General features: G+C 41.0%; 42 protein-coding genes and 2 pseudogenes. 22 read left to right on the top strand and 22 right to left on the bottom strand.

What is annotated here, in order from left to right:
• The first annotated feature begins 346 nt into the window (after positions 1-346).
• Positions 347-1,597, top strand: a complete 1,251-nt coding sequence (locus TOL9009_RS0106125) for an HhoA/HhoB/HtrA family serine endopeptidase (RefSeq protein ID WP_029631874.1) — start codon at positions 347-349, stop codon at positions 1,595-1,597.
• Positions 1,598-3,533: 1,936 nt separating this feature from the next.
• Here the strand turns inward: TOL9009_RS0106125 and TOL9009_RS0106115 are convergent.
• Positions 3,534-4,220 carry a LabA-like NYN domain-containing protein gene (locus tag TOL9009_RS0106115; RefSeq protein ID WP_029631871.1) on the bottom strand — a complete coding sequence of 229 codons (687 nt, stop codon included), beginning with the start codon at positions 4,218-4,220 and terminating at the stop codon, positions 3,534-3,536.
• A 1,090-nt stretch (positions 4,221-5,310) separates the two neighbouring features.
• Here TOL9009_RS0106115 and TOL9009_RS43145 point away from each other — a divergent pair.
• Positions 5,311-5,529, top strand: coding sequence for a hypothetical protein (locus TOL9009_RS43145; RefSeq protein ID WP_072022103.1), 219 nt, complete (start codon positions 5,311-5,313; stop codon positions 5,527-5,529).
• Between the two features lie 342 nt (positions 5,530-5,871).
• Here the strand turns inward: TOL9009_RS43145 and TOL9009_RS0106110 are convergent, their stop codons facing one another.
• Positions 5,872-6,399, bottom strand: coding sequence for an SH3 domain-containing protein (locus tag TOL9009_RS0106110; RefSeq protein WP_029631870.1), 528 nt, complete (start codon positions 6,397-6,399; stop codon positions 5,872-5,874).
• 517 nt (positions 6,400-6,916) lie between these two features.
• Here TOL9009_RS0106110 and TOL9009_RS43140 point away from each other — a divergent pair.
• From TOL9009_RS43140 to TOL9009_RS46945, 3 genes and pseudogenes are all read left to right on the top strand, one after another.
• Positions 6,917-7,099 (top strand): annotated as a pseudogene (locus TOL9009_RS43140) (pentapeptide repeat-containing protein); the annotation flags it as partial.
• 70 nt (positions 7,100-7,169) lie between these two features.
• Positions 7,170-7,532 (top strand): ArsR/SmtB family transcription factor, encoded by a 363-nt coding sequence (locus TOL9009_RS0106100; RefSeq protein ID WP_029631868.1) that lies wholly within the window; start codon positions 7,170-7,172, stop codon positions 7,530-7,532.
• A gap of 12 nt (positions 7,533-7,544) precedes the next feature.
• The gene (locus tag TOL9009_RS46945; RefSeq protein ID WP_186227494.1) at positions 7,545-7,718 is read left to right on the top strand and encodes a hypothetical protein; all 174 of its coding nucleotides are present in this window, start codon (positions 7,545-7,547) and stop codon (positions 7,716-7,718) included.
• A gap of 68 nt (positions 7,719-7,786) precedes the next feature.
• On the opposite strand, the gene acsF is transcribed toward TOL9009_RS46945, so the two are convergent.
• From acsF to TOL9009_RS38335, 3 genes and pseudogenes are all read right to left on the bottom strand, one after another.
• Positions 7,787-8,842, bottom strand: coding sequence for a magnesium-protoporphyrin IX monomethyl ester (oxidative) cyclase (acsF, locus tag TOL9009_RS0106095; RefSeq protein WP_029631866.1), 1,056 nt, complete (start codon positions 8,840-8,842; stop codon positions 7,787-7,789).
• 243 nt (positions 8,843-9,085) lie between these two features.
• Positions 9,086-9,550 (bottom strand): annotated as a pseudogene (locus TOL9009_RS38340) (DUF4058 family protein); the annotation flags it as partial.
• 140 nt (positions 9,551-9,690) lie between these two features.
• The gene (locus TOL9009_RS38335) at positions 9,691-10,062 is read right to left on the bottom strand and encodes a DUF4058 family protein (protein WP_084763137.1); all 372 of its coding nucleotides are present in this window, start codon (positions 10,060-10,062) and stop codon (positions 9,691-9,693) included.
• A 52-nt stretch (positions 10,063-10,114) separates the two neighbouring features.
• Between TOL9009_RS38335 and TOL9009_RS0106085 the strand changes: the two genes are divergently transcribed.
• Together TOL9009_RS0106085 and TOL9009_RS0106080 are read left to right on the top strand one after the other, a co-directional pair.
• On the top strand, positions 10,115-10,672 hold the full coding sequence (locus TOL9009_RS0106085; RefSeq protein WP_260675852.1) for an endonuclease domain-containing protein: 558 nt from the start codon (positions 10,115-10,117) through the stop codon (positions 10,670-10,672).
• A 246-nt stretch (positions 10,673-10,918) separates the two neighbouring features.
• Entirely contained in the window at positions 10,919-11,146 is a 228-nt protein-coding gene (locus tag TOL9009_RS0106080) for a hypothetical protein (protein ID WP_029631861.1), read from the top strand.
• Between the two features lie 286 nt (positions 11,147-11,432).
• Here the strand turns inward: TOL9009_RS0106080 and TOL9009_RS0106075 are convergent, their stop codons facing one another.
• The 3 genes from TOL9009_RS0106075 to TOL9009_RS0106065 form a co-directional block, all read right to left on the bottom strand.
• Entirely contained in the window at positions 11,433-11,849 is a 417-nt protein-coding gene (locus TOL9009_RS0106075; RefSeq protein WP_144238169.1) for a hypothetical protein, read from the bottom strand.
• Positions 11,850-11,966: 117 nt separating this feature from the next.
• On the bottom strand, positions 11,967-12,344 hold the full coding sequence (locus TOL9009_RS0106070; RefSeq protein WP_029631858.1) for a transposase: 378 nt from the start codon (positions 12,342-12,344) through the stop codon (positions 11,967-11,969).
• A 189-nt stretch (positions 12,345-12,533) separates the two neighbouring features.
• Positions 12,534-14,042, bottom strand: coding sequence for a UbiD family decarboxylase (locus tag TOL9009_RS0106065; RefSeq protein WP_029631856.1), 1,509 nt, complete (start codon positions 14,040-14,042; stop codon positions 12,534-12,536).
• Positions 14,043-14,304: 262 nt separating this feature from the next.
• Here TOL9009_RS0106065 and TOL9009_RS0106060 point away from each other — a divergent pair, with 262 nt between their 5' ends.
• Positions 14,305-15,000, top strand: coding sequence for a MotA/TolQ/ExbB proton channel family protein (locus tag TOL9009_RS0106060; protein ID WP_029631854.1), 696 nt, complete (start codon positions 14,305-14,307; stop codon positions 14,998-15,000).
• Positions 15,001-15,113: 113 nt separating this feature from the next.
• Here TOL9009_RS0106060 and TOL9009_RS38330 read toward each other — a convergent pair whose 3' ends face one another.
• Entirely contained in the window at positions 15,114-17,141 is a 2,028-nt protein-coding gene (locus tag TOL9009_RS38330; RefSeq protein ID WP_051502817.1) for an esterase-like activity of phytase family protein, read from the bottom strand.
• 438 nt (positions 17,142-17,579) lie between these two features.
• On the opposite strand from TOL9009_RS38330, the gene pstS reads away from it, so the two are divergent.
• The 6 genes from pstS (at position 17,580) to TOL9009_RS0106025 (ending at position 23,505) form a co-directional block, all read left to right on the top strand.
• The gene (gene pstS / locus TOL9009_RS0106050) at positions 17,580-18,617 is read left to right on the top strand and encodes a phosphate ABC transporter substrate-binding protein PstS (protein ID WP_029631852.1); all 1,038 of its coding nucleotides are present in this window, start codon (positions 17,580-17,582) and stop codon (positions 18,615-18,617) included.
• 85 nt (positions 18,618-18,702) lie between these two features.
• Complete coding sequence (gene pstC, locus TOL9009_RS0106045; protein WP_029631850.1) at positions 18,703-19,680, top strand: phosphate ABC transporter permease subunit PstC; 978 nt, start codon at positions 18,703-18,705, stop codon at positions 19,678-19,680.
• Between the two features lie 136 nt (positions 19,681-19,816).
• Positions 19,817-20,692: a phosphate ABC transporter permease PstA gene (gene pstA / locus TOL9009_RS0106040; RefSeq protein WP_029631849.1), complete on the top strand. Its 876-nt coding sequence runs from the start codon at positions 19,817-19,819 to the stop codon at positions 20,690-20,692.
• An 82-nt stretch (positions 20,693-20,774) separates the two neighbouring features.
• Positions 20,775-21,554, top strand: coding sequence for a phosphate ABC transporter ATP-binding protein PstB (gene pstB, locus TOL9009_RS0106035; protein WP_029631848.1), 780 nt, complete (start codon positions 20,775-20,777; stop codon positions 21,552-21,554).
• A gap of 249 nt (positions 21,555-21,803) precedes the next feature.
• Positions 21,804-22,196 carry a hypothetical protein gene (locus TOL9009_RS0106030; protein WP_029631846.1) on the top strand — a complete coding sequence of 131 codons (393 nt, stop codon included), beginning with the start codon at positions 21,804-21,806 and terminating at the stop codon, positions 22,194-22,196.
• A gap of 139 nt (positions 22,197-22,335) precedes the next feature.
• Entirely contained in the window at positions 22,336-23,505 is a 1,170-nt protein-coding gene (locus TOL9009_RS0106025) for a tetratricopeptide repeat protein (RefSeq protein WP_029631844.1), read from the top strand.
• Between the two features lie 337 nt (positions 23,506-23,842).
• On the opposite strand, the gene TOL9009_RS0106020 is transcribed toward TOL9009_RS0106025, so the two are convergent.
• Positions 23,843-25,981: a hybrid sensor histidine kinase/response regulator gene (locus tag TOL9009_RS0106020; RefSeq protein WP_029631842.1), complete on the bottom strand. Its 2,139-nt coding sequence runs from the start codon at positions 25,979-25,981 to the stop codon at positions 23,843-23,845.
• Between the two features lie 514 nt (positions 25,982-26,495).
• Positions 26,496-27,662: a pyridoxal phosphate-dependent aminotransferase gene (locus TOL9009_RS0106015; RefSeq protein ID WP_029631840.1), complete on the bottom strand. Its 1,167-nt coding sequence runs from the start codon at positions 27,660-27,662 to the stop codon at positions 26,496-26,498.
• A 443-nt stretch (positions 27,663-28,105) separates the two neighbouring features.
• Here TOL9009_RS0106015 and TOL9009_RS0106010 point away from each other — a divergent pair, with 443 nt between their 5' ends.
• The 3 genes from TOL9009_RS0106010 to TOL9009_RS38325 all read left to right on the top strand — a co-directional run bounded on the left by TOL9009_RS0106010 (position 28,106) and on the right by TOL9009_RS38325 (position 31,830).
• Positions 28,106-30,253, top strand: a complete 2,148-nt coding sequence (locus TOL9009_RS0106010) for a CHAT domain-containing protein (RefSeq protein ID WP_084763136.1) — start codon at positions 28,106-28,108, stop codon at positions 30,251-30,253.
• A gap of 325 nt (positions 30,254-30,578) precedes the next feature.
• Entirely contained in the window at positions 30,579-30,833 is a 255-nt protein-coding gene (locus TOL9009_RS49060) for a helix-turn-helix domain-containing protein (protein ID WP_242055419.1), read from the top strand.
• Complete coding sequence (locus TOL9009_RS38325) at positions 30,826-31,830, top strand: RNA-guided endonuclease InsQ/TnpB family protein (protein WP_242055417.1); 1,005 nt, start codon at positions 30,826-30,828, stop codon at positions 31,828-31,830. The genes TOL9009_RS49060 and TOL9009_RS38325 overlap by 8 nt, the downstream gene beginning before the upstream one ends.
• Before the next feature lie 20 nt (positions 31,831-31,850).
• Here the strand turns inward: TOL9009_RS38325 and TOL9009_RS0106000 are convergent, their stop codons facing one another.
• Together TOL9009_RS0106000 and TOL9009_RS0105995 are read right to left on the bottom strand one after the other, a co-directional pair.
• Positions 31,851-32,630 carry an RDD family protein gene (locus TOL9009_RS0106000; RefSeq protein ID WP_029631836.1) on the bottom strand — a complete coding sequence of 260 codons (780 nt, stop codon included), beginning with the start codon at positions 32,628-32,630 and terminating at the stop codon, positions 31,851-31,853.
• A gap of 20 nt (positions 32,631-32,650) precedes the next feature.
• Complete coding sequence (locus TOL9009_RS0105995) at positions 32,651-33,499, bottom strand: DUF975 family protein (RefSeq protein WP_029631834.1); 849 nt, start codon at positions 33,497-33,499, stop codon at positions 32,651-32,653.
• 79 nt (positions 33,500-33,578) lie between these two features.
• On the opposite strand from TOL9009_RS0105995, the gene TOL9009_RS0105990 reads away from it, so the two are divergent.
• Entirely contained in the window at positions 33,579-34,529 is a 951-nt protein-coding gene (locus TOL9009_RS0105990; protein WP_029631833.1) for a stage II sporulation protein M, read from the top strand.
• 19 nt (positions 34,530-34,548) lie between these two features.
• Here TOL9009_RS0105990 and TOL9009_RS0105985 read toward each other — a convergent pair whose 3' ends face one another.
• From TOL9009_RS0105985 to TOL9009_RS0105975, 3 genes are all read right to left on the bottom strand, one after another.
• Positions 34,549-34,734, bottom strand: a complete 186-nt coding sequence (locus TOL9009_RS0105985) for a hypothetical protein (RefSeq protein WP_029631831.1) — start codon at positions 34,732-34,734, stop codon at positions 34,549-34,551.
• Positions 34,735-34,872: 138 nt separating this feature from the next.
• On the bottom strand, positions 34,873-35,388 hold the full coding sequence (locus TOL9009_RS0105980) for a response regulator (RefSeq protein ID WP_029631829.1): 516 nt from the start codon (positions 35,386-35,388) through the stop codon (positions 34,873-34,875).
• A 258-nt stretch (positions 35,389-35,646) separates the two neighbouring features.
• Positions 35,647-36,450 carry a response regulator transcription factor gene (locus TOL9009_RS0105975; protein ID WP_029631827.1) on the bottom strand — a complete coding sequence of 268 codons (804 nt, stop codon included), beginning with the start codon at positions 36,448-36,450 and terminating at the stop codon, positions 35,647-35,649.
• A gap of 640 nt (positions 36,451-37,090) precedes the next feature.
• Between TOL9009_RS0105975 and TOL9009_RS0105970 the strand changes: the two genes are divergently transcribed.
• The 3 genes from TOL9009_RS0105970 (at position 37,091) to TOL9009_RS43135 (ending at position 39,874) form a co-directional block, all read left to right on the top strand.
• On the top strand, positions 37,091-39,403 hold the full coding sequence (locus TOL9009_RS0105970) for an NACHT domain-containing protein (protein ID WP_029631825.1): 2,313 nt from the start codon (positions 37,091-37,093) through the stop codon (positions 39,401-39,403).
• A 120-nt stretch (positions 39,404-39,523) separates the two neighbouring features.
• Positions 39,524-39,652, top strand: coding sequence for a hypothetical protein (locus TOL9009_RS49055; RefSeq protein ID WP_260675851.1), 129 nt, complete (start codon positions 39,524-39,526; stop codon positions 39,650-39,652).
• A gap of 15 nt (positions 39,653-39,667) precedes the next feature.
• Positions 39,668-39,874, top strand: a complete 207-nt coding sequence (locus TOL9009_RS43135) for a hypothetical protein (protein WP_072022102.1) — start codon at positions 39,668-39,670, stop codon at positions 39,872-39,874.
• A 110-nt stretch (positions 39,875-39,984) separates the two neighbouring features.
• Here TOL9009_RS43135 and TOL9009_RS0105965 read toward each other — a convergent pair whose 3' ends face one another.
• From TOL9009_RS0105965 to TOL9009_RS46940, 5 genes are all read right to left on the bottom strand, one after another.
• A complete protein-coding gene (locus tag TOL9009_RS0105965; protein ID WP_029631823.1) occupies positions 39,985-40,719 on the bottom strand; it encodes a DUF4079 domain-containing protein in 735 nt (244 codons plus the stop codon).
• Between the two features lie 237 nt (positions 40,720-40,956).
• The gene (locus TOL9009_RS0105960; protein ID WP_221928639.1) at positions 40,957-43,242 is read right to left on the bottom strand and encodes a glycosyltransferase family 2 protein; all 2,286 of its coding nucleotides are present in this window, start codon (positions 43,240-43,242) and stop codon (positions 40,957-40,959) included.
• Positions 43,243-43,673: 431 nt separating this feature from the next.
• Positions 43,674-44,051, bottom strand: coding sequence for a hypothetical protein (locus TOL9009_RS0105955; RefSeq protein WP_029631820.1), 378 nt, complete (start codon positions 44,049-44,051; stop codon positions 43,674-43,676).
• A 236-nt stretch (positions 44,052-44,287) separates the two neighbouring features.
• Positions 44,288-45,940 (bottom strand): Ppx/GppA phosphatase family protein, encoded by a 1,653-nt coding sequence (locus tag TOL9009_RS0105950; protein ID WP_038296196.1) that lies wholly within the window; start codon positions 45,938-45,940, stop codon positions 44,288-44,290.
• Positions 45,941-46,480: 540 nt separating this feature from the next.
• Positions 46,481-46,627: a hypothetical protein gene (locus TOL9009_RS46940; RefSeq protein ID WP_186227492.1), complete on the bottom strand. Its 147-nt coding sequence runs from the start codon at positions 46,625-46,627 to the stop codon at positions 46,481-46,483.
• 346 nt (positions 46,628-46,973) lie between these two features.
• On the opposite strand from TOL9009_RS46940, the gene TOL9009_RS0105940 reads away from it, so the two are divergent.
• A complete protein-coding gene (locus TOL9009_RS0105940; RefSeq protein WP_029631818.1) occupies positions 46,974-47,855 on the top strand; it encodes a 4-hydroxybenzoate solanesyltransferase in 882 nt (293 codons plus the stop codon).
• On the opposite strand, the gene TOL9009_RS46935 is transcribed toward TOL9009_RS0105940, so the two are convergent.
• Complete coding sequence (locus TOL9009_RS46935) at positions 47,852-47,995, bottom strand: hypothetical protein (protein WP_186227491.1); 144 nt, start codon at positions 47,993-47,995, stop codon at positions 47,852-47,854. The two genes, TOL9009_RS0105940 and TOL9009_RS46935, sit on opposite strands and share 4 nt — an antisense overlap.
• Between the last annotated feature and the right edge of the window lie 111 nt (positions 47,996-48,106).

Raw genomic sequence — 48,106 nt, 5'->3', positions numbered from 1 at the left:
GCGGGGAGGGTTGGGGAGGGGTTCTTTTATTATGGCTGTTTGACCGGACATGACATCACCCACAATCATTTTCATAATCTAGTACACCACGGCGTAAATAAACCACCCATTCTCAATCGCTAAAAAGCTTACTCCATATTACTTTTGACTTTTGACTTTTGACTTTTGACTTTTGACTTGCGGTACTAGTCAGCAACGCCCTTTTTAAAGTCTATGCACTTTAACGGAACTGTATTAAACTATTAATAAACCTTTTCACAATGACGCCACAATCCTGACACAGGAACGTCATAATGTATATCTAGATTAAGAGTATATCTAGATATCTTTATATCTTTCCAGACAAATGCAAAACCAACCACAAGACAAAGATAATATTAACGTTTATTCTCAAAAAAACCCTGACGCTGCACCTTGGAAGAAAACAGCTTTTAATTTATCGTTGGTGCTGCTGGGATCGGGTATGACATTTGCCGGGGGTTATTTGGCATCACACCAGCAAGATATATCTCAAAACGCATCTAAGTTGGCAGTGAGTCCGGTAAATGCTGCCCCTCCCTTAGCTGCCAACGCCGATCCTAATTTTATCACTGGGGTTGTGCAGAACGTCGGTACAGCGGTAGTAAGGATTGAGGCTTCCCGAACAGTAAAAACTAAGTTACCAGAAGAATTTAACGATCCAGCCTTTCGACGCTTCTTTGGTTCTCAACTACCAACGTCACCAGAAAATCGGGTACAACGAGGTACAGGTTCTGGTTTCATTATCGGTGCTGATGGTCGCATTTTGACTAATGCCCATGTGGTGGATGGTGCAGACAAGGTAAAGGTTATACTCAAAGATGGACGCAGTTTCCAAGGTAAAGTGCTGGGTAAAGATGAGTTAACAGATGTTGCTGTTGTGAAGATTCAAGCCGAAAATCTGCCAACATTAAAATTGGGTAACTCAGACCAGCTACAAGCAGGACAATGGGCGATCGCGATCGGTAATCCTCTTGGTCTTGACAATACCGTAACTACCGGCATCATCAGCGCTACCGGACGCACTAGCAATCAAATTGGCGCACCCGACCGTCGAGTACAGTATATTCAAACAGATGCCGCAATTAATCCTGGGAACTCTGGCGGACCTCTTTTGAATGCCCGTGGTGAAGTAATTGGCATGAATACTGCTATAATTCAAGGAGCGCAAGGGTTAGGTTTTGCAATTCCCATCAATACAGCGCAACGCATTTCTCAGCAACTGATATCTACAGGTAAAGTACAACATCCTTATCTGGGAATTCAAATGCAGGCTTTGACACCTGAGTTAAAGCAAACCATCAACTCAGATCCCAATAGCGGTTTAACCGTGAATGAAGATAAAGGTGTGTTAGTCGTCAAAGTTGTGCCTAACTCACCAGCCGCAGCGTCCGGAATACGTGCTGGTGACGTGATCCAAAAGCTAAATGGTAAATCAGTTGCCGATTCTGCCAGCATACAACAGGCAGTAGAAAATAGTCAAATCGGAACTGATGTGCGCCTAGAACTGCGTCGCAATGGACAAAAAATCAACTTATCTGTGCGTCCTGGTGCTTTTCCTGTGCAACAAATGCAATAAATTCTTCAAGCAGGGGAGACAAGGGAGACAAGCAAAATAATTCTTTCCCCCCATCCCCTTCTTTTCGCTTAACAACACTCCATAAATTTTCTGGGATGGGCAACATTAACCCATCCCTATTTAGTTGACGCATAAATGAGGCTGGTAGATGCCTAGACTGTCTCGTTACAGTTTCAGTAGTGACTTGACACTCCCCACGCATAAATGCGGGGGATTCTTGGTTCTTCCAAACAGCCGTAAATACTCACTGTCAAATGACGAAAAGCAAGTTGGTCTAATTTTCTGCTAAAGATGAGGCGAGGGGGAAAGTAAAATAAGTAGATGTAATAGCCACTTCCTAGACTGAATTTTGGCTTCATCGTATTATCACTATTCTCTGCATCTGTACCCATTTAATGACGCAGTTATCACGCAATGATATTGTGTAAAACGCAGAAATTTATACCACAACACAAACGAAGAATGCATCTAACTCAAATAGAACGAAACACTAAACGCAAAGGCTGCTAATATCACAGGAAACACAGCGCTCAACTCTAATTCCCGTGTCTTAATCACTTGTATACAAGAAACGGGAAGAAGTAAGGGCCATAATGCAGTCGAGATAAAAAACATTACCAAAGATAAAAACTTATCTTCTGGCGAATAATTGGGATGGCGGAATGTAAATCTGAGCCAATTGGTAAAAAAATAGCAGGTCATCAACAAGTAACTAATAACTAAAGCTAATTGAATATTATGCACTGTGAGCACTCCTTAAGCTATTTAATATTTACCAAAAATGACTTAGAACAAATTATTGCATGGTTTTGTCGGGGGACATTCATATGTTTGAACAGGGGTAGTTAATTTTTGAGTTTGATCTCAATAATACATTTTTCAATGAGATAAATTTAGTAGAAAACTGAAGATATATCAAACAGTAGTTCCACCTAATTTTGTTTATAACTCAAGAGACTAGCAAATACACTGATAAATTAAACTAGCTCAATCTTGTTATTATCAAAAATTTAAAGTTTTTCTGGCATAAAATTTATTTACTCTTAGTACAATTTAAACAAAGTATTGCTACATATTTTGTTAAATTACTGCAAGTATAATTTTTTACGGTTAGCAAATTAACTTAAGTGTAAATTACTTTTACTTAATTACCCTTGTCAGTAATCGCCAATCAGGGTTTGATTTTCACACACTGCACTTTGCTCATCAGTAAACAAATATATGGTTTTGTTTATTGCTCTCAGTTTTCGTAGTATTACCAGAAAAGTAGTTAGATACAATTGATGAAACAATTGGATAAACAGGGTATGTAGCTTCTAAAGCAGTGTATGACATTTTTATTTTTTAGTATAAAATACTCCTAAATTCGCTTTTGTTGATAAGTTTCCAGCATAACTAACAAATAAAATCCATGTTGCCATTTTGGCAAATTTTCAATAGTATAAATTTTGACATTTTTATAAATAAAAACGCTGATTACAAGTTGAATACTGCTTGTAGCACCAAAAATGATTATTAAATGTGTATATAAATATTCGCAAAAATATTAAAAACGAGAATTATTTTTGAGAAGGGACTTACAAGTAATAAAATATCATCCCGGCATAACAAGCGATCCGCGATACCCAACCAATTATTTCAATACACGGCTGGATATTTTATTTTTTGGATCTCCCTAAGAAAGCAAAAATGCGTCATACATGATGACGCAGAGCGATGTAATTTATCAGATATGGTGGGAGTAATAGAAAAAAGGTATTATCAGTTACTTACCTGGGGAATGATCTTGCGGAAACAGGTAAGCGATCGCTACACGACCAACTAAAGAAAACGGGAAAGCTGCAATTTTGGTAAACAGGCGATCGCCTCCATTGGTGCGATAAATTTTTGAGGAAGAGTGATTTTATTGCCGACGGTGGCAATCAAAAATTGCTTGTTAAAGGCTAGAGTTTGAGAGCGATCGGTAATTATAGCCAGAATGAGGATCTTTTTGGATATATTGTTTAATGCTATCAAGGTCAATGAAGCAGTCAGCAACATCAATCAAGCTGTCGCTACTCATTCCTCGCAAGCTGACGACTTCAACCCGAACTCCTTTGTAGCTCAAAGCATTAAGCGCGTAAGCCAAATCTCCATGCCCACCGACTAAGACCGCAGTATCGTAGTAGGGTGATAAAGTTATCATATCTACAGCAATTTCTACATCCAGATTTGATTTTTTAGAACCATCCGGTAGCGAAATTAGCTCTTTGGTGACTACACGATAACCATTGTGACGCATCCAGAAGAGAAAACCCTGTTGCTTGTCATTGCCGCGCTCCATTCCACTGTAAAAGAAAGCACGCAATAATCTTGCATCTTTCGTTAAATGGCAGAGTAATTTAGCATAGTCAATTTCAATGCCGAGTTGCAAAGCTGTATGAAATAAGTTTGAGCCATCAATAAAAATCGCCACTCGACCGCGATTTGAGCTATTGCAAATCAATTGGTCAGTTGAAGTATTTGGTCTATTGGTGTTTTTACTTTCGACACCAGTGTTCATAAGGCGTTGCCCTTGCCTACGTGGTTTCTCCTTGAGTATTTTATCTTGATTTGTTTCTTTGTTAAAAGTAGTAATAGTCATTGATACCTCTATATTTTAAATCAAGGATGTTTTTTAGGCAAATTGGCATTCTTATAATCTATGCCTTTATTCTCACTTTAATAGCAAATAGTGAACTGAAACTAAGAAATAACTTAAAATTCACATTTAATAAAAAATAACATTAATTCTTAACTTGTCTCACCATTTTAGCAACTTATCTGCTTCTAATTTTATTTTACCTCAGTTATTATTTGTTGCTTGAATGCATAAGTTCTATTAATAAACAGTTAATAAATAACTAATGTATTCTGCATGAAAGTTAAATGTGCAACAGATTATTAGAGAAAAAATCTTAATTTTTTTCATGTTGATTTATCAGGTAATTTCCAACTTGGGAACAAAGTATGAAGAATCATTTGCAAAAAATAGTTAGTTAATAAAGTTAGGAAATGTCCCATTTATGTCTCCAAAAATTGCTTTTTTGTCAAATCAAGGCAAAAAGAGCGTTTTTATAATAGACACAGACGTGGAAAAGATGTAGATACGTAGCACTTGGTAGTCTCTACGGGTTATGGGTAACACATAATTAATTTCCACATGGGTTGTCTAATGATAATTACCGTTATATAATACTGTTTGATGCTCATGCTAGCTATAAGTATTCGCTTATTTTGTAATCTAGGGCTTTATTGCCGTAGATTATATGCCATATTGCCGAGTTTAGCCCAGGCAACACAGCTAAAAGCAGAATATATACACAAAAATTTACTTTCGTCAAGCTTGATTTATATTTGTTATAAAAGTTACAACAATTACAGCAGATTGCGTTTTTATTGAATACACGTAGAGACGTTCCGACGGAACGTCTTTACAGGGTTTTGGGTTTTATGCATGTACCTCCTAAGGAGTGAAATATGCTGTAAGAAGTTACATTTACAAATCTTTAGAGAAGATAAAAGCTTTCCTCACAAGTTCCTCAAATTTGATAGGTATTCTGAAAACAGAGCTAAGTAGGCGGACTTAAGTAAAGTAAAGGTTTAACTTGATTTCAACCAACTTACTTAATTTATTCCATAGCTGATTACTCTAATTTATCATTAACCCCTTTGTATTATAAGTTTGAAAAATCATGAATAACTGTCCTTGCTGTTCTGGATTACTTTTGCAACATATACGCGGTTCCCAAGTTTACTACTTTTGCCGCAACTGCTGGCAAACAATGCCGTCATTAGATTTGCCAAACTACAATTTATCGACAGATTTGGTATCTAGTTTATCAAGAAAACGTCTCCGAGTAGAACTCGGTAATGCGGGTGTTGCTTTGTGTGAAAGAAAATCAATCGGTTAAAGTTAATTTGGCTTGCGTTATATCATGTCCGACAAATTACCCATAATAAACATCTCCCGAAACCCTTGTAGAGGCTACGTCTCTACAAGGGTTTCGGGCAACGCATAATTAAATTCTGGAGATGTATATTATGCTTGGAATGTTTTTATTAAAATTAATTAAGCGAACATGATATTATTCTTTAAATAATGCATTTAATCGCCCGCACCCTTCCACAGTGGGACGACTATAAGAACAAAGCCCGTCTGCACGGGCTGAATTAAATGGGTATTCATATAAAATAAAAATGGTATAGGTTGCTTCCCCCTCTTTGTTGGCTTTGTTATCGTGTGAATTTGAATTTTAAGAACAGCTAGTAAGAGCTGCACCACATTGATCAAGCCTAGCCAACCAACCCTTAATACCTTTATATTCGACTTGCGCCCATTGTCCCTGACAGCCCAATAATTTAACACTGGTACTAGCGGGAACTTTGCCTAATTTACGACTTGTTGGATTAGTGCTGCTATAAATATTGACACCTTTTGTATTGTAGCCCCGCGTGGATATGCCTAAGTTTGGTAAATATGCCCAACCAGTTCCTTTAAAACCACTACCAATATTTTTTATGTGTGCCCAACTTCCCGAAGTCGCGACGATTTGAACTGTCTCGTTGCTAGGTACTTTTCCTAAAATTCTGTTGTTGGAACTTGCGCCATTTCGCACATTTAATCCTTGGGGATCTTTGTCGGTGACATAAACAGAAATATCACACTTTTGTTGCTTAGTTGCTTGAGCTAAGACTATTTGATTAGCTATACCAGTAAGTGCGATCGCACTCATAAAACTGATTGCTAATCCCATCAAAGCTAGTGATGGTTGATTTTTCACTTTTTTGTCCTAATTTGCTCATGACGATACCATAATTATGCATGGTAGAAGAGCTTTTTCATTAATTAACACTGAGGTGCTAAAATTACTCAACAGTTATTTAATTAATCAAGGAAATATACTGCCATCTCAAAGCCTCTACAGAAGATATTGTGACTGTGCCCAGTCCTGTAGGAAAACCCAGTCGTGCTTTACGTAATTCCTTGCAGAGCAGGCAATTATTGACTCATCAACAAGGCTGGAACGGCAATGTATTGCCAATTGTTTAGAAGCGTGCATATGTCGAGACACTGGAAAAACTTATTGTCTTCTCCAAGCACTAGCTAAGGGTGCGCGTGGGGACGTAGAACATGGTCTAATTTTTTCTGGAGCCAATGTTAGGTACACTGACCGAATTATGTCCGTTACAGAACTAATGGCAGAGTTAACCCAGCCTCACAAGCCAATGTAGAGACGTAGCACTGCTACGTCTTTTGAGGTTCTGGATAACGCATATTTAAATTGGGTCGATGTCTAATGGGGAGATTTGGCAACGGATCTAAGTCAAGCTAGCTTGCAAGGAGCAGACTTGAGCTATGCAGACCTAAATAGAGCTATTCTGCGAAAGGCTAATCTGCAAGGAGCAGACTTAACTGCAACCATTCTCACTGACGTTGATTTTCAGGGAGCAATCATGCCCGATGGAACAGTTCATAATTGAAGATGGGCGATCGCTAATTAACAATTAGTTATACTACTAGTTAGTTATTAAGCAACTATTAAATTTCCTTATGCCAAAAACTAAGCTACCCAAGGTCGATCCAGCTGTTATCGTGGCGGTTGCTGATTACTTCAAGGTTTTATCGGAGGTGAGTAGATTACAGATTTTGACCTGTCTGAAGTCAGAACCAATGAATGTGATGGAAATTGCCGAAGCTACTGGTTTAGGACAGGCAAATCTATCTAAGCATCTGAAAGTGTTAACTCAGGCAGGGGTTTTATCTCGTCAGCCTAAAGGCACTAATGCCTATTACGAGATTGCTGATCCCATAATTTTTGAGCTTTGTGAATTAGCGTGCGATCGCATTAGTAAGCGCGTGCAACAGCAGGCTGAAAGCCTAAAAGCTCTTCGGAGCAAAACAGCAGTTTTTTGAACAAAAATATTGGTGAAACACAATTCAAAAGCAGTAATGATGTTTTACGACTTACCAAACCTAAACTACGCGATCGCAGTAGCCAAGGCAAGTAATAAATTAAACTTTTTAAACAACCTTAAATTAGGTAGCGCTGATAATGCGATCGCCCTATCGCAATGTAAATACTACAATATTCAGTGCTAAGGTCGGTTCGCCACTACCGTTAAAGACGTAGCAGTGCTACGTCTCTACATTCTTTTTCACTCCAATAGTTAACAAACCGTTCCCCGCAAAGCCTCAGCATCAATCGGTTTGATCAGGTAAACTAACAGCAAATTCCACACAATTGCTGCAATCAAAGGTAGTTTGCGAATCAGCTTCACCAATTTCGGACTAGAACTACCCTCAATCTCTGCAATTTTCAAGTTGTAACCTGCACAGCGTTTCAGCCGTGGGAAAAACTTTGGATGTTCCGTATTTAACATCACAGGAAAAGCCCGTCCCGCAGTTTCATTGGTGTTGCGGACAACTTGGAGATCAAATTCCGTGGCATCAAGTCCCAGTGATTTGTAAAATCCGGAACGTTCATGAACTGTCAGCGTGTGGGTAGCAAATACCGATAGCAAGAAAAAGCGACTCCATAATCTTGCTTTCCAGTTGTTCCAGAGTTGCGGTTGCGATCGCAATAATGCCTTGAATATATCCCCGTGGCGGTTTTCGTCCTGACACCAACTCTCAAAGTAGCGGAAGATGGGGTAAAACTGGTTTTCCGGATGCTTTTCTAAATGTCTGAAAATAATAATATAGCGCCAGTAACCGATTTTTTCTGATAGGTAAACGGTGTAAAGCACCCACTCAATCGGGAAAAACGTATAGGTGCGGGTTTTAGTAACAGTGGCTAAATCAAGGGAAAGTTTAAAATCCCCCATTGCTTTGTTAAGAAATCCGGCGTGACGCGCTTCATCACGTGCCATCAGTTGAAATATTTCCGCTAGCAGTGGACTGCGATTTTTCAGCTTGCGGGATAATTCCTTGAATAGCAAGAAGCCGGAAAACTCTGAAATACAAGAGCGTTCTAAATACTCTATAAACGCCTGCCTTGCTTCACCGTTAATGTGTTCCCAAGACTGTTCAAACGCTTCATCGCGAACAAAATGGTGGCGGTTGTAGTCTGTCCGCATTTCTGTCAACATCGCCTGCAACTCCCTTTCCTGTGCCGACAAATCCAGCTTGGCTGCGGTTTCAAAATCTGTAGTATAAAACCGGGGGGTGAGTACAGTTTCTTTGCTGGGGATTTTAGTTTCTGGCTTGGGTAGAGTATTAACCATGAGTAATACGGCAATCAAGTAAATAGTTACATAACTATCAAGTTATAATAAGTGCGATTGTTTGGCTAGACCTCTTTACAATCTTTTAGTAAAGTCCAAACGGAAAGCCTTTGAGGACTGGGGTTTAGATAATTTATTAAGTTTTGAAACTTCTCTGATGTCAAATAACTCAATTGCTATACAGTTATTTAATAGTGGCAATTTGCCTTATTCAAAGTTTCAGATTCCTAATTAAAAAGTAAACTACCTCAATCTCTTCTCTCGCAACAACTCATCCGCCCAAACCGCATCTTTTTCTGACAACGGTGGTACTGGCTCTTGACTGTAATCTACCACCAAATCATAACCGTATAGGTCATAAACCTCATTTAATAATGCCTGCAAATCTATCACAGGTTCTGTATCGGCTGTACGCAAAGGTAGGGGAAAAGTCGGAATTATATCGGGCAAATTAAAAGCATATAAATCAGCATAGGGACGACTACTACCGCGACAAACCAAAATTCGATAATGACTCTGAATATTATTGCCAATCATCGGCATGGGGTTATCTTTACGTAGTAAATCAATTTCAACTAAATTGCTGCGACTTGCTAAAACTTGTTCGCGCTTTTCTTCATACATTTGACGTCCTTTACCTTGGCGTTTATTGGTAGGTGAAAGAATTTCGATAGTAGTAACTAACTCTGTTGTTGCTACTTCTCTTACAAAAAACAGGGTGTGGGGTGTAGGGTGTAGGGGTTTAAATAACAAATGCGCGTTCTGAGTTTAAAGCTCAGTTTAAAAAAAGATGTTTTTCGAGACGCAAAGCGCTCCTAAAAACAGTGTCCTTGTTACAATCCCACGTTTTAAAACGTGGGTTCCCCACACCCTACCCCCCACACCCTACCCCCTTTGAACTCTAAATATCCCTCTCTAATAGCCACAGGTATGGGAACTTTTACTTTTACCGGCTCAGATGTTGGTGCGGCAACTGCCACTTTCGTGATTGTCGAATCTGTAGCAGTCTGCCGACTTTTTACTATCACATCAGGAATACCTACAAGCAGTGAACTATCGTCTGTAGTTTCATACATTCTTACTTCTACAGCAACCCGATATTTAGGACGTAATTGGGGAGTCAGTAACTTGGCAATTTCACTAATTAGCAAGTGATGTACTCCTGCCCATAATTCCGGATGTTCTAAATAGGGGTTCATCCCCAAAAATGGAGAAGGCATAAGCAATTTAAAATTAAAAATTTGCTAATTCAACTTAGGATCTAACCTAATTATGGCAATCCTCAGGCTACTTGGTGTATGTAAATTAAATGCATTTTCGCAAGGTTGTGCTGGGAACAATAAAGAAAATGCTCATTACTCTAACTACCAAGCAATGACTCAACATCAAAACCCCAAGTCAAACCTCCCAAACAACTCCAGTCCCCCCTCCTCGCAAGCGGGGAGGGGGTTAGGGGGTGGGGTTCCGGTGCCTTGGCAAAGCCAGCCAGAACTCTGGGAGAAACTCAAGCCACTAGCACGACAGATGCGGTGTGAACCTACCCCAGCCGAAAAGCTGCTTTGGCAAAAGTTAAGACAAAAGCAACTTTTGGGGTTTAAGTTTCGCCGTCAGCACGCAATTGACCGCTTTATTGTAGATTTTTCTTGTGCAGAAGCGCGGTTAGTTGTGGAGGTGGATGGGGGAATTCACGACTACACGCAAAAGGAAGATGCAATCCGTCAGGAATTTTTGGAATCTTTGGGGTTGCGAGTGGTGCGGTTTCGGAATGAGGATGTTTTAGAGGGGATTGAGGGGGTGTTGGAAGGGATTGCAGTTTGGTTGCATAGATAGAACCCCACCCCCAACCCCCTCCCCGCAAGCGAGGAGGGGGCTAAGAGGGGTTTTTGGGGGTGCGATCGCCTTTGGTGAAAGATGTAATTAGGGGGTAGTACAGATACTCCATTCCCATTGAATTGGGTCTTCGTGAGGGCGGAAAAATAAAATAAAATCTCAGTGTCTTAGTTAGTGGTAGTGGCTTACTAGGAACAAAGCAATATTATCTGAATCGAAGTCGTTAGTAAAACTTCCCGTAAACTCATGAGCATTAAAAATTTATCTGATTATCCAGATTATTACTTAGAACTGTTGAAAAGCTATGCATCTGAAATTCAATCAATCAAAATAGAATTAGAAAAAATAAAAGGTATACCATCTCCTGTAATAGATAAACTAAATTATTTTCATAAGAAAATAAATAATGACATAAAGAACCATCGAGATAAAGGACAACCAGAGTCAAGAAGGCTATACGAAGATGATAATTAAATCTTTATAAAGAAAGTAGATAATATTTGAGGGGGTGATAAAAACCTTTGAACCAAAGATGCAGCAAGGGTTTTGAACGGTTGTGCCATCAAAAGATTAAGATCATTTTCCGGCTTGATTGATTCCATTTTTAATAATCAGAGCCACAAAAACCTGATTTTTCGGTTGGGATTGGTTCCCAATTTGTTTTGATCGTTTCAAGGCTCACCCTTTTATAATCCTTATTTGATAAGGCTTTGACACGAAGTTGTCACTTGATCAGAGATAATATATAGTTGAAGTAAAACTATTTGCTTGTTGAAGACAATTTTTGAATAAAATAGTCAATCATTTCTTTCACAATACCCGTCTTGCTAGCTAATCTTTTGAGATATTCGTGATTTTTAATAGCGTTCAACGCAGTTATATAGGGGTCAATTCCACTATCCATACCTGCCCGTCTGGCATAGGTAAATTCTTCCGGATCTACTTTACAAGCTCGTAAATTCTCCACACTATCTCGTAACCAATTAACACATCTACCTATATCATTTTTAAATGCATTCATATACTTTTCATGAATATTATGATTTGAACTAGCCCTAGAAATAGCAAATTCTGACAACGATAATCTGTTATCTTCGTTTTGCAACCACTTACCGATTTTTTGCGAGGCTTCCAAACGTGCCTGAAACTTTTCCTCAGGAAGCACCAAAACAAGCAACGAAAAATAAGGAAGGTCTTAGCTGAAAAAATGTTTGCATATTAGTATTCCTCAACATACATGGATACAATTTGTGATGTTCAGCCCTCAGAACTAGAAGGTGCATTTTACTTTTTCTCAAAAAGGCTCATGCATATGCATAAGCCTGTTTATCAGTTCTGGTTCCTCATCCATCGCTTTCCGAATACGCTCAATCATGTAGCAGGCTGTATTCTTATTAACCCCAATTTCTTTGGCTAGGTGACGCACAGTGATACCCTCCGGTGAATTCAACACAAGGTGAATCGCTACAAACCACTTTTGTAATTCTACATGAATCTTGTGAAAAAGAGTACCTACTGTAACACTATATGAGGTGTAGCAAGCATTACAATGATATCTGCGCTCATTATTGTATGCAGTAGCGTTGGTTGATTCACAATAAGGACACTTTGGCTTTCCACCCCAGCGAATTTGCTCAAGCAGGGCAAGACAATCTTCGTGATTTTGTGACATCGTTATTTCCAGAATTCTGGGAATAACGATGTCACAAATTAATCTTTAATCTTCCTACAGATTGTATCAAGTCCCAAATAAAAAGCCAAAATAATTAAACTTGGCATTGTGTAAATATTATTTCACAAAAATTAAAAAACATCTCATAGCCCCCTCCTCGCTTGCGGGGAGGGGGTTGGGGGTGGGGTTCTACCTCATATCGTACCCGAACAAATTCGGATCAACTTCTCCCAATTGCAAATCTGCTAAACCATACTCTGCCCATCGTCTTTCTACCATCGCAGCTATATCTGCATCCGATTCTAAAGGTGCCCCCCATTCATGTTCGGTTTCTGGGGGAATCTTCGTAGTTGCATCAATTCCCATTCTTCCACCTAAACCAATTTTTTCACTGGCAAAATCTAAAGTGTCAAAAGGCGTATTCGGTAAAATAAATACATCTCGCGTAGGATCTACTTTAGAACTAATTGCCCACACGACTTGACGCGGATCGCGAATATTTATATCTTTATCGACAACAATCACAAATTTGGTGTATGTGAATTGGGGTAAAGCACTCCAAAACGCTAAAGCTGCCCGTCGCGCTTGTCCGGGATATGCTTTATCAATAGAGATAATCGCTGCTTTGTAAGATAGCGCTTCCATTGGTAAGAAGAAGTCAACAATTTCTGAGACTTGTTGCCGCAGAATTGGAGTATAAATGCGATTGAGCGCGATCGCCATCATCGCTTCTTCTTTGGGTGGACGACCGCTAAATGTTGTTAAGTAAATTGGATCTTTGCGGTGTGTCATGCATTGAAAGCGAATCAACGGTGAATCTTCCACACCACCGTAATATCCCATATGATCGCCAAAGGGACCATCGGCTAAAACTTCCCCTGGTGTAATTGTTCCTTCCAGCACAAATTCTGAATCTGCGGGAACTTCTAAATCTACGGTTTTACACTTCGCCAAACTTACACCAGAACCGGCGTAAAGTCCAGCAAATAGCCATTCTGATAAATCTACCGGAATCGGCGTGGCAGCTGCCATGATAATTAAAGGATCTACCCCCAGAGCGATCGCTACTTCTAATTTTTTCCCACGTTCGGCAGCTTTTCGCAAGTGTCTTGCTCCACCCCGTACCGATAACCAATGTACCGTCATCGTGTTTGGTGATTGTAATTGCAAGCGATACACACCTACATTCGGCGTACCTGTCTCACAATCCTTTGTAATTACCAGCCCCAGCGTGATAATCTTGCCAGCATCACCTGGATAGGGACGTATCAACGGTAACTTATTTAAGTCTAAATCGTCCCCTTGGATGACAACCTGTTGACAAGCGGGGAAAAAATCGCGTCCCGGTTTCGCTTTGAGGACATCAAACAGCACCTTACCAAAGTCTATCGCTTGGGAAATCTTCTTTGGCGGCTTTGGTTGTTGCAACATCGCTAACTTTTTCCCCAAATCCTCCAATTCTAAGGGATGCTGCATATTCATTGCCCAGCATATCCTTTCCACTGTTCCCATCAAATTCACCGCTACCGCAAACGGTGAACCTTTGACATTCTCAAATAACAGTCCGGGACCACCTTTTTGCAGCATTCGGTTAGAAATTTCCGCAATTTCTAAATCTGGGTCAACTAAAGCAGAAATCCGCTTTAATTGTCCTTTTTCTTCTAGAATTTTAATGAATCCCCGTAAATCTCTTGCCATTGTCTATAGTAAATAAATGTAAAGCACTTTCTTATATTATTAGTTATTTGTTAGTGGTTGGTAGAGACGCGATTAATCGCGTCTGTACAATGGGCGATTAATCGCGTCTGTACAATGGTTGATGGTCAGTTGTTGGTTGTTTCCATGCCCTATGCCCTATGCCCTATAATTTATTAATTTTTAACGATCGCAAACAAAATATTCAGGTATCCTAACGTGGATATGCATTAATTTTTACACCAAAGCGCTTATCTAATTAAATATGACGAGAATATATGACATTTTACTGGCAGGCGGTTTTGTTATGTTTCCCCTGTTGGTTTTATTCGTTATTACCTTTGCCTGTGCAATAGAACGCTGTTGGTTTTGGTTTAAGCTAATTATCCAAGAAAAACAGATAGTGCAGGAAGTGCTGAGTGCAGCCAGGTTAGACTTAGAAAAGGCAGAAGCGATCGCTTCTCGTTCTCAAGGTTTAGCGATTGGTCGCTTTTTATTAGCACCCCTCAGACTGCGTTCATCTTCTCCGGAAATTTTTCACTTGGCAATCAAAGCATCATGTGATAAAGAATGTATAGATATGTACAAGGGTGATAAAGTACTAGAAAGCGTCATGGCGATCGCACCATTGCTGGGGATATTAGGCACATCAGCCGGTCTATTCACCACTTTTCAACAGCTAAGAAGTGGTCAGGTCAACAGTCTTAATGTGTCTGCGGTTGCTAGTGGTATCGCTCAAGCGCTGATTGCGTCTGCAACAGGGATGAGTATAGCGATTCTTTCTTTAGTGTTTTTGCGAATTTTTATAATTGTGCGATCGCGTCAAATTAATTATTTTTCTCAACTTGGCTGCGAACTCGAATTGATTTATCTTGAATTTTGGCACCAATCTTCAACAGCCGACGCAAACATCCCAGAAGTTAACCAAGAGCCAAATCCTGTAGAAAAAGATGCTTCATAAATAGACATCTCCAAAAATTAATTATGCGTTGCCCGAAACCCTTGTAGAGACGTTCCGCCGGAACGTCTTTACTTTCGCGTGTAAATTGGTAATTACCAACTACCAATTACGGACTAAACAATATTCACACTACTTAATTGCGTCCACTTCAAAGTTGCTAACAAATCGCTACCAGCACTAATTAAAGTGTCATCACCACTAATACTCACTGTTAACGAAGCATTAGAAGATAAACCAGCACCACGGCTGATTTGATCGTCGGACGTAAAATTATAAATGGTGGCAGAATCAAGTCCAGCAGCGAGGATAAAGCGGTTAACTCCGCTACCAACATAAATTGTATCGTTGCCTGTACCTGTAGAGATAAGGTTGTTGCCGGAACCTGCATATATGAGGTCATCACCATTACCTGTAGTAATCTGGTTATTACCTTCTGCTGCATAGATAGTATTATTGCCATTTCCAGCATTGATGATGTCATCTCCGGAACCAGCATAAATCAGGTCATCACCATTACCAGCGACAACTGAGTTGTTACCCTCTGCTGCGTAGATAATATTATTATCCTTACCCACATTGATCACATCATTGCCAGCACCACCATAAACAGTATTATTACCATTACCAGCGACAACTGAGTTATTACCCTCACCAGCGTAGATAGTATCGTTGCCACCAAAGCCAAAAATGGTGTCATCTTCATTGCTGCCATACAGGGTATCATCTTGTTCTGTACCCTGGATGAGATTAAAACTGCTGGGTAAGGTAGGCAAACTGAGATTGGGAATTGTCGCATTAAAGGAATAGATATAGCTAGGTATCAGCGTGTAAGAAGATTGTCCTGCGGGCGCTGCCGGAGGTAGACTATCAATTGGTACTTGAATGCTGCTGACACCATTGGTGTAAACATCAAATTGCGTGTTAGTGCTATTTTGCGTAACACTAAAGTCATTATCTGTAGCTACTATCAAAGCATAGGAACCATCTGCCAACTGCGAACCAATTGCCACCCCTTCAAACTTTTCTGGGATTTTTTCCCCCGCACTTTGCAGAGTTCCAGCAATGTCTAGAAATAGTGATTTACTAACAGGTGTCACCCCAGTAGGTAAAGTATTTGTCCCCGTCAGATTAACACCGCTAACGTCTGTTGCTCCTGTCAGGTCAATCTTATAAATCCGTTTCGACCCAACGGTAGCTTGACCTGTTGGGTCGTCAACACCTATACCCCGATTATCTCGCTCAATTACCAAAAACTCGTGGTCATTAATCGGTGTCAAGGAGCTAACACCAATATTTCGTCCTTGACTAGTGCTGCCAAAGGTATCTCTCGCTCCAGTCGCGGTAATTCTAGCGTTGATATCAGCAACACTTTCTAATTGATAGATATACTGAGCGTCACTTATGCCAGTGGCAATGTCAAATCTGACAATTCTTACATTAGCGCTGCTACGTCCATTGGGAGTTCCTTCATTTTGAAGTGGGTCTTGGAAGATGCTAAACAGCTTTTGACCATCTGGACTGATTGCTAATCCTTCATAACCCCGGTTATCTTGCCGACCTGTGGTCAAACTAGCTCCATCGGCAGCAAAGTAGGGAGTGCTACCGTTTCTCGGAATCACATTATCTGGCTGTGTCAATGCCCGAATAAATGTACCTGTGGGGCTAAACTCGTAAATTGACGGTCCATATTCATCGGATACGTAGAAATTACCGTTTGCACCGACTGCAAAACCTTCTGGGTCTTGGCTGAGTCCTAGTTCTGTACCATCACCATTTAATAATAGGGGATTTAACCCGTTGAATGGCGTAGTCGTATTATAAGTAATGCCATTAAAGGTAGTACCTGCTGCTATTGTGAAGGGAATAGTTTTTAAGACTTGGTAGCTGTTAATTGCCCCAGTTTGTGGATCAATATTAATATCAAATTGTTCAACCCTAGTTTGATAGGGAATCACACCACCCCCAGGTCCTCGGTCAACCAGAGCATAAAAGAAATTTTGCCGATAATCGTAGAATAAATCTGAACCAAATCCTCCTAAACGATTGATATTGGCTTCATTACTTTGACCATTAAGTGGAAACAAATCGATCGCATTCGCCGGAATGCTTATGGAAGAAACCAAATTATTAGTTGATGCCATAAATGTTTGAAATTGGTAAATTGTCGGTCATTAATGGTTAATACATTGAGCGCCTAAAAACCCAAAACTTTTTGGATTAAAAAGTCTACTCTTCGTAAGAATACTGAATATATAATTAAAAAGCAAGTATATATTATACCCTTTTTTAGAGAATAAAAATCCAGTTATTTCAGATGGCTTTTGAGCGGGTACGCTGCCAGAACCTCTAAATTTTATTGATCTAAAATGTAAGACGAAAATATATTTCGCTTTTTATCTGAAAAAATATAATTCATACTTGTATTATAAACAACAATTAATCAATATCTTGATACAAAAAAGCAATGTTAACTATTCTTTAGTCAAGATTTAAACCAAGCTTAATGTATTGAACAGTCTAAAGAATGTAGTTTTATTTTTGGTTGTAAGTTATGAACCATTTCCGGAAAACGAGGTAATATGATTTTTTCTATCAATGGATTGAATCGTGCTGTTACTACTTCATTGGTAACAGTAGGTGTTGCATTTAGTCCAATTTTTACAGCGATCGCCTCAGCCGTAACATTGAATGGTGCGGGAGCAACTTTTCCGGCACCCCTTTACGAAAAATATGCCCGTGAAGTTACAAAAACCATTCCAGACCTAAAAATGAACTATCAAGGAATTGGTAGTGGTGGTGGTATTAACCAAGTAATTGCCGGCACAGTTGACTTTGGTGGAAGCGATGCAGCAATGACCGATGCTCAAATAGCTAAAGTTAAGCAAGGTGTAATTTTAGTACCTACCGCCGGTGGTGCAGTTTCTGTTGTTTACAACGCTCCTGGTGTCAATAACCTGAAATTGTCTCGCGCTACACTTCCAGCAATTTTTTCTGGTCAAATTACTAACTGGAACGACCCGAAAATCAAAGCTGATAACCCAGGAGTTAATCTACCAAATCAACCAATTAAAACTGTTGTTCGTGCTGATAGTAGCGGTACAACCTTCATTTTTACTAACCACTTGAGTGCTATCAGTCCTTATTTTAAAGGTAGAATTGGTGCTAACACAGCACCAAAATGGTTGACAAGTAGCCTCAAAGGAAAAGGAAACCCAGGTGTAGCGTCTTTAGTTGCTCGCACTCCCGGTTCTATTGGTTATGTTGAATATCAATTTGCTAAATCAGGCAACCTGAAATCAGCAGAAGTGCAAAACAAAGCGGGACAATATGTAGCTCCTTCTTTACAGACTGCAAATCAAGCTTTGTCAACTGTGCAATTTCCTAGCAATTACCGCGTTTTTGTCTCAGATCCAGGACAAGGTTATCCCATCGTGGGAATGACTTGGATGATGGTTTACAAGAGCTACAAAGACCCAGCTAAAGCAAAAGCTGTTAAAAGCTTGGTTCAGTGGATTCTCACAAAAGGTCAAGATATCAACGATGACCTCAACTATACTCGGGTTCCTAGTGGTGTAGCAGGTCAAGTGATTAATACTGTTAACAGCACTGTTAAATAGTTTCTCATTTGCAGACATTTATCGGTAGAGAATAAACTCTCTACCGATAATCTTAAAATATGTAATAAAGCTATATAAATTATCTATGGCAAATCTATCTGAACAAGCTGCAAATTCTGGAAATATTGACCTTAATATTACAAATAAACAAGGAGAAAATTTCTCTATAGATGATGGGTTTATATGGGTAGTTCGTAGCTTTGCTTTTTTGACAGTTGTTTTGCTGTTTTGGATAAGTTGGGTAATTTTTGATAAAGCTCGCCCAGCGATCGCCCAATTTGGATTAGGATTTTTCTGGGGCAAAGATTGGGATGTACCCAATGAAATTTATGGTGCTTTGCCTTATATTTATGGGACAATAATCAGTAGCGCCCTTTCTTTAATACTCGCCGTACCAATAGGGTTAGCAGTAGCTTTAGTCACAAGCGAAGATTTTCTGCCAGATTGGGTGCGTATGCCTATAGCATTTGTTGTAGAACTCATTGCTGCCATTCCCAGCGTCATCATTGGATTGTGGGGAATTTACGTTTTAATTCCCTTCCTCACACCATTCCAGGAATGGTTATACAATAAATTTCAAATTCTACCCCTATTTAATACTCAATCCTCCGGTCCGAGTATGTTGATCGCCGGTATCATCTTAGCGATCATGATTTTGCCCACGATGGCAGCAATTAGTCGAGATGTATTGTTAGTGATTCCCCGTGAATTGCGAACCGGCTCAATGGCTTTGGGTTCCACTCGCTGGGAAACAATTTTTAGAGTATTGCTACCCTCCGGTGCTTCGGGAATCGTCGGTGCCGCGATGCTGGCTTTAGGGCGAGCCTTAGGTGAGACAATGGCTGTAACTATGGTAATTGGTAACTCTTCGGTTATCAGTTCTTCCTTACTCGACCCTGGTTACTCAATTCCTGCGGTATTAGCTAACGAATTCCCGGAAGCTGGAAGTATATTGCACATTGGCTCTTTAACTTATTTAGCCTTGATTTTATTTGCATTAACTTTAACTGTCAATATTGCCGCCGTCATGTTAGTTCAGTTACTTGGTGTAAAGAAAAAATAAAAATTGGGGCATGGGGCAATGGGCATAGGGCATAGAAAGAATCGTATTATAAGACGCATTACTTTCAAAGAACTTGTTTAATTCCCAATGCCCAATACCCAATGCCCAATACCCAATACCCAATGCCCAAAATCCTATGACTAGCTATCAAGAATCAGAAATAAATGAACCTTTAGCAAAAGAATTATGTAGTCCTTTACAAGGTAAGCGGCTATTCTTTGACTATGGAATGACAGTTGTTGCATTTGCTTTAGCAATTTTAGCTTTGATTCCTTTGTTCTCAGTTGTGTGGGAAATTCTGACAAGAGGACTTTCCGGATTGAAACCGGAAATGTTCTTTAAAGAAGTGATTGAAAATGGCTTTGCTAATGCTATTGTTGGAACTTTGGTAATGGTGGCGATCGCTTCCTCAATTAGTATTCCTTCCGGAGTCATGACTGGTATATTTTTATCAGAGTTTGGTCAAGGTTCTAAAGTTGCTACTGGTGTTCGTTTCATCACCACTATTTTAACTGGCGTGCCTTCCATTGTTGTGGGAGTATTTGCTTATGGTGTGATAGTTTTCACCCTGAAACAATTTAGTGCTTTCGCTGGGGGTTTTGCTTTAGCCGTCATCATGCTCCCCATTGTCATACTCACAACTGAAGAAGCTTTAAAACTGATTCCCGTTGCTCAACGTCTTGCCTCCGCTGCCTTGGGAGGTAATCGTTTGCAAACTACTTTTCGTGTCGTAGTTGCTGCTGCACTACCAGGTATTACCACTGGTGTTTTATTAGGTGTATCTCGCGCTGCTGGTGAAACAGCACCTTTGATTTTTACCGCTTTATTTAGTCAATATTGGTCAGAAGGTTTATCTAGTCCCACAGCTTCTTTATCGGTATTAATTTTTAACTTATACAACGATCCATCACCAGAAAAAACAGCATTAGTTTGGACTGCTTCGATCATTTTACTGGGTATTGTATTGTTTGTCAGTCTTTTATCTCGCATCTTTATTCGCCGAAAAAAGTAGAGACGTTCCGTCGGGACGTCTGTACTAAACGTCTGTACGAAAGTCAGGATTATTTAACTTTTGTTTCACATATTTGCTAAAAATGAATAAATTAACCCCAGCTATTAGAATCAAGAATTTGAGCTTTTTCTACGGCACTACAAAAGCCTTAGAAGGTGTGACAATGGATATTCATCAAAATCATGTAACTGCAATTATTGGTCCTAGTGGTTGCGGTAAATCGACTTTTATTAAATCCATTAATCGCATTAGTGAATTAGAAGGTAAAGTGCGGGTAGAGGGTCAAGTAGAATTTTATGGTCAGAATATTTATGAGCGTCGCGTTAATTTAAATAGATTACGCCGGCAAATTGGGATGGTGTTTCAAAAGCCTAATCTTTTTCCCATGAGTATTTACGATAATGTTGCATATGGATTAAGAATAGCCGGATTAAATTCCAAAGCTGAATTAGATGAAGTTGTTGAAAATGCCATCAAAAATGCTGCTTTGTGGGATGAAGTAAAAGATAAGCTGCATAAATCAGCTTTGGGACTTTCTGGAGGACAACAACAGCGACTCTGTATCGCTCGTGCTTTAGCTGTCAAACCGAAAGTTCTCCTGATGGATGAACCTTGTTCGGCTTTAGATCCAATTGCGACGATGAAAATTGAAGAACTCATTGATAGTTTGCGTGGTGAGTTGACAATTGCAATTGTGACTCACAATATGCAGCAAGCTGCTCGTGTTTCTGATTTTACAGCTTTTTTCAACACCGATGAAAGTCGCATCGGTCAAATGGTAGAATTTGGCAACACGAGTCAAATCTTTGGTAACGCTCTTGATGAGCGTACCCGTGATTACGTTTCTGGACGTTTTGGTTAATCATACCTAATTGTAGAGACGTTCCGGCGGAACGTCTCCCTCATGAAAATAGAAGTTGTCGTGACCAACGTTAAAGTTTTCGTGACTTATAAGGTTCAGATCCTTAAATTTGGAGATAAATCGGGGATACTACTAGGTCTTAACCCTTAAAAAGATTTAAAAGGCACAACAAATCACTAGTTATGCTGATTGAGAATGCAGCTTTTGTAGGGCAAGCTAGCTGTATAATCTTTTTATCGGAGTATATTTATGTCTCGACAAAAACGCACATCGCGCTTTTTGAAGAAAGCTGAGTTAAGGTCTGCTGAATTAAAAGCGATCGATCCAAGTATGGATTTTGGTGATACTCGGAGTTTACCAAATATGACAGTATTAATTGAACAGTTACGCACAAAAGTTGATGCTTATAATAGTGCTTTATCTGTGATAGACTCTTCTAAAGCTGAGATTGATGAGTTAGAAAAAAAGTTGAGCGAACTTGGGGAAAAGATGTTGATTGCAGTAGCCTTTAAATACGGTAAGAATAGCCCTGAGTATGAAATGGCTAGTGGTGTTCGTAAAAGCGAACGTATCCGCAGAACCAGGACGAGTCGCTTAAAAAGTGGTAGAGAAGCATCCGGTGAGAAGGGTAAAACCGCGTAGTATAAGAAGTATAGCAGGGTTGGGTTAAGGGTAAAAGTCAGCCCTAGCTTTAGTTAGGGTTGATAGCTAAATTAAAATTCGTTTAAGCTGTCTTTGCTGTAGGTTTGGATGACGGCAACTTATGAAACTCAGTTTATGTATGATTGTTAAAGATGAAGCAACTACACTACCTAAGTGCTTGGGTAGTGTTAAAAATGTTGTAGATGAAATAATTGTGCTGGATACAGGTTCTACAGATAAAACTCCCGATATTGCTAAACAATTCGGTGCAGAGGTTCATCACTTTAAATGGTGCAATGATTTTAGTGCTGCTCGCAATGATGCTCTAAAATATGTTACAGGTGATTGGATTTTGGTATTGGATGCGGATGAAACTCTCACTACTCAAATCGTACCGCATATCAAAGAAGCAATTGAAAGTGACTTGCATCTTTTAATTAATTTAGTACGACATGAAGTAGGTGCAGAACAATCTCCTTATTCTATGGTTTCGCGGTTGTTTAAAAATCACCCAGATATCAGCTTTTCCCGTCCATATCATGCTTTGGTGGATGATAGTATATCGGTAATTTTAGCTAAAGAACCGGATTGGCAGGTAGGCTATTTACCAGAGGTGGCAATTCTCCATGAAGGATACCAAAAAAACGCGATCGCTCAACAAAATAAATACGCGAAAGCACAAGCAGCGATGGAAAGTTTTCTTGTCAATCATCCTGATGACCCATATGTATGTAGTAAGCTAGGTGCTTTATATGTGCAGACTGGTAAAATTGCCGAAGGTTTTGAGTTGCTGATTAAAGGTGTTGCCTCAAAACAACTTAACGATGATATTTTATATGAACTTTACTATCATTTAGGCATTGCTTACAGTCGATTGCAAAATCCTAAACAAGCGATCGCTCACTATAGTGCTGCAATTAAGTTGCATATTTACCCAATGCTCAAGTTAGGAGCATACAACAATTTAGGTAACTTACTCAAGGCAGAGGGAGATTTAAAGAACGCAAAAACAGCTTATGAAACAGCTTTGCGAATCGATCCTAGTTTTGCTGCCGGACATTATAATCTGGGAATGACGTTTAAGGCTTTGGGATTGTTGAATGAAGCGATCGCATCTTATACTCAAGCGATTAAATTAAATCCCAACTATGCAGAAGCTTATCAAAATTTGGGCGTTGCTTGGTTAAAACTAGGCAATGTCCAAGATAGTTTATCCGCTTTTGGCAAAGCGATCGTCCTTCATGAGAAGTATAACCCTGATGAAGCGAAGAGATTACGTCATTCTTTACAGGAAATGAAGTTGATTTAATATCATGTCCGACAAATTACTTACAATGTAAAGACGTTCCGGTGGAACGTCTCTACGACGGTTGCGATGATTTTATCGCTGTTAATTAAACGAACATGATTTAACCCGTAATCTCATGTCCAGGTAATCACCCATAATTGATGAAGAACCCCTCCCCAACCCTCCCCGCAAGCGGGGAGGGTGCCACAGGCGGGTGGGGTTCTTTTATTATGGTTATTTATTAGGACATGATATCATCTACGCTTAATTAATAATAAAAACATTGCAACCGTCGTAGAGACGTTCCGCCGGAACGTCTCTACAATATATATGTGTGTTGGACATGATATAATAAGGACTACGAAATTTTTACCAGTTCTGCGATCGAAGTAATTAATTCATCTGGCACAACTGGTTTAGCAACATGTTTGGTAAAACCTGCTGCTAATACCTGGTATTTGTCAGTCTCACTAACATAAGCAGTTAGAGCGATCGCGGGAATATTCCCACCTTGTTCTGGTGACATAGTTCTGATTTGACGAATAAAGCTATAACCATCCATTTCTGGCATACCGATGTCACATAACAAGATATTTGGTTGAAACTTAATAAAATTAGATAATGCTTCTAGTCCTGATGCTGCTGGTGTCACGATTGCCCCACATTCTCGTAGCAATATGCAGAGAAACTCGCGGGAATCGTCATCATCTTCGACAATAATAATTTTCACCCCGACTAAATTTGGTAGAGTTGAGGATTTAGTTGACCTATTTTCAGCCAACAAAAGCGAAGTTGGAACCAAAGGTAATTTTACGCTAAAGGTTGTACCTTGATCTTCTCCCGGACTCTCTACCGTTACACTCCCCCCATGCAAGTCTACCAGATTACGCACGATCGCCAATCCCAACCCCAGCCCGCCAAACTGTCTGGTTGTACTACTATCTGCTTGTTGGAAGTATTCAAATACATGGGGTAGAAAATCAGAACTAATACCCTTACCCGTGTCCCTGACGTTAATTTGGACACAAGAGCTATCTTGCCTTAAACAAACTTCTACCTGTCCACCAGAAGGTGTGAACTTGACAGCGTTAGAGAGCAGATTTCCGATAACTTGGTGGAGACGATTAAAATCACCGTAAACAAAATTTACATTCGGATCAATTTGAAGCTGAATTTGGATACCTTTAGCTTCTGCTGCCCAGCGCACTGTTTCTACTGCTGCTGTAATTACTCCTGCTAAATCTACAGAACTAATTTCTAGAATCAGTTTATTGCGGAGAATCCGGGAGACATCAAGTAAGTCATCAACCAGTTGAATCTGCAATTTGGCATTGCGTTCGATGGTAGCGAGTGCTTTAACAGTGGTAGCGCTATCAAAAGAGCGAGTTTGCAGCAGTTTTGCCCACCCCAAGATGGGATTAAGGGGTGTGCGGAGTTCGTGGGAGAGAATCGCCAGAAACTGGTCTTTGACGCGGTTGGCATTTTCAGCCTGTTGACGGGCAAATTGTTCGCTAGCATATAGCGCTTCCCGTTCTTTTTCGGCTCGCTTGCGTTCGGTAATTTCTTGGACAATAATATTGATACTTGCGACTTGGCGATCGCTATCTTCGAGGGGATAATAACTAGCAAGCCATGACCGCTCAACCCCCGGTTGGGCTGGAGTCTCACCGTGGACTTCACGATTGAGAATCGGTAATCTCGTGGCAATTATCTCCTCAAAGACTGGCTTCTGCACGTCTCCTAACTCTGCCAATACCTCGTGTACAGTTCGTCCCAGATGTTCTGATTCTGAAATGCCATTGATTTCGGCTAGCCGCTTGTTGACACGAATATATCGGAAATTGGTATCCAACATACACAGTCCAATGGGGGCATTAGTATAAATAGCTTCAATCTCTGTCAGTTGTTGCCGGATGGTTTCTTGGCTTTGACGTAGCGCTACTTCTGTATGCTGACGTTCGACAATTTCCTGCTGTAATTGTGCGTTAGTCTGGATAAGTTCATTGCTACGCACTAGTACCAAGTGTTCAAGATTATCTTGATATTTTCTTAGCTCTTGCTCTACCCGCACACGTTCCCCAATTTGTATTTGCAGTTGTTGATTAGCTTGCTCTAGTTGCGCTGGACTTGGAAGCGCTAGGGCTTGGGGGATTAGGGGGACTAGTTGTAAGGCGGTAAATACAGATATCATTGCCGTAAAGGCTTTGATTGCTCCTGATAACCAATAAGTAGGATACCACAGCGTCCAAATCTCCATCAAGTGGGTGGTCCCACAAGCGACGATGAAGCCAGCAAACAACAAAAATATCCAGTCAAACGGCAAATCCCGTCGCTGCCGGACAAAGCAGAACAGTGTGATGGGGATGGAATAATAAGCTAGGGCGATGAATCCGTCGGATAATAAGTGTAGCCAAACTAAATTTGTTTTCCAGAGATAACAGTGACCGTGGGGAATAAATGGCGATGATGTAAAAAAAGTAGTCCACAATTCTGACATATGCTTGCGCTTTCAGCTCTTCGATTAAACTATAAGAGCGGCTATTTGCATATTAATTATCTAATATTGCCAAGCTTGTTGCAGAGCGCGTTGTCGAGCATTCATCCTAGATTCTACGATTATACCATGTCCGGTTGCGCTTTCTCGCCCTCTCCCTAGAAAGGCTAACCATTACCACAGTTAAATTGTCGTTAAACCCATAACCCGACTAGGGTTGTAAACCCTAGTCTAATAGCTAAAGTCCATTTTAATGGACATCTTGCATCAATCCCAACAACCGCCTTAGAATGAATTCTAAGGCTAATAGTTAAAGTCGTCTAAAGACGACTAAATAAAGGTTTTAGTCTACTTGAGTGGGAGCATCCCAATTTGGCAAAAACGCCCACAGGCGCGAGATTCCTGGGGCTATACCAACAAAGCCCACCTGCGTGGGCTAATTAGATGTATGCTTATAAAGAAATGGTGTAAAGAAGTTCAAAGTTTGGAACAGGAAACTTTGACTGTTGACTGTTGACTAAATACGCGATCGCACAAATTTCTCTAATCTATCCATTCCTTTTTCTATTGTTGCCATATCGGTAGCGTAAGAAAGACGAATATTGTTATCGGCACCAAAAGCGACTCCGGGAATGACTGCGACTTGCTCTTTTTCTAGCAAAGCGTCACAAAATTCTAGGGATTTGATACCGAGTTTGCTGATGTCGGGAAACATGTAAAATGCACCATCTGGCTTTTCACAAGTTAAACCGGGAATAGCGTTAAGTCTATCAAACATGACTTGCCGACGTTTGGCAAAAGCTTGACGCATTTCTTCTACACAGTCTTGAGAAGATTCTAATGCTGCGATCGCTCCATATTGAGCAAAGCTACACACATTCGATGTACTATGACTTTGGATGGTGATTGTCGCTTTAATGATTTCGATTGGTCCAGCTAGATAACCAATCCGCCATCCGGTCATCGAGTAAGCTTTCGCAAAGCCATTACTGACAATAGTGCGATCGAAAATCTCCTTACCTAACGAACCGATGCACAAATGTTCTGCACCGTCGTAGAGGATTTTTTCATAAATCTCGTCGGAGACAACAAGTATATCTTTTTCAACTATTATCTCTGCTATAGCTTTGATTTCTTCCGGGGTATATACCATCCCCGTGGGATTTGAGGGGGAATTGAGGACAAATAACTTTGTTTTGGGTGTGATTGCTTCTCGCAGTTTTGCGGGTGTAATTTTATAACCTGTGGAAGCATCTGTATGTACAATCACCGGAATACCACCCGCCAAAATTACCATTTCTGGATAACTTAGCCAATAGGGAGCGGGAATAATTACTTCATCGCCTGGGTCGATTAGTGCAACAATTAAGTTGTAGAGAGAATGTTTACCGCCGTTAGAGACGATGACATTTTCTGCTTTGTAATCGAGATGATTGTCAATTTTTAACTTGTGAGCGATCGCTTCTCTTAACTTTGGCTCACCAGAAGCTGCACCATACTTGGTTTTGTTTTCATCTAAAGCTTTTACCGCTGCGGCTTTGATGTGAGCCGGTGTATCAAAATCCGGTTCTCCAGCGCTAAAACTACAAACATCGATACCTTCTGCCTTCATTGCCTTAGCCTTGGCTGCGATCGCTAAGGTTAACGAAGGGGATACTTGACTTACTCTTGCTGCCAGCTTCATCTTAATTCTTTCGGCACATTTCCACCTATTTAAGAGTATCTCACAATCGAGAGCCAGATTTTTCTTTTAATAATTCCTTCCTTTTGGGCATTGGGCATTGGGCATTGTTAATATCCTACAGGCTAGAAGCCTGAGGCTATACGAACGAAGCCCACCTTCGTGGGCTGAAGAGATTTTAGGCTGCGAAGGCAGCCTTTGTACGTATAGCCGCACCCTTCCAGGGTGTGGGCGTGTGCAAAAATACATTAAGCTATACGAACGAAGCCCACCTTCGTGGGCTGAAGAGATTTTAGGCTGCGAAGGCAGCCTTTGTACGTATAGCCGCACCCTTCCAGGGTGTGGGCGCGTCGTGCAAAAATACCTTGAGTGCATAAGCAAGAAAGCGTGAGAAATAAGTGTAATTGTAGGTTTTAATAATTACAGTGAGCAGAGGGGAATCAGTTATGGGTAAAGAAATAAAAAACGAACATTGGAATATCCAAGTTTTTACCCATCGAACCTTTGCTGTATTTATCAGTCTGCTGTTGCTGTCTGATGTGGGGATAGCTGCTGGACGCTACGAATTGAAAATCGCGCAGCAGCAACCAAAATCGCAACAAGCAACCAGCGCAGCAGCCGAACGAGCATATGATGAGGGATTCAAACTATATCAGCAAGGGACAGCAGAATCTTTACGGCAGGCAATTGGGAAATGGGAAGAAGCGCTGAAACTATACCGACAGATAGATGATAAGAAGTCGGAAGCTATTACATTCCTTTTTATCGGGAAAGTTTACTCAGATTTAGGAGAAAAACAGAAAGCACTTTCGTATTACAACCAAGCACTGCCGTTGTCTCGTCAAGTGGGGGACAAAGGTGGTGAAGCTGATACTCTGTTCAATGTCGCTTACCTGGAACGCAGCAAAAACAACTTACAAGCAGCACTCACGCATATCGAAACTGCGATCGCTATCATTGAAGATTTACGCACCAAAATCGATAGACAAGATTTACGCACTTCCTATTTTGCATCAGTGCAGGATTATTACCAGTTCCAAATCGACCTGTTGATGCAACTGCATAAAAAAGACCCATCCAAAAGATACGATGCTTTGGCTCTTGATACCAACGAGCGATCGCGTGCTAGGGTACTAATCGAACTGTTAACCGAAGCAAATGCCAAAATCCGCAAAGGTGCAAACCCCCAACTACTAGAACAGGAAACTAGCTTATTACAACGAATTGAAGCCACAGAGAAACTAATACAAAACTTAGAGTCACAAAGCCAGAAAGACCCCATCCTTAAAAATTCTATCGAACAACGCCAGAAAGAACGCGAAAATCTCCTCAACCAATACCGCGAACTGCAAACCAAAATCCGCACCACCAACCCAGAATATGCTGAACTCAAGTATCCACAACCTTTAAAACTGCGGCAAATTCAGCAACAACTCGATAAAGACACCCTGCTGTTACAATATTCCTTAGGAAGCGATCGCAGCTATCTTTGGGCAGTCACACCGGATTCTCTCGACTCCTACGAACTCCCCGCACAGAAACAAATCGAGGATGCTGCAAATAATTTCCGAGAAGCCATAGTTCTCGGTGGTAAGCTAATCAACAGAAATAATCCTGATAAAATAATTAAGCCTGCTTCCCAACTCTCCCAAATAATTCTCGCACCCGTCGCTAACAAGTTAGGCAAAAAGCGATTGGTAATTGTTGCTGATGGAGTTTTGCAAAATATTCCCTTTGCAGCGTTAGCAGAACCATCCGCTACATCAACTACTACTTATCAGCCTCTTCTAGTTAACCATCAAATCGTCAATTTACCATCCGTAACTGCGATCGCTACCCAGCGACAACAATTAAACAAACGTCAAACCGCACCCAAAACCCTTGCAATCCTTGCCGATCCGGTATTTGCCGCTAACGATAAGCGAGTCACAGGCAAAGATCCTGCCGAAGCACGGGAACTCAACCTTGACGGTTTGACTTTGCAACATGCGTTAAAAAACCTCAAGCGTAACGGATTAGATCCTCTACCAGGTACACGCGAAGAAGCTGAAAAAATCCTCAAACTTGTATCACCTTCCCAAAGCATACATGCCTATGATTTTGATGCCAATTACAACTTCGTAACCAGCAAAGAACTCAAACAATATCGGTTCTTGCAATTCGCTACCCACGGTATTGTCGATACTACCAACCCTGAGTTATCGGGAATTGTCCTCTCCCTAGTCGATAAACAAGGTAAACCACTTGAAAAAGGTTATCTGCGTTTAGGAGACATCTTCAACTTAGATTTGGGCGCCGAGTTAGTCGTTTTGAGTGCCTGCGAAACCGGTTTGGGTAAAAATGTCAAAGGTGAAGGGTTGATGGGGTTGACAAGAGGATTGATGTATGCTGGCTCAAAGCGATCTGTAGTCTCTTTATGGCAGGTTGACGATGAAGGAACATCGCAATTAATGCCGTTATTTTATAAAGCGATTTTGCGAGGAGAGTCTCCCACATCTGCTTTGCGGGATGCACAACTGCAACTGTGGCAGCAGAAGGAGTGGCAAAATCCTTACTTTTGGGCAGCTTTCACTTTGCAAGGTGATTGGAGATAAAGGGGGAAGTTGTTCTTGAGAGGTAGTGGGCGTGTTTTCAAACCCCAAAAGCCTTTAGGCTGGAAGCCTAAGGCTATACGAACAAAGCCCACCTACGTGGGCTAAAAACCTATTTTTTGGTAGTCCGCGCAGGCGGACTTCGTTTGTATAGCCGCACCCTTCTAGGGTGTCGGCATGAAAACACGTCCTATTCCCCACTCGCTACTCCCCAATCCCCAGTTTCTTTATCAGAAAAATGGGTTTAAAACCCCGTCCTTTAGTACCGGTTTATATTTACTACAGCTACAGGTTCCACTAAATATGTTAAAATAGTGGAATGCTAACCATGAATTACCGCTATCGAATCTATCCGAATATCACTCAAGAACAGTTGCTTTTTGAGTGGATGGACACTTGCCGCGTTGCCTATAATTACGGGCTGCGAGAAATTAAGGACTGGTGCAATAGCCGGAAATGCATGGTTGACAGATGCTCTATTAGTCATGAGTACATCATGGCTGCGGATGCTCCTTTCCCTAGCGAAGTGAGCCAACTTAATGCTTTGCCAAAAGCTAAAAAAGTATTTCCAAGGGTTGAGTGAAGTACCAAGTCAGGTTTTGCAGCAAGCTATCAAACAGTTGCACCGAGCTTGGGAGGGTTTTCAGAAAATTGGGCATGGATTCCCCAGATTTAAAAAGTTTGGGCAATTCAAGTCTTTGTTGTTTCCCCAATTCAAAGAGAATCCCGTCGTTGGGGTACACATTGCACTGCCTAAACTGGGGTTGATTCCAATCAACTTGCATCGCCCAATTCCAAATGGATTTGTGGTTAAACAAGTTCGGATAATCAACAAGGTAAGTATTTGGTACGCCTCCATTAACATTCAATGTAATGTCAGCGTTCCCTCTCCAATGCCACATGGACACTCGATTGGGGTAGATGTCGGGCTTGAAAAGTTTTTGGCAACTAGTGACGGCGTTCTCGTAAAATCGCCTAAGTTTCTGAAAGTCATGCAAAGCAAGCTGAAATTGCTGCAACGCAGATTTTTTCGGAAAACCAAGCGCTCTAAGAATTACGAAAAACAACGTATCAAAGTTGCTAGACTTCACCACACGATTGATAACACTCGTAAAGATTTCCACTTCAAGCAAGCCCACGCCCTTTGTGACGCTGGTGATATGATCTTTATGGAAGATTTGGATTACCAAACGCTGGCTAAAGGGATGCTTGGGAAACAGATGCTTGATGCAGGGTTTGGACAATTCCGAACTATCACCAAGTACGTTTGTTGGAAGCGGGGTAAATTCTTTAGTGAAGTTAATTCTAGGAGGACTTCTCAAGAGTGTCCTGAGTGTGGTGCAGAAGTTAAAAAAGACTTGAGTGTTAGGGTACATCATTGTCATAGCTGTAATTACACGACTGATAGAGATGTTGCTAGTGGTCAAGTAATTAGAAATAGAGGAATAGAGCTAATTAGTACCGATGGACAGTCGGGAATCCAAAACGCCTATGCAGACGGTTTGCCGGGGATTGAGATGTCTCAGTCTAGGTCAAAGTCGAAAACCCGTAAGGGAGCAACTAGGAAGACTAAGAAGTGATTCTTAGAAGCTCTGTGGCTTTAGCCCAGAGTCATGTCACAAGCCAAATAAACAGCTTCCAAAAAAACATCGGGGACAACGTTTTCTGGTAGCTTTTCTAAATCGATAATGTCTTGAACTTGCTTAGTCAATTCTAAAGCCAGATTCATTCTTGCTTTTGTTGACATGACACCGCGTCTAAGTAAATATTCGCGAATAACAGCAAAGTCATCGGGCAATAATGCTGATAAATCGGTAACTTGCAGCAAATGCTCATATATCGGCTTTGCTTGTTCAGAAATTGTCAAAGTCGTTGATGCAATCGGTCTTTGAACCTGAATTACAATTGTGCCGGCAGCTAAATCACCTACGCGCTTTTCGCTATTATTAAAGATGATAAATAAAGCACCAAGATAGAAAAACTCATCAACTGGTCTAAGCAAAGCCCGTAATGTTGCTTGTTGCAAGCCAACAGGTCTACCATCATCTCTAACAACGCGAATTTTCGCAAAGCGTTTGCCGGGGGTTTGACCATGCCATAAAGTTTCAAAGAAGACAAAGTAACCTGCGTAAATAGAAAAACCGGTGATGAAAGCGATCGCTATTAACCACAAACTCACCTGATTGCCAAAAATCCCTTTCCAGAAATTCTCTAACTGCACAGCAACTGTCACCCAGACAACAATAAACACCGTCATTATTGCAGCCAAAACGTGATAATCAATTAGCAATGCCCAAGCACGATTACCGATGCCGGCAAGAGTAAATTCTAGTTCTACACTTTCTGGTGTGCGGAATTTAATTCGGTTGAATAAGTGCATAGCAGTTTGTATACTTATGTTTAAATTTCCCGGTCTCGTAACTTCAATCCCATCCCTTCCCGACGACTCCGCAAGTCATAATAAATCACTGCTTTGATTGACTGCCAAAACGGTACAATCAACGCAGCACTTATTAAACTAATAATAATACTCAATAGTTGCGAAAGAGCAGCGTAACCTCGATTTTCTTGAGCTAAGGATGCTAAAATTCCCTGAATAATAGTGCTAAGAATAGTAAAGGGGATTTGTATCGGTATCGTAATTAAATAACCGACAAATAAAATCGCTACAATTCGCCAAGCATGTCCTTTTGTTAATTCCCAACTGCGACCAATTGTAGATATTGCATCAATATTGTCTTCAATAGCTAGTGGAAGTTCCACAACAAAAAAGCGAGCTTGTACCCAAAGCACAGCAACAAAGAAAAGTGGTATCAAAATAAGTGTTAACAAAGAAATGACCAGAATAGTGGCAGGATTTGGACTTACACCTGCGGCAATACTGCCAACAAAAAAAACGGTAACGATGCCAATAAAAATAGCAAAGGGAATCATTAAAACAATGAAAATTAAAGTCATTAACAAACCCATGACAAAAAACTGCCACATGCGCGAATTTACGATTCTGCGACCTGCTTCAACAGATTCCGGTTGATCGACCAATTCACCAAAAGCTAACCGGGATATTAAAGCCAAAATTGCTGCACATTTTGCCCAACCATAAATTGGTACAAATATCCACACATAAGCATTGAATGCCAGTTTAAGATAAGATTTGAGGTGAGAACGATATAGCCGGATTCCGGCACTGACGACATTACCGAGGCTAAGTGGTTGTATTGGGCTGGGAGAACCGTGATTAAAAGACATAATGCCAAATTCTCTTGTAAATTAAGTTGGGAATTTGAAGCTATCTTAAGATAACTTCAATTAAGTATTCCCAAAGTTTATGAATATTCAACGTTGGATTTCTCGACGAGAACCAAACTGGCAGCGTCTAGATGCTTTATTAAGACAAGTAGAAAAAAAAGGAATCAAGTCACTGCAAGCAACGGAAATTAGAGAGTTAGCGAGTTTATACCGTTCAGTGGCAGCAGATTTAGCCCGCGCTCAAACTCAGAAAGTAGGCAATACTTTGACGCAAAGTTTACATTTTTTGACAACTCGCGCTTATACGCAGATTTATCAAGGTTCCCGGCGACAAGAATGGCAAGCGGTGGTACAATTCTATCGTTGGGGATTACCAGCAGTGGTGCAGCAAACATTTTTCTACATCGCTGCCGCTACTGCGACATTTTTGTTGGGAGCATTAATTGGTTGGTGGTATGCGTGGCAAGATCCCACCTTTATATCACTACTCGTCCCCGAAAGCTTAATTTCCCAGGTACGAGATGAGCATAAATTGTGGATAGGGTCAATAGTCGGAATTGAACCTTTAGCATCAAGTAATATTACGATTAATAACTTATCAGTATCTTTTGGTGCGATCGCAGGTGGGATGACAGGGGGAATTTACACCACATTTTTGTTATGGTTCAATGGTTTATTAATTGGTTCCCTTGCCACTTTAGTCGGTCAAAATAACCTTGCTTATCCCTTTTGGGCGTTTGTTTTTCCCCACGGTTCCCTAGAATTACCCGCCATCTTTTTTGCTGGTGGTGCGGGTTTTTTACTTGCCAGAGCAATTTTATTTCCCGGAAAATATAACCGTCGTGACGCACTCAAATTTTACGGTTCTTTGGCAGTGCAATTACTATTTGGCATTATCCCAATGTTGATAATCGCTGGTACTATCGAAGGCTTTTTTTCTCCCAACCCTAGCGTACCAAATCCACTTAAATATCTTGTGGGAATGAGTTTATTTGTACTTTTGGTAGCCTATTGCAATCGTCAACGGTAATATAGCGTTTCCTAGCTGATTATCCTACCTCTGCTATCAAAGCTCGGATCAAATTATCTTTAATCATTAATAGACAGGCGATTTCTAAGAAACTTGCCTGTAACATTTCTAGGGGAATTTCCTTGATCTTCTCGTTATAACATGAGAGCATAAACCTCTGTTCAATCGTCAGCTCAAAGTATTCGGGTTTAAGTTCGGGAAGCATAAATCCTGATCCTTTTTTGATAAAATATTTTGTGTCAAAAGCTCATCGTGTTCTTGAAGGGGTTAGTAGCGCTTATTTTTAACTTCTTCACCTTTGCCCTTTTTTCCTTTCCCCTTTCCCCCTCCCAGATTGGTGATGCTAACTTGGAAATGTCAGATTTAATTGCTTTTCGAGTTTCGCGATCGCCTCAGTATATGTAGAGACATCCAAAATGCGTTGAGCGATCGCATATGAAGACCGTTGAGAAGTCGCTAAAGAGGCAAGCACAGCCACAAACTCATCAATATCCAGGGGTTTGCTGAACCACAAATCAAACCCGTCGCAAAGACCACGTTGACTCATGTTTTGACTGTCATAGCCTGTCACAGCAATGGCTATCATTAATTCCCCTCGTCCCGCTTTGTTTCTCACTTGCTGAATTAAGGCATAGCCATCCTCACCAGGGAAGGCAATGTCACTCACGAGGATATCAGGTTGCCATTGTCCAAATATTTCCAAAGCAAGCTTAACTGAAGATGCTGTTTGCACCTGGACACCATACCATTTCAGCAGCACCGAGAGCATCACACGGCAATCGTCATTATTGTCTACAATGAGTACTCGTAGCCCTTGAAGAGATGAAAGATTAGTCGAAAATACATTATTTAGATACATTGTGGCTCCCCTAAAAACTCATATGGTTTTTGCTTAAAGACTTGTGATGATTGTCCACAGCAAGCGATGGCAGCTTTGCTTTCTAGAGAGAGAATTTTAAGGTTTTTGCACTTTTTGCCTGGAATAATTACAATTAGCATGACACCCTGATGTTAGAAATCTTGTTTGAGTAACTCTTTAAAAACGTATAAGTTGTATCGGTTGTATTAAAAACACTCAAATCGTTACAAGAAAACCATCCATTATGGGGTGCAGGTTTCATACATCAACCGCTTGATGGACTTTACTACGCCAAACCTGGGGAGGGAATCCGTAGTGTTGGCGAAATTGGCGGGAGAAATGACACGGATTTTGATAGCCTAGTGATGTGGCGATTTCCTCGATTGTCTGGTTCTTGGTTTGCAGCAGTAAACAAGCCGCAATCATCCTGCGTTTGACAATCCAGCGGTTTACAGTTTCTCCTGTCAGCTTTCCGACTTGGTTAGTTAAATAAGCTGGTGAATAACCAACTGCTTCAGCAACATCACACAGACTAATTCCTTGGTGATAATGAGCTTCGATGAAGTCGAAAACTTTTTTGAGTTGGGGAACGCAGGGGAAGGAGAATTTAGGATTTGCGATCGCTGTTTGCTCTAACTTGAAAGCTGACTCGAATTCGCTTGCGTAATAATCTAACAGAGCAATTCGCTTTTGCAGTTGATGTGCGATCGCGTTTAGCAATTCTTCCACTGTAAAAGGTTCGGTCAGATAGTCATCTGCTCCCCCATCCATAGCTTTGCGGAAGTCTGTCTTTGTGCCGCTGCCACTGATAAAAATAAAGGGGATAATTGCGGTCACGGGATCTTCTCTCAGGGTATCCAGCACTCCGTAACCATCAACAAGAGGCATAAAAATGTCGCAAAGTATTAAATCTGGTAAATGCGCTTGTGCTTCTTGGATGCCAATAACACCGTTTTCTGCCGCGATCGTTTCAAAACCTTCAGTGGCAAGACTGTCCAAGTACATGTTACGAGTCTTGGTATCATTTTGAATTACGAGAATTTTTCTGGCTGATTGCATCATTTGTTTCACTGGCTAAAGTTTTTTTTAGTTATACTCATACAGTTTTGCCCTGGAAATAATTTGTGAAGCTAGCAAGTATTCATCAACACCCTTTGAATGTTTCAATTTCAAATATGACAGATGGGTGATTGAAATCAGGTATTGGCAAATGTTTGAAATGTATAAGATGGGTTAATAGTGTTTGAATTCATCACAAAATCTTGAGAAATCAATAATACATCCCTACAACTTATTATTCAGAGTCTTTGACTTATACCTGTAATCACAAAAATGAACATTAGTCAACTATTTAAGGGATGAATTCCACAAGTTAACCTCATTAATTTCAGTATATATAAATTTTTAAGAGCTTTATTTTGACACTTTTAGCAATTAAAATACTTAATTTTTGTCTAAATTAAATAAAGCCGAAGGTTTTTAGCATGGAAAAAGCTTTAAAATCGAAGTATTGTATTAATTAGGAGTGATGCCTAATACATATACACGAAACACAAATTAGGATTTTAGCCTTTGTTCACTGCTTTGCAGTACCTGAAACAACCAAATATGGTCATGCATATTATGGTTAATTTGAGAGCGTGCGTAATTTTTATTAATGAAAGTTTAAGTTGTACATTTTAATATTCTGGTGTTTTGCCTCATGGTTAAGCGATCGCTCGAAGCATCACTCAGCGGCATTCAACAGGCTAAAAAAGCGTTTGCTCGCAAGAGGTGGACTCAGGAAAATTTAGCGCTTGAAGTCAACTTAAAAACTCGACAACCCATTTGGCGGTTTTTCAGTGGACGACCAATTGAGCGTCATACCTTTTTTGAAATTTGTTCTGTATTGGAATTAAATTGGCGAGAGATTGCGGAAAATCCCCCAGCAGAATTTTCTGAAAGAAGAGAATTCGTGCAGCTTACTGGCTTGAATATTGATGGGTTGGTGCAACAAGTGCGATCGCAACGCAAAGACAAAATTCAAGACCAGTGCGGCATCTTGCAGTTATTGGATATCAGTCATCCTGTGGGAATCGATGACATATATATTGATGTCAATATTTTGGAGGAAATTGAAAGCCTTCAGTGGTCAACTATAGCTGACCTGCAAAAGCTTAGTCCAGAACAATTTGACCGCTTTGGCTTGGGTGAGGTTGACGAGAAACAAATACCGGGTATGCGGGCAGTAGAAACCTACCCCAAGCTGAGGGTGCTAGGCAAACCAGGGGTAGGTAAAACCACATTTTTACAATATCTTGCAATTCAGTGTAACCGAGGCGCATTTGCGGCAAACCAAGTTCCTGTTTTTATCACACTGAGGAATTTTGCGGAATCACGGGGAAGCAGCGACTTAAGTCTATTAAATTACATCCACCAGGAGTTTATCACCTCTGGAATTACCGAAAATTCCGTGATTGAAAACTTACTTCAGGCAGGGAGAGTGTTGCTGTTGCTTGATGGGATGGATGAACTTCTTAAGCAACAGAGCAATGCTGTCTTAAAAGAAATTCGCTCTTTTTCCGACAATTATCACAAAAATCGGTTTGTGGCAACCTGTCGAACGGCATCTCAAAAGCTCAGACTTCGAGGCTTTACCGATGTTGAGATTGCCCCGTTTACTCAAGCACAAATCCAAGCCTTCGCTGATAAATGGTTTGTGACATTCACCAAGACAAACGCTACCGATGGGCAAGCGCAGGGAGTTGAGTTTATTCAAAAGCTGGACGAACCCTCAAATTGGCAATTTCGCCGACTCGTCGTCACACCTTTGTTTCTGCATCTTGCTTGCTGGGTGTTTCATGGTCAGGGAAAATTTCCCAGTAAGCGGACTGATTTTTATAAGCAAGGGCTAGATTTGCTTTTAGGTAAATGGGATGAAGCCAGAGGGGTTGAGCGGGATGAGATTTACCAAGGGTTTTTATTACCCCAAAAGCTAAAGTTATTAAGTCAGATTGCAGCAGCGACGTTTGAGAAGGGTCAGTACTTCTTTGAGCAACGCGTTCTTGAGCAATACATTGGGGACTATATTCGTAATCTGACCGATGCTCCAATCGAGCCAGAGGAACTGGAACTAGAAAGCGAAGCGGCGCTGAAGGCGATGGAAGCGCAACATGGGCTACTGGCAGAACGAGCGCGGGGAGTGTTCTCCTTCTCCTCTCTGGCGTTTCAAGAATACTTCACAGCGAGAAACATCGTTGCCAGCCATAACTTACAAGCATTCGAGCAAGCTCTCTCTGGACTGGTGAGTCACATTAACGATCCTCACTGGTACGAAATCTTTCTATTGACGGCTGGTATGCTCCGGAGTGCAGATTCGCTGATGCAGTTAATGAAGCAACAGATTGATAGACTGGTAGGCTCTGACCCTTACTTACAAGAGTTTTTGACCTGGGCAAGCCAAAAATCAAAGGATACGCTGTCGCCACCTTTGGTGGCGACATCTCGAGCCTTTTACCTTGCTCTTGCCCGGACTCCTCACCTGGCTTCTCATTTTACCCTTGCCAGCACCCTTGACCAGGGGATGTTTCTAGATGCGGCATTGGATGACTTACTGGTAGAGTGTGCTGTAGACCGCAGCCAAGATTTTGCCCATGCCTATGTCTGTGGAGAGGCACTTACCAATATTCTGGTTATGGTTCTGGATGCTGGACTTTATAAGTCTCTCCAACAACTCAAAGATGAACTTCCCAATTCTCATCAAAACCAAGAACGGTTTCAAGGATGGTGGCAGACAAACCATTCAACTTGGGTGGAACAGTTAAACAAGGCGATCGCTAATTATCGTCATATTCATCACCACTGGAATTTTAGCACTACTCAACAGGAAGCATTGCAACGCTACTACGATGCGAATCAGCTGCTGCTTGATTGCTTGAATAGTAATTGTGAGGTAACACCTGCAATTCGCCAGGAAATTGAAGCTAGCTTATTATTGCCGACAAAGGAACTTGAGGACAGGGAATGGCATTCTTGAAGAGGGGGAAGGGGGAAGGGTAAAGGGAAAGGGGTTGTTTGCTGGGAAAGACAAATAATCTTCGTTGCGTTTTGTATCGTAATCAATCAATTCATTCAGGAAATCAAACCAGAGCTTGTCATGCTAGTTAATAAAGCGGTTCTCAATCGCGTGCAATTTATAAATCGTAAGGCAAACGTAGGAATGCCCCGTCAGAATGTATTGTACACAACCGAGAATCGCCATAACCAGGATTATCAATCCAATTGAATCAAGGTTTTGTATATGATCGCTTTACCAAATAATCAATTGTCAGATTGGCTAATCCCTATTTGTACCCAAGGAACTGCCTCCATGACCCTTAAACAATCCATGAAGGGCAGACATACTTGCCTTTGCTGTTCAGGTGTTTTGCTTCGTCACATGCGATCGCAAGGAGTATACTGGCGTTGTAGCCGCTGTCATGAAGAAATGCCGATTTATAAAGTATAGTAAAAAATGGTATGTAGAGAGGTAGCATTGCTACGTCTCTACAAGGATTTGGGGCTTAACTGAAGGGTATTTATAGATATCTTCCCAATCCCTAATCCCCAGTCCCCTTTTTAAGGCTTCGGAGCCATATTTGGTGCTTGGATTGTACAGGGTTTAGTTTGGCACTGTTGTTCGTAAAGCTTTTGGACATAGGATTCTTGCCAACTTAAAGGAACTTCCACTAATGTCAGCGCTCCTGTAATTCCTTGGGCGATAAACATTAACGCAGCGATAGAATTTAAAGCGATGTGAACTTTACGCCAGCGATTTGTTTTATCTTTATAGATATCTGGCAAAATCGCTAGAGAGAAAATCATCAAGAAAGCGACAGCAACACCATAATAGTAGTGAGAAATATACCATTGGTTATCTTGACGATAGACACCATCCTGACAACCAACTATCACTATAGCTATCCCACTAAGGGTAGCAAAAATCCCCCGCCACATCTTATCGGTTGCTTTATAAAGCAGGGCTAATGAAGCGATCGCTGCGACAAAAAATAAGGTAATTAAAATGACTTTAAATGGAGTTTTTGTCCAAACTTGTTTTTCTAAGATGTGGCTAAATATACTGAAAGCCAACCCGATTAAAACAATCCCGACAACTGCTGCTGTCAAAGCGCGTCCTAATTTAACATGTTCTTGTCCGACAACTGGGGGAATTTTACTCTTACCCTCTGTTGCAGTTTCTAAGCGTCGCTGACGAACTTGGAAAGCGCGGTTGACGACGATACCAATTAAAGGATAAACGACAATTACAGCGATCGCAGGATGCAGCAGCAACATCACATCTCTTACTTCCATATCACACCTCTAAAAGACTACGGTACTTTTCGGAAATCACCACTAAAGAAAGCATCCCAATTGGTAGTGAAACTAATCTGAATTTATCTGCAAATAAAACTAAGCTTCTACTCAGCATTTTCTCTTGTTAAGTAGACCTCTTGCAAAAGTCTATAAATGTATGTTTTTTCATGCCCTTTTCCCTTTCCCCTTTCCCCTACTTCTGCAAGAAGTCTAGTGTGCGTTCCGCTCCCCGGATCAGCCTTTGACAACTGCGATCGCACTTGTATCAGCATTGCGACCAAATAACACTCTTGGTTTGAACAAAATTTTAAATAACAACCATAAAGATTGTAACTCTCCGGGTGCCAATGAGCGCCGCCACTGACCAGGACGACAGAACAGCATTTTTACTAAGGAACGATGCTGAGTCAGGTTTACCTCTTCAAACATGACTCGAACTGTGGGAAATTCTTCTTGAAAGCTAGTTTGCGTAACAATGCCTTGCAAGGTTAATTTTGCCTCCATAATTTCCAAAGTTAGGGGTAAGAATTCTCCTGGCTTGATTTCCGGCAAACCCGCTTGTGTTAAGGCAATTTCCGCTCCTATTTCGGAAATCTTTGTGGTTATCCCCCACAGAGAAACATTTTTTTCAGCATGATTTTTTATATCTAAGCGCACGGTACGCCGCAAGTCAAACCAAGCGTAGGGGTCAGTTTTGGGAATATCTAGCAAGACCAACAAGGCAATAGCAAGGACAATTAGATTGTAAATGCTCCACAACCAACCTAAACCGAGTCCCTTAACTTGTTGGGCAGCTTCTAATGGCATTGTCTGCCAAGCACCTTTGAGGAGAAATATCCCTAAGTTGCGCCATAAGCTGACTGCCGTGCCAACAAATAATACAATCAAAGGTAAGGCTAGTTTCCAGTTGAAAGAAAAGCGATCGCTTCCAGTTCCTTTTGGTGTCACTTTAAAACCGCGAGAAAACGGATTCAGCATGACTTGAATTACCGTATATGCAATGGGAAATGCCAGTACAGCTGAGTAGATATTTGACAATAATGCCGAACTGCTGCGGTAATTTAGCCAGGAAAATACTGAGAATTGCACCACATAGTAGGGCAAAAAGTAATACAGCATTTCTGAGGGATTTGCTCTAATCGGGATCGCTCCCAAAAACGAATAAACTAAAGGTGCAATCAAAAAACCGACAAGGGAAATACTCGAAAACCAGTGTAGCAATCCGCTGAAGTGCGCTAGTCGTTGCCAAGGTCGCAATCCGTGAATGGTGAGAGGATTCGCTTCAATGAAAAATGCTTGGAGTGTACCTTGCGCCCAACGCAGACGTTGAGTTGCTTGATCTGCCATGTTATCAGCTGCCAAACCTGCGCTCAATTTTTCATCTAAGTAAACTAAGCGATAGCCTTGTGCCGAAAGTCGAATACCGGTGAAGTAATCTTCGCTGAGAGAGTCGGTAACAAAACCGCCAACTGTTTTTAATGCACTTCGCCTTACCACAAAAGAAGTACCAGCACAAGTTACACTGCCTGCGCTATCGCGAAGCGGTTGAATTTGGCGGTAAAATACTTCTTCTTCTGGTATGAGAATGTTTTCTAACCCCAGATTTTGGGCAATGGGATCGAAGTTGTAGAAGCTTTGCGGTGTCTGCACCAAGCCAATTTGTTCATCTTGGAAAAAGCCAACTGTGCGGGTGAGAAAATTTTCCGTGGGGACAAAATCAGCATCAAAAACGACAATTAAATCTCCGTCAGTACGAGCGATCGCATGATTTAAATTCCCCGCTTTGGCGTGACGATTATCAGAGCGGGTCATGTATTCACAACCCAATTCTAAAGCCAGGGCTTGCACTTCTGGACGTTTGGTATCATCTAACAAATAAACTTTTTTCTTTGGGTAGTCCAGAGCTTGACAACCGATGATTGTCCGCTGCAAAATAAACAGTGGTTCATTGTAAGTTGGTACGAAAATATCTACACTGGGCGTGAAAGTGCCTTCAATTACAGCAACTGCTTTTTCGTCTGCTTCCCAAGGACGCTCTTTGTGCTTCAGCATCAAAAAAATCTGAATCAAATTACTAGTGAGCATCAGCATTTCTAAGAAAAACAAAGCCAAACTGAAGGTACCATTTAGAGGGTTGCTCAAGTTGAGAGTGGAAAGCGATCGCCAAACAAGATATCGGATAGTCAACACCAACAGAATTCCTGCCACTAGAAATCGCGAGCGAGGGCGAGGTACTGGGGAAACTTTCATAATTACTAACGCGATCGCTAGTAAAATAATAGTTGGGGCAACCAGATACTTTCCTGCTACCATTGGCGCTTCTAGCCACATTGGTGGCGAAGTTTGCAGGACGTTAATATGAGCAAAAATATGACTGATAACGCCTTCCCCTGCAAACCATGCCGCTACTATTGCAGCAGATATAGCGATCGCACCCAGCATTACTAAAGATGCCCATTGGGGACGAACCACTGGCTTGGGGATTCGATTTTCTAAGCGTTGAACACCAATTTTAGACATTTTCATGATTTCTTATTTTTGGCGATCGAGTCTGTTAAAAATCAGTTAATTATTAGTTTAAATGTTATACCATTCCTCTTGAAGCAGTTATGAGTCAAAAGTTAGAATAATTTCATATCATGTCCGACAAATTACATATACTGTAGAGACGTTCCGCCGGAACGTCTCTAGGACTGTTGTAGTGTTTTTATTAATCTTAATTACCCGGACATGATATCACTCATGAATGGATCTTTTGACAAAGTATTTATTAGACATTGAGCGAATTTAAATATGCATTATCCAGAATCAATGTAGAGACGCGACATGTCGCGTCTCTACATTCTTTTTTAATTTCTATGTCTAAAAGATACCAGCCCTATATTTGAATTGCTGATTGTGTGTGGTGGAGTTGGATGTGAGCGCTGGTATCTTTTTTCTTGGCAAGTGCCTTATTTTACTTCAGCGGGTGGGAACTTAGCTATTCTACCTTTCTTTGCCGCTACAACTACATCGAACATTGTACATAAAGAGAAGGTTACATTACTTTGTTTGCTATAAAGGCTAACTACCATACCTGCACCACCTGGTTGAATCCCTATTGGTGAAAGCTCTTTGGGAAAGTATTCCCGCATCATTTGGGCACTCTCAGGTTTACCCTTATTTGCGAGGATCATGGAAATCTTTTGGTCAACAGTCAAGCTTGTACCTTCACCGGGCTGTTGAGCTGATACTTGAGCTAGTGAAGGATTAATTACCTGTAAGGGAACATTGGAAAATGTGGAAAAACCTACTAGGGCAGCGGTTGCAAGAATAGATGTAAGTTTCATTCGTTACTCCTCGTTTTTGAGTTATCCTTCGACTGATTAAAGCATCTCAGTTACTACTGAAGTTCATCTGAGAAGCAAACCATGATTTTCATGAATTTATGCTGAGAATAAGTTCAGTTAAAACTCAGCGTTTTCTCAGATAATCATGGTATGGAGGGATTATACTCTGTGGCGGGTACAAAAACCAAGCCTATTATTAGGGTCAGTTGCACCTACTTAACGCACCCTACTTTTATCTAGCTAACTGCGACAGCAGAGGTTTCCAAGGTAGCGACTAATTTCAACCCAAATTCTGCTTCCAAGACATCTTTTTTTAAATCCACACTCCAGAGTTCTAAGGCACAGTCGTCATCAGGTTGAGATGGAAAAATATGCAGATGTAATTCCTGAGAATCCAGATTGTATTCACACTCCACTCGTGCTATTGCCCCAATTTGCCTTCGATCAAGTGCAACTGCTAATCTTAACATTGGACTCAATTTGCTGACAATTTGTCTGTCTTCTTTGTGCAGTAGATTAGCATAATTTTCATGCTTTTTCTTCGGCGGTGATTTGCGATGATAACGCGCTAAATTAGCAATGATTTCTATCTCTGTTTCTGTATAACCAAGTAACTCCCCATTGCGAATTAGATAGTAAGAGTGCTTGTGGTGAGCGCTATGGTTGACATAATGACCGCAATTGTGTAAAATCGCCGCTGCCCATAGTAATTCTCTTTCTTCTGCACCCCAATTGTGTAATTTACCATGAGTTTGGTTAAATAACGACAGGGCAAATTCGGCAACGCGATCGCTATGTTCTAAGTTAACGTTGTATTTTTTTGCTTGTTTGAGAACACTCCGCTCCCTCACCGAACCTTGGTAACGCAGTTTATCTTCAATCAAGCCGTGGGTCAACATCCAGTCTACAATTACACCTTCCCGCAGCGATCGCTCACACACTGTCAGCGATTCAGCGCCTAAAAGGGTCATTGCTTCCTGTAATATTACGGCACCTGCAAGTATCACTTCCGACCGTCTCTCTGGCATTCCCGGAATCTCTGCCCGTTCTGAGTAATTCAGTTTCCGCAAGCGATTGACCAACTCCCGCAAATCTTTTAAACTAAACTCGTAGCGGTTAAGCGTTGCTGGGACAGAACCAGACTTTTCCCGTGCGTTGATTAGCGCTAAAGTTTCAATAGTGCCGGAAGTTCCTACCAAACGGGGAGTTTCTCCCATCTGGATGTTAGCTTGCACTTCTTCTACAGAACGTTCCAATGTACCCCGTGCGTAATCTTGCAAGTACTGAAACTCGGCATTACTGATGGGATCGGTAGTAATTAACTCGCTCGTTAATCGCACTGCACCAACTTTAGTACTGGTGAGAACTCGCGCTTCGTGACTATCGCCTAAAATTATTTCTGTGGAACCGCCGCCAATATCGATGATAAAGTGAGGCTGGTTGTTAAATTCCATCCCCGACAATACACCCAAGTAGATGCGTCGTGCTTCTTCTTGACCAGAAATCAAGTCAACGTTTAAACTCAATTCAGATTCTATCCTTTGCAAAAAATCTTTACCGTTGGGTGCTTCCCGCACAGCGCTAGTTGCTACCGCAATTGTTGTTTCGGCATTGAGAGTTTTCGCAACTTCTTGAAAGCGTCCCAAAGCAGCGATCGCTTTTTCCATTATCTCTGGTTTAAGCTCTCCAGTTTTGAGATTGCGATCGCCTAATCTCACAGTTTCTTTTTCTCTAGCAATAATGCTAAAAGCTGGTAATGTTGGTTCAATCCGCACAATTACCATATGCAGAGAATTTGTCCCTAAGTCAATCGCAGCAATAATCCGGTGTTGCTCAACTGTTTGAGTTGGAGTACTCTCACTGCTAGCTGAAACTAAATTAAGTCCCATATTTCGTATTTTTAATACTTTTGAGTAAGAATTCCTAATTAATGTTCCAATGTAGATGCTCAAATACCCTAAATGCAGTACCCTATATTTTGAGCATGATTTTATACTATTGTTAATGCTCAATAGATGCTCAATTACCTTATCTATTTTACAAGTTTCCTGGTTAGCGTAAAGCTCAGTCCCTAAAAGGGCTGAGATACAAGCGACCCGTGCGATTTTAATCGCATTCAAACAGCTTTTTGCTATAATAATCAGTCCTTTGTAGAGACGGCGATTTATCGCGTCTTTGTGATCTATAATTTTTATCAAAAATCCTTATCCGAACCGTTCCATCAGTTCGTAGCGTTTTTTAACGCAGAGGAGCGCAGAGGTAAACGCAGAGTGACGCAGAGTTTTCCTGATAAATTTTCAACATGAGTTTATGCAATATTATACCAAGTACAGCATTTGATTAATTCGTAGGAAATTAAATTTGGCAACACCCTGCAATGCGATTGTGACTCGACACAATTCGATTGTGACCCGATGCATTTAAAAACGCTACGCTTTTACGCAAAACTGTACATTGGTAAAAGCATCTTCTTGTTTTTGTAGTACGATGCTGGCAATTTGCCGGTTCTGATATCTTGCAGCAATCTCGATTAGCAGCATCACCCACCCAGAAATAAATTTCTGGGCTAATAGCACGCATTCCACTTAAGTGGACTCAAACCCTTGTTCAGTCGTCTTTAGACGACTTTAGCTATTAGCCTCAGAATTCATTCTGAGGCGGTTGTTCTTGAGGACGACTTGTGTCTACACCGTAGGGAGCGTCAAAAATAGCAAATAAAGCTATTCTATACGCGATGTGCGACTTATTCTTGAAACCCCGCTTCCATTCCTCTCCCCCACAGGGAGAGAGGCTTTGATTCTTGCTCCCCTTCCCTTGTAGGGAAGGGGTTGGGGGTTAGGTTTGTGAGAAAGTTGCACACAGCGTTATTCTATAAATGTAAAGATGTATTAACTCATCTCTCTCTAGTTATTTTTCCCATCTATGCTGACGACACCAGAAAGCAACACCGAACCAATGTGGCTTGTGATTATCCGACTATTGCGATGGCACAAACCAGAAGGACGGTTAATCTTGATGATACCTGCTCTTTGGGCTGTGTTTTTGGCAGCTTCAGGGAAACCACCTTTACCGCTAGTTGCTGTCATCGCTTTAGGAACGATCGCCACAAGTGCAGCTGGATGCATTGTGAATGATTTGTGGGATCGCGACATCGACCCGCAGGTAGAAAGAACTCGCTTGCGTCCTCTTGCTTCTCGTGCGCTTTCGATAAAGGTTGGTATTGTTATTGCAATTGTTGCGATGTTTTGTGCAGCAGTTCTTGCCTTTTATCTTAACCCGCTTTCTTTTTGGTTATGTGTGGCAGCAGTACCCGTAATTCTGCTTTATCCCGGTGCGAAACGAGTGTTTCCTGTACCGCAGTTAGTGCTTTCCATCGCTTGGGGTTTTGGTGTATTAATTAGTTGGAGTGCCGTGACGCAAAACCTCTCTCAACCAACTTGGTTACTTTGGGGTGCGACTGTGATGTGGACATTAGGATTTGATACAGTTTACGCAATGAGCGATCGCGAAGATGATCGGCGTATTAAAGTTAATTCTAGCGCTTTATTTTTTGGCGATCGCGCACCTCTAGCCATTGGAATTTTCTTTGCTGCAACCATCTTTTTTCTCAGTTGGTTAGGTGTTTTAATGCATCTTAAGTATGCATTTTGGATTAGTCTTACAATTGCTGCTGTTGCCTGGGTTTGGGAATATCTTCAATTAATTAAAAAAGACCTTCCTAATGATGTTTACGCTCAAATGTTTAAACAAAATGTTTGGATTGGTTTTATTATCCTTGGAGGAATGATTGCCGGCTCTTTCTAATTAGATGTAATATCATGTCCGGGCAATCCCCATAATTGATGAAGAACCCCTCCCCAACCCTCCCCCTCCTGCCTCGCCACTTCGACGGGACGGAAACCGACACCGCCGAGTGGACTCACCGCTTGCGGGGAGGGTGCCACAGGCGGGTGGGGTTCTTTTATTATGGTTATTTATTAGGACATGATATGACGCAAAAATCGCCAAAACTTTGAATTTACAGCAGATTTCAGGTTTAGGAAGTACATATATAA

Origin of the sequence: [Scytonema hofmanni] UTEX 2349, assembly GCF_000582685.1 — a bacterium.
Lineage (GTDB): Bacteria > Cyanobacteriota > Cyanobacteriia > Cyanobacteriales > Nostocaceae > Hassallia > Hassallia hofmanni.
This window is presented reverse-complemented; position numbering and strand designations above follow the sequence as displayed.

Excerpts from the sequence above, each read along its gene's own strand:
- TOL9009_RS0106115 (WP_029631871.1), bottom strand. The coding sequence starts at position 4,220 with ATGACTATTACTACTTTTAACAAAGAAACAAATCAAGATAAAATACTC.
- pstB (WP_029631848.1), top strand. The coding sequence starts at position 20,775 with ATGAATAAATTAACCCCAGCTATTAGAATCAAGAATTTGAGCTTTTTC.
- TOL9009_RS43135 (WP_072022102.1), top strand. The coding sequence starts at position 39,668 with ATGATCGCTTTACCAAATAATCAATTGTCAGATTGGCTAATCCCTATT.
- pstC (WP_029631850.1), top strand. The coding sequence starts at position 18,703 with ATGGCAAATCTATCTGAACAAGCTGCAAATTCTGGAAATATTGACCTT.
- TOL9009_RS0106125 (WP_029631874.1), top strand. The coding sequence starts at position 347 with ATGCAAAACCAACCACAAGACAAAGATAATATTAACGTTTATTCTCAA.
- TOL9009_RS0105980 (WP_029631829.1), bottom strand. The coding sequence starts at position 35,388 with ATGTATCTAAATAATGTATTTTCGACTAATCTTTCATCTCTTCAAGGG.
- TOL9009_RS0106080 (WP_029631861.1), top strand. The coding sequence starts at position 10,919 with ATGAGCATTAAAAATTTATCTGATTATCCAGATTATTACTTAGAACTG.
- pstA (WP_029631849.1), top strand. The coding sequence starts at position 19,817 with ATGACTAGCTATCAAGAATCAGAAATAAATGAACCTTTAGCAAAAGAA.
- TOL9009_RS49060 (WP_242055419.1), top strand. The coding sequence starts at position 30,579 with ATGAATTACCGCTATCGAATCTATCCGAATATCACTCAAGAACAGTTG.
- TOL9009_RS43145 (WP_072022103.1), top strand. The coding sequence starts at position 5,311 with ATGAATAACTGTCCTTGCTGTTCTGGATTACTTTTGCAACATATACGC.
- TOL9009_RS0106100 (WP_029631868.1), top strand. The coding sequence starts at position 7,170 with ATGCCAAAAACTAAGCTACCCAAGGTCGATCCAGCTGTTATCGTGGCG.
- acsF (WP_029631866.1), bottom strand. The coding sequence starts at position 8,842 with ATGGTTAATACTCTACCCAAGCCAGAAACTAAAATCCCCAGCAAAGAA.
- TOL9009_RS0105995 (WP_029631834.1), bottom strand. The coding sequence starts at position 33,499 with ATGTCTTTTAATCACGGTTCTCCCAGCCCAATACAACCACTTAGCCTC.
- TOL9009_RS0106010 (WP_084763136.1), top strand. The coding sequence starts at position 28,106 with ATGGGTAAAGAAATAAAAAACGAACATTGGAATATCCAAGTTTTTACC.
- TOL9009_RS0106025 (WP_029631844.1), top strand. The coding sequence starts at position 22,336 with ATGATTGTTAAAGATGAAGCAACTACACTACCTAAGTGCTTGGGTAGT.
- TOL9009_RS0105960 (WP_221928639.1), bottom strand. The coding sequence starts at position 43,242 with ATGTCTAAAATTGGTGTTCAACGCTTAGAAAATCGAATCCCCAAGCCA.
- TOL9009_RS0106015 (WP_029631840.1), bottom strand. The coding sequence starts at position 27,662 with ATGAAGCTGGCAGCAAGAGTAAGTCAAGTATCCCCTTCGTTAACCTTA.
- TOL9009_RS0106000 (WP_029631836.1), bottom strand. The coding sequence starts at position 32,630 with ATGCACTTATTCAACCGAATTAAATTCCGCACACCAGAAAGTGTAGAA.
- TOL9009_RS0105950 (WP_038296196.1), bottom strand. The coding sequence starts at position 45,940 with ATGGGACTTAATTTAGTTTCAGCTAGCAGTGAGAGTACTCCAACTCAA.
- TOL9009_RS0106030 (WP_029631846.1), top strand. The coding sequence starts at position 21,804 with ATGTCTCGACAAAAACGCACATCGCGCTTTTTGAAGAAAGCTGAGTTA.
- TOL9009_RS0105990 (WP_029631833.1), top strand. The coding sequence starts at position 33,579 with ATGAATATTCAACGTTGGATTTCTCGACGAGAACCAAACTGGCAGCGT.
- pstS (WP_029631852.1), top strand. The coding sequence starts at position 17,580 with ATGATTTTTTCTATCAATGGATTGAATCGTGCTGTTACTACTTCATTG.
- TOL9009_RS38335 (WP_084763137.1), bottom strand. The coding sequence starts at position 10,062 with ATGCCTTCTCCATTTTTGGGGATGAACCCCTATTTAGAACATCCGGAA.
- TOL9009_RS0105940 (WP_029631818.1), top strand. The coding sequence starts at position 46,974 with ATGCTGACGACACCAGAAAGCAACACCGAACCAATGTGGCTTGTGATT.
- TOL9009_RS0105985 (WP_029631831.1), bottom strand. The coding sequence starts at position 34,734 with ATGCTTCCCGAACTTAAACCCGAATACTTTGAGCTGACGATTGAACAG.
- TOL9009_RS0105970 (WP_029631825.1), top strand. The coding sequence starts at position 37,091 with ATGGTTAAGCGATCGCTCGAAGCATCACTCAGCGGCATTCAACAGGCT.
- TOL9009_RS49055 (WP_260675851.1), top strand. The coding sequence starts at position 39,524 with ATGCTAGTTAATAAAGCGGTTCTCAATCGCGTGCAATTTATAAATCGT.
- TOL9009_RS0105955 (WP_029631820.1), bottom strand. The coding sequence starts at position 44,051 with ATGAAACTTACATCTATTCTTGCAACCGCTGCCCTAGTAGGTTTTTCC.
- TOL9009_RS0106070 (WP_029631858.1), bottom strand. The coding sequence starts at position 12,344 with ATGTCACAAAATCACGAAGATTGTCTTGCCCTGCTTGAGCAAATTCGC.
- TOL9009_RS0106065 (WP_029631856.1), bottom strand. The coding sequence starts at position 14,042 with ATGGCAAGAGATTTACGGGGATTCATTAAAATTCTAGAAGAAAAAGGA.
- TOL9009_RS0105965 (WP_029631823.1), bottom strand. The coding sequence starts at position 40,719 with ATGGAAGTAAGAGATGTGATGTTGCTGCTGCATCCTGCGATCGCTGTA.
- TOL9009_RS0106020 (WP_029631842.1), bottom strand. The coding sequence starts at position 25,981 with ATGTCAGAATTGTGGACTACTTTTTTTACATCATCGCCATTTATTCCC.
- TOL9009_RS38330 (WP_051502817.1), bottom strand. The coding sequence starts at position 17,141 with ATGGCATCAACTAATAATTTGGTTTCTTCCATAAGCATTCCGGCGAAT.
- TOL9009_RS0106060 (WP_029631854.1), top strand. The coding sequence starts at position 14,305 with ATGACGAGAATATATGACATTTTACTGGCAGGCGGTTTTGTTATGTTT.
- TOL9009_RS0106085 (WP_260675852.1), top strand. The coding sequence starts at position 10,115 with ATGGCAATCCTCAGGCTACTTGGTGTATGTAAATTAAATGCATTTTCG.
- TOL9009_RS0105975 (WP_029631827.1), bottom strand. The coding sequence starts at position 36,450 with ATGATGCAATCAGCCAGAAAAATTCTCGTAATTCAAAATGATACCAAG.